Below are 57,671 nucleotides of genomic sequence, written 5' to 3'. Positions count from 1 at the left end.
CCCAAATGCTCTCAGTCGGGCCGCAACAGACCCGTCACAGTCCGCATTCTGGATTAGGTCACGGTACTCTGTCTTAATTCGCATGATTTGCGACACAAAAGGCCATGAAGGCTTGGAAGGTTAGGTTTGGCTAACCTACAGTGTCTTTCGTGTGGTCCGCTTCGAGTTCGTGACCCACCGGGACGCCCGGTCCCATCCACTCCGAACGTGTTCGCAGAAAGCAGTCCCTCATGATGATCCGCAAGAAGGCGCTGGCAGGCATCGCACTCGCTGCCTCCGCCGCCCTTGGCCTGGCAGCCTGTGGCTCCAACGCCGCGACCACCTCCCCTTCAGGCTCGGCCGCTGCTACTGACGGCATCACCGTCTACAACGCCCAGCACGAATCCCTCACCAAGGAATGGGTCGAGGAGTTCACCAAGGAGACGGGCGTCAAGGTCACGCTCCGCCAAGGTTCGGACACCGAAATGTCCAACCAGATCATCCAGGAAGGGGCTTCCTCCCCTGCTGACGTTTTCCTCACGGAGAACTCCCCTGCAATGACGCAGGTTGAGAACGCCGGCCTCTTCGCCGACGTGGACAAGGCCACGCTGGACCAGGTTCCGGCTGAGTTCCGCCCGTCCACCAACAAGTGGACCGGCATCGCCGCCCGCTCCACGCTGCTCGTGTACAACAAGTCAAAGCTCACGGAGGACAAGCTGCCGAAGTCCATGCTGGACTTGGCCAAGCCGGAGTGGAAGGGCAAGTGGGCTGCTTCCCCGACGGGCGCCGACTACCAGGCAATCGTCTCCGCACTCCTTGAGCTCAAGGGCGAGGCCGCTACCACCGAGTGGCTCAAGGGCATGAAGGAAAACTTCAAGGCTTACAAGGGCAACAGCACAGCGATGAAGGCAGTCAACGCCGGCGAAGTGGACGCTGCCCTGATCTACCACTATTACTACTACGGCGACCAGGCCAAGACGGGCGAGAACTCCAACAACGTCGCCCCGTACTACTTCAAGAACCAGGACCCGGGCGCCTTCCTCTCCATCTCCGGCGGCGGTGTCCTGAAGTCCTCCAAGAAGGCCGCTGAGGCACAGGCTTTCCTGAAGTTCATCACTGGCAAGAAGGGCCAGGAAGTCCTCAAGACCGGCACGTCCTTCGAATACGCCATTGCTTCACAGGTCGCTGCCAACGACAAGCTGGTCCCGGTCAAGGACCTGCAGGCTCCCAAGGTTGACCCGGCCAAGCTGAACTCGAAGAAGGTCATCGAACTCATGACTGCGGCAGGACTGCTGTAATACAGTGACCACCGATCTATCGGCTTCCGGCCTGGCCGGCAGCACGACGACGGCGGGCAGGGGCAAGCGCCCCCGCCCGCCTTTCGGCGTTTCTGCGATCTTTGTCATAGCCGTCCTTATTGCCCTGGTTTCACTGGTTCCCCTTGGCTACGTGGCGGTTATGACGGTCACCACCGGGTGGGACACCGCCGTTCAACTGATCTTCCGGCCCCGCGTAGGCGAACTGCTCGCCAACACCGTGTTGTTGATGTTGTTCACGGTGCCTTTGTGCCTGGTACTGGGAGTGGGCGGCGCCTGGCTGGTGGAACGGACCTCGCTCCGTGGCCGGCGCGCATGGGCGGTGGCCCTCGCAGCTCCGCTGGCAATCCCGGCTTTCGTCAACAGCTATTCCTGGGTGTCCGTGGTGCCATCCCTTGAAGGCGTGTGGTCCGGCGTCCTGATCGCCACCTTGTCTTACTACCCGCTGGTCTATATCCCCGCCGCCGCCACGCTGGGACGCTTGGACCCCGCAATCGAGCAGTCTGCGGCCTCGCTCGGCAACGGGGCATGGCGTGTCTTCTTCCGAGTGGTTCTACCCCAACTGCGCATCGCCATGACCGGTGGAGCGCTCTTGGTAGCTCTCCACTTGCTGGCCGAGTATGGCGCGTTCGCGATGATCCGCTTCGACACGTTCACCACCGCGATCATGACGCAGTACCAATCCACCTTCAATGGCACCGCCGGCAACATGCTGGCCAGCGTCTTGGTGATCTTCTGCCTGTTCCTGCTGCTGGCCGAGGTCCGCAGCCGTGGAACCGCCCGCTACGCCCGGATCGGTTCCGGCGCACAGGCCAAGGCAGTCCGACTTCCCCTCCACCACTATCAGGTGCCTTCACAGCTGGCGCTGCTTGCCGTCGTCGTACTCGCCATCGGCGTGCCGCTCTGGTCCGTTTTCCACTGGACCCTGGCTGGCGGCTCCCAGGTATGGACCGCAGACGAGTTCCTGCCCGCACTCTTGCAGACCTTGACGTACGGGCTGGCCGGCGCCTTGGTGACCACGCTAGTCGCGTTCCCTCTGGCTTATTTGGCGGTCCGCCATCCGGGCTGGTTCACCAAAACCCTGGAACTCGCCAACTACATCACCAGTTCCATGCCCGGAATTGTGCTGGGCCTGGCCTTTGTGACCGTGGCCATTCGCGCGCTCCCCGGGACCTACCAGACCCACGGCCTGCTGCTTGCAGCCTACGTCCTGCTATTCATCCCCCGCGCCCTGGTGAATCTCCGCTCCGGCCTTGCGCAAGCGCCCAAGGAGCTCGATGAGGCAGCCCAGGCTCTCGGCAGACCGCCCCTGGTGGCCTTCGCGAAGGTGACCCTGAGGCTCACCGCACCGGCCGCGGCAGGCGGGGCCGCCCTGGTGTTCCTGGCCATCGTCAACGAACTGACCGCGACACTCCTGCTCTCGCCCAATGGAACCAAAACGCTCGCCACGGAGTTTTGGTCCAAGAGCAGCGAGATCGATTACACGGGCGCGGCTCCATACGCGCTCCTGATGATCCTGCTCTCGGCTCCCATGACCTACCTGCTTTTCCAACAGTCCAAGAAAGTTGCCGGACAGTGACCGAACAAGCCCCCTCCCGCCTTCCCGAGCCACGCGTTGCCCCTTCTGTGGCACCCACCACCAACAGCCATCTGGACATTGCCGACGTCACCAAGGACTTCGGTTCCCAGCCTGTGCTGAAAGGCGTCAACCTGCACGTGGCGAAGGGCGGGACAACCGCGATTGTTGGCCCCTCTGGGTCGGGCAAGACCACGCTCCTGCGGCTCATAGCCGGATTCGAGCACCCGGGCAGCGGCACAATCATGATGAATGGCAAGCCCGTGGCCGGCGACGGCGTGTGGGTCCCCGCCCATAAACGCCACATCGGATACGTGGCCCAGGATGGCGCCCTGTTCCCGCACCTCACCGTTGGCCAGAACATCGCCTTCGGACTCGACGCCGGTGCCCTCCCCGGCGGTCGGCGCGCGGTCAAGGCCCGCATCCAGGAATTGTTGGAGATGGTGTCGCTGGATGGGTCCATGGCCACTCGCCGCCCGCACCAGCTTTCCGGTGGCCAGCAGCAGCGCGTCGCGCTGGCCCGCGCTCTCGCCCGCGAACCGCAGCTCATGCTCCTCGACGAGCCGTTCTCAGCCCTCGACGCCGGACTCCGCGTTGCGACTCGACGCGCTGTTGCGAAGGTGCTGGGTGAACATGGAGTAACCACCATCCTCGTGACGCACGACCAGGCCGAGGCTTTATCCTTTGCTGATCAGGTGGCCGTGATGCGTGGCGGGAAGCTCGCCCAAATCGGCAACCCCTTCGTCGTCTACACCCGGCCAGCGGACCGCGCCACGGCCGAATTCCTGGGTGACGCCGTGATCCTGGACGCCTGGATGGAAGGCTCCCTGGCCACGTGCTCGCTGGGTGGAATTCCCGTGCGACGTCCCCCGGCGCAAGGCAAGGTCCAGCTCATGCTGCGGCCGGAGCAGATCCGCATCGCCGAAGACGGACCGATCCGCGGCGTGGTGGTGGACACTGACTACTTTGGCCCCGAGACGACAGTGCGTATCCAGCTAGCACCCCGGTTGTCCCTCAATGGCAACGGCCACGACCACCGCTACCCTGGCGGAGGCGAAGTCATCACCATCCGGCACTGGAACGCCTCCATCACCCGGCCGGGGACGGAACTCAGCTTGCGGGTAGTCGGTGAAGGTGTGGCGTTTCCCGTGGAACCCACGGGTAACTGACCAGTTCTTCGTTTCAGCCCGCTGCCTAGTCAGTGGCGTCCTGGTCTTCCTCCGGCTCAAAGGTATTGGCGTCATCGCTGGCCCCGAGGCCAACGCCCTTGGGGTTGTCCGGAATAGTTCCTCCGGGTCCCTTGCCGTGATGATGTTCCGCGTTTTCCGTGGTGTGGGCTGCATCGTGTTCGTCCATGATGCCCTCCTGGACTGGTTTCGTGACTGCTCTTTCACCGTAGCAGTGGGGCTGGCGCACGGTAAGTATGCCCACACCCGGCTAGTGCCCCACCTCACCTCTGGCGGATGGTCGCCAGTGGGGTAATCGTTGCCGCCTTGATAGTTACAGAGTCGCGGGGTGCTTCGGCTCTGATCTGTTGTTCGCCTGCTTGGGGGAACGTCAGCGCGGTAAGGGTTTGCTTGCCGTCGTTCACGAAGACTTCCACGGAGGAACGGTCTACGTAGATCGTCAGCTTCACCTTGCCGGCATCGGCTGGGCTCTTGGCGGATCGTATCTGGCGATACGTGTCATCCACCGCGGCTTTCTTGGCACTTCCCTTGGCGCCCCCGCCCTTTGCCACGGCATCCCCATCGCGGGCTATAAACGCTTGACCGTTCTTGAAGTCGTAGCCCACGGTCGCGTATGTGTGATCACCGCTCTGCAGAAGAACACGAGCCTCGGAGCTGTTGCTCCTCGCCGCCTCAAGTTCGACGTCGAATTTGTAGGCGCCGCTGGCCGGAACCGGCCAGGGCTCGCCCGGGTCGCTCGTGAGATTGCGCGGCGCCAGTTTTTGAGGCTGTCCCTCCAAGGAGCGCAGCGCAGCGGTGGGCGTCGACGTCAAGGTGGCCCGGCCGGCGTCGGACACCAAGCGGAGGTCCCGCACCACCGAATCAGCGCCGAACCAGCCGTCGGTGGGCAGCTCGCGGGCGTAGGCCCAATTGTTCATCCAGCCGACGGCGTGCCGGGACGCCTTGCGCTGGCCATCCGTGAGGCGCGGATCGTCCCACGTGACGGTGGCATAGAAGTCGGGTCCGGCGTCAAGCCACTGGTGTTGATCGTCGGCCGGCTTGAAGCTTTTGCCGTCCCAGGATCCGGTCCAATAGGCCAAGCCTGTGGTGCGTCCTTCGGAGGCGCCGTTCGCGCTGGCAGCCAGGACCCATGTGCGTTTGGCCGGGTCGCCATCGACATCCATCTGGTAGAAATCGGGGCATTCCAAGATGCCAAGGTTGGACCGCTCAAAGCTGGACGCGTACTTCCAGTCCTTGAGGTTCGTGGAGGTGTAAAAGCCCAGCTTGTGGCCCTCCGCGAGGAGCATAACCCACTGATTGTTGGCCTCGTCCCGCACGATGCGGGGATCCCGCCAGTGCTCCTGACCGGGATTGTTCATCACGGGATTCTGCTCAAAGCTCTTGAAGCTGTACCCCTTGTCCGTCGAGTAGAACAGCGACTGGCGCTGCACGCCGTCATGCTGCTGCGTCAGGATGGCGATCACCGCCCCCTTGCCAAAGCCGGCGGTTCCCTCGGTGTCGACGACGGCTGTGCCGGTTTCTATGTCACCCAGCCCGTTCTTGTACTTCTGGATCGCGACGCCTTCATTTTTCCAGTGGACAAGGTCCGTGCTGGTGGCGTGGAACCATTCGGTGCCGTTCCCCTCGGGGTAGTCGGAGTTGTACAGGTAGTAGTAATGCCACAGCCCGTCCAGGAAAAACGGCCGTTGCGGGTCGTTCATCCATCGCTGTTCCGGAGTCAGATGGTAGGCGGGGCGGTAGGCGGGGTCCGATGTCGGGGCCCCAAAGCGTGACGCGTCCGGCACGGACCATTTCCGTTCCACGCCTAAGTCCGCCAGAAGCGCGTCCCGCGCTTCTGCGGTGATGCAGTCAGGAAGCGCTACTTTGGAACTGTCCTCTTCGGCTGCGCTGCTTTCGCTGCTGCTCCGCAGGAAAACTCGGCCCTCAACGCGCACGCCGGCCAACCATCCCGTGCCGCACTCGATGGCACGCGCGTCATCAACCGCATCCGCCGCGATGGCGTGGCCTCGGGCCTCCAGAGTGCGGTCGCTGCCGCGCAGCCACAGTGAGCCGAAACGACCGTCCTTCTCCTTGGCTTTAGCCTCAGCTGAGGCAAGATCTTCCAAGACGCTCCCAGCGACGGCAGCAGGGCCGATCCTCCCAGTGGAAGGTCCGGTAGCGACCAGGACAAGGGCCGTAACGAGCGCGAGGACCACGGCCGCGGCGATTCCCGCCACGAGCATGCGGCGGCGAAGGGCAAAAGCGAAAGAAGGAGTCATTGAGTGAGGGTGTTGGGGACAGGACAAAACAAAAGCCGACGCCGTCTCTGAAACGTCAGGACGGCGCCGGCTCGTGTTTGGACACCAAGTTTACAGGAACACCCTGAGGGTCATTCGGCAACGATATGCCCTCCTAGAGTGTCGGCGGCGACGCACGGCAGGTTCGTTCAGGGAATCAACGCGTGGAAATCGATCCCAAGAATGGCGACCACCGGCCACAAAACGATGGCCATAAGGGCTTCGACAACATTGCCCGGGATGTTCCACCCCACGAAATATCCGTGGGTGGCTGCAACCACCACACCGATAGCCAGATAAACAGCGCCGAAGATTCCCGATCGGCTGCGGACCATCCTGCGTCCGCCAAATGCACGGGCCATATCTACTGCTCCCCTTGAACGCCTTCCACGATGGAATGTGCGTTACTCCAATCATAAGCTGGCTTACTAATTGGCAGTGGATTGCATTCCGGTATCAGCCGACTGACCGTTGCGTTTGCGGAAGCTGGCCCTCATCCCGTCCACCAGCATGGCAACACCAGCGACACCGCACGCCAGGCCGATCGAGGCCAACACGTCAGTAAGCCAGTGGTATCCGAGGTAAAGGCGGCAAAATGCCACCGCCAGGATCCCGACGGCTGCAGTCGCCCACGTGGCCCAGACCACCTTGGCAGACGCAACGCTTGCCGAAAGCACGTAGGCCAGGACAAGCAGGAAGACACTGGTCCCCAGGGTGTGCCCCGATGGGAAGGAGAACGAGGCGTCAGGCCCCTGCAGGAAGTCCGCTGACGATGGGCGCGTCCTGCCGACGTCGTGCTTGACCACCTCTGACAAAACCGCAGCCAGCGCCATGGAGCCGAGCAGCAATCCCGGCCGCCAGAAGTCCCGCCGCCACACAGCCCACACAAGCGCAGTCAGCGCTGCTGTGACAGCCGTGGCGATCGGGGACGTCAGCGTGGCGAAGACCGAGAACAAAGCCGTCACCGCTCCACTTCGGAGAGCCACCACGGCATCATGGACGGGAACGTCGAGCAGGGCCAGGCCGGTTTGGGATGCCACAGCGGCGTACATGGCCCAGAACAGGACGTCACCGGCGACGAAGAGCCCTGCGGACACCACCAAGAGGCGACGGAGCGAGGCATTAGTCCGTCCGGCAAGGTCCGACCGCTCAGCGATACGGGGTATAGACGGCTCGGTGGAGACACGCTTCATCCGTCCAGTATTTCGCATGCGCCTACCCGCAGCCTCCACGGTTACTGGGAACCAGCTGGGCGCTGTTTCTGCGGATAGGGCAGCTCATGGTTGGCCAGCATATCCACGAACTGTGCGATCCTCCGTTGCCTCGTCTCAGGTTTCTTCGCGGAGTTGGTGCGGTAGATGATGGCATACCGGTTGGTGGAAGACAGCACATCGAACATCGCCTGCGCCTCGGGGACTGCGGCGATGGCGGCTTTCAAATCCTCAGGCAGATCCGAATCGGCTTGGCCTAAATAGGCCGCTTCCCAACGCCCGTCGGCCTTGGCTGCGTTTATCGCCGCCCTCCCGGCGTCGGTCATTCTTCCCTCTGCCTCCAGGCGCTCCACTATGCCGACGTTCCGCCGGGACCATGGGCTTTTGGGCCTGCGCGGCGTGGCCCGTTGGATGTAGCTCTCAGCATCGCGGGTCTTGACCTGCCCATCAATCCAACCGAAGCAGAGAGCCTCTTCAAGGAAGGCGTCGTAGTCCAGCTTCGTGACGTTTCCGCCTTTTTTGTGCAGCACCAGCCAGACTCCGGGGCTGCTGGCGTGGTTTTCTTCAAGCCAAGCTCGCCACTGGGCTGCGTCCTTTACCAAGAGTTCAGGCAGTTCGATGGCCATGGGTGCCATTCTGCTATATCCCCTCCGCCCGACGCTGCGGAGCCCGGCGAGCTACGCTGGCAGTATGTTGCGAGTCCGCCCTACCGTATTCGTGTCAGACCTCGAACCCTGGTCCGCATTCCTTGAGGGCCTGGGCATGATCCGGACGGTTGATGAGCCGGATCTTCGGGAGTTCGATGCCGGCGGCGGGCGCATTGCCCTCAGGCGCAGGCAGCTTCCCGGACAGGCTGAAGACGCGCTGAATGTGGTCTTCGGCGTCGAAGTAGGCGACCCGGCCGAGTTTGTGCGCCGCACTGTAGCGGATGGCACCAAGGCGGTAGTGGTCGACGGCGGCCGGGCGGCTGACGTGGCTGGCCGTGACGGCTTTATCTTCCGCGCGGACAAAGCCGCCCACGGCGCTGTCTGCGCCGACGCCGATCCGGACCTCACCGTCGTCGGGGTCTGGTTGACCACCGACCTTCAGCACGCAAGCCAGGACCTGAAGAACATCGGCGCCAGGCCCCATGCCGACGCAAGCGCAGGCGAAGCCGACACCGGCGCCGGCGCCGTCGAAAGCCCCATGCCGCAGGAAGCCTACTTCACCGCCAAGAACGGCGGCGTCCTGGCGGCCAGGGCAGGAACCATAAGCGGCGCTGAGGGCGAGACGGAAGCCGACGTTCCCGGCACAGGCGGACTGGAATTCGAATACCGCGGCGGCCTGGATCCCTTGCATGAGCGCCTCGCTGCCGCCGGGATCGAGGCACGCGCACTCTACGTTGGCGGTCCGGCACGCCGCCGGGCCCTGGAACTTCGCGGTCCCGGCGGGGTCAAAGTAATGGTCCGGGAGGCGTCGGGGCCTAGGCTTCCTGACGCGTGGAAGCTTCCATTTCCCCGCGACATAGTCGGCTGACCACCTCGGTAAGCATCGCCAGGCCCGTCCTTGCGCTGTAAGGGGTTGACCCTAACAGCCGGGACGCGGGTGATGCTGTAGAACTTAAGCATGAACGTGCGTACTCCTGACCCCTACTCAGGCTGGCTTTCAGAAGAAGACCTCTTCGAAGCCCGCGGCCGGCTTCCGATGGTCTACGTGGAGGCCGTCCCTGTGCGGCTTGATCCGCTGGGGTTCGTCAATGAGGTGGGAACCCTCCTGCAGGGTGAGCCTGACGGCAGCATGGTCCGTTCGTTCGTCTCCGGCCGGGTTCTGTACCGGGAGACCATCCGCGCGGCGCTGCTGCGGCACATGGAGAAGGACCTGGGCCCGCTCGCCTTCCCACAGCTACCCATCAGCCCGGTGCCGTTCACAGTGGCCGAGTACTTCCCCGCACCCTCGCAAACGGGTTTCACCGACGACCGCCAGCACGCCGTATCCCTGGTGTACGTGGTCCCTGTCACCGGTGAGTGCGACCCGCGACAGGATGCCTTGGAGCTTACGTGGATGACTCCGCAGGAGATTCTTAGCGATGACGTCCAGCGGGAATTCACAGGCGGCCGCGGCACGCTGGCACGCCAGGCCCTGGCCTTTGCAGGCGTGGGCTTCTAAGCCTCGGTTCGCAGCGCGCGCGGCCGGCATCCCCGATGTGGCCGGGTCCCCTTTATAGACTGTTGGGCGGACAGCACGTGAACCAAAGGACTCCGATGACCCACAGCCCAGCCGCCCAGGAATTTGTAGAAAAAGAGGCTGGAGCCTTGCGTGTCGGGGACCAAATCCTCCTTCCAGGAGGGAGCACGGCCCAGATCGGCAGCATTGACCTCGAGTCGGACGACTACGGCGCCCCCGCTCTGTTGGTGGTTTCAACGGACGACGGCGGACGCGTGAGTGTGGCTGTTGGGTCCCGTGTTAGTGTGGTGGACGTGCCGGCCTACTCCGCCTGGGACGACGCCAGTGTTACCGGCATCGATCCAGGTATCGCGGACTCCGCCAGCCCAGAGGTGACCACCGCGGAAGTCTCCGGACACGCAGGCCAGGCTTCCGCCGTCGTACCTCCCCTCCCGCCACTGCCTCCAGTACCGTCGGGGCCCTCGGAGGATGACTTTGCCCTAATCCCCGAGCCGTCCGGTACTCCCGAATCCGTCGTAGAGCAGGCTGCGGCGGCCCACCCCGGCAGGAACGGAGTCGGGCTCCTGAGCGAACGGCTCACCAAAGGCATCAACACAAAATCGGGAAGCTGCCTGCGGGACCTGAGCGACCTGGCCTATGAGCTGTATGTGGTGCTCAAGGATCCAAGCAACGCCATTTCCGTGGCGAATCTGCTCAATGTTCTGCCGTTCGATGGCAATCCGGGGCGCTGGACATCCATCGAGAGGTCCCTGTCCCTGTCCGCCTATATCGCACGCGAAGAAGGCCGCTCGGAACTGGCCGAACTGTACGAAAAGCTCCTCCGGGCCCCCGAAGCGGAAGAGACAGACCCATTCAAGGCGCGAATGAACGCCAAAGTACGTCAGCGTGCCCTCAACGAACCCAATCTGTACGACAAGGAAATCTTCCGGGCCATGGACAACTCCAACCACGAGGCCGAGCGGGAGTGGCGCATGCTGCGGCTGGAAGCCCTGCTCTTCCTTCGTGCCCACGGAGGTTCGGAGACCATTGCCGAGCCGGAACTCGTCCGCCGCATTGGCAACGAACTTGAAGCCGTGCGGGGCTAGCGCAACAAATTTCAAGCCTGTTCCGTTCGCTGCTTGGCGAGTAGATTCGGGGGCATGACGAACAATCTGAGCGTTGTGATCAATGCCGACGCGCAGCAAGTTTGGACCATGCTGCGTGAACCGTCGCTGGTGGCCGAGTGGCACGGGTGGGAAGCCGAGGACCTCCGCGACGAGATCAACGAGATCTACTTCAAAGGCACCGTAGTCGAGGACCCAAACCACACCAGCCTGACCGTAGACGGTGGTGATTCGTTCGAGCTTAAGACAGTGCCCACCGGAACCGAAGTATCCGTGACCAGGGCCGCCATGGACCACAACTCCGAGTGGGCCATGTGGGACGAGGACATCACCCAAGGTTGGCTGACTTTCCTTCACCAAATGCGGTTCGCCCTGGAACACCACCCGCACGGACATCGCCGCACGCTCTTTTTCCAGGCCACCGGGGGCGAAGGCTCCATCATCGACAAACTCGGTCTCAAGGAGCTGCCTAAGCCGGGCGAAGCCTACTCCGCTACCCTGGCAACGGGCGAGGAGATCTCCGGGAAGGTCTGGTATAAAACCAACCATCAGGTGGGCCTGACCGTAAAGTCTTATGCGGACCACAACGACGGCCTGCTAATCGTGGCCGACCAGCCGAAAATCGACGACGTCAGGCCCGACGGCGGCGCCATGGTCATCGCGTCCACATACGGCCTGGGCGCCCACGACTTCGACGCCATCCGCGAGCGCTGGGACGACTGGCGCGTGGCGAACTACCCCGAAGCCGCACCCGTGACCTGAGGCTGGTCGCGGCTGACATAGCTGGCACACTGGAAGCGTGCCAGCCGATTCGCTACGTCCCGATGCCTCTTCGCCCCGCGCTGCTAAGCTCCGCGCCTCTTCGCGCCGCACTCCTTCGCACCGCGCCAGCGGGGGTTTCAGGTTCGACGTCGGGACGCGCCTGAGCGAGTCCGTTCCGGCGTCGGCGTTCCCGGCTGGCGACGGGGAATTCCTCGGCCGGACCGGAACCATTTCCACGCCGCACGGCCAGATCCAGACGCCGGCGTTTATCGCCGTCGGGACCAAAGCCACAGTCAAGGCGGTCCTGCCGGAGGCGATGAAAGACCTCGGGGCGCAGGCACTGCTGGCGAACGCCTACCACCTGTACCTGCAGCCCGGCCCAGACATCCTGGACGAGGCCGGCGGCCTGGGCGCATTCATGAACTGGGGCGGGCCTACTTTCACCGATTCCGGCGGCTTCCAGGTGATGAGCCTCGGCTCGGGCTTCAAGAAGGTCATCGACATGAAGTCGGTGGATACTTCGGGGCCTGACGATGCCGTAGCCGCGGGTAAGGAGCGCCTGGCGCACGTGGACGAGGACGGGGTCTGGTTCACCTCGCACATCACGGGTGACCGGCACCGCTTCTCGCCCGAAATCTCCATGCAGGTGCAGCACAAAATCGGCGCTGACATCATGTTCGCCTTCGACGAGCTCACCACTCTGCACAATTCCAGGGCTTACCAAATCGAGGCCTTGGAACGGACGCGGAGATGGGCGGAGCGCTGCGTCGTTGAGCATCGGCGCCTCACCCTTGAACGCCCCGGGAAGCCGTATCAAGCATTGTTCGGTGTAATTCAGGGTGCTCAGTACGAGGACCTGCGGCGAAAGGCCTGCCGCGACCTGGGCGCCATGGAATTCGACGGCTTTGGGATCGGCGGTGCCCTGGAGAAGGAAAACCTCGGCACAATCGTTCGGTGGTGCAATGAGGAACTTCCCGAGGATAAGCCGAAGCACCTGCTGGGAATCTCCGAACCGGACGACATTTTCACGGCCATCGAGAACGGTGCAGACACGTTCGACTGCGTTTCCCCCACGCGCGTGGCCCGGAACTCGGCTTTCTACACACCCACCGGGCGGTACAACCTGGCGGGCGCCAAGTACAAGCGCGACTTCGGACCCCTGATGGAGGGCTGCGACTGCTACACGTGCGCCAACTATTCCCGGGCGTACATCCGGCACCTGTACAAGGCGCACGAAATCGTCTCGGCGACGCTGATTTCCATCCACAACGAGCGCTTCGTGGTGAAGATGGTGGACGACGCCCGGCTGGCAATCGAATCCGGGGAATTCTTCGAGTTCAAAGCGGACACCCTGGGGCGGTACTACGGCTGAGCTGGGGGCTACACCCGTGAAAGGTCCTCCTTGTCGTCGTCGCTGGAGGACGCCCGGGCCGCCGAAGCGGAGCCGAAGGCGCTGCCCTGCTCGTCGTCCAGGTGTGTTGCCTTCTTGTTTCTCAGGGCGAAGATGTAGACCAGCAAGGACAGCCCGATCGCGATAGTGACGTAGGTGAAGAACAGGTCCTCACGACCAGCTTTCTGGAACGCCGCGCCCACCAACGGAGTGGTGCCGCCGAACAGGGAGTTGGCGATCGCGTAGCCCAGGCCAACGCCAAGGGCGCGAATGGAGGCGGGGAAGAGCTCAGCCTTCACCAAGGCGTTGATGGAGGTGTAGCCACCGACAATGAGCAGCCCGCCCATCATGAGCAGGAACGCCATCACTGGATCCTTCGTGCCCGCCAGGACGGACAGCAACGGCCAAGTAAACAGGATGCCGAGGACACCGAACCACAGCAGCAGGGGCTTGCGGCCCACCTTGTCGGAGATCATGCCATAGACAGGCTGCAGCACCATAAAGATGAGCAGCGCCCAGAAGTTGATCTGGCTGGTGGTCTCCTTGGGGATACCGCTGGTGTTCTGCATAAAGGACAGGATGAAGTTGGTGTACGTGTAGAAAGCCATGGTGCCGCCCAGGGTCACACCGATGCACACCAACAGTGGCTTCCAGTACTTGGTGAAGAGGAGCTTGAGGCTGCCAGGTTGCGCTTCGCCGGCAGCAGGGGCCTTCGCGGCAGCCACCTGCTCCTGGGAGACGGTCTCTTCCATGGAGCGCCGCAGCCAAAGAACCACCAATGCCGCCACACCGCCGACGGCAAACGGTATGCGCCAGCCCCACTCGGTGAGGGCGTTCTTATCCAACAACTGCTGCAGGACCACAAGGACCAGCAGAGCGAGCATCTGTCCGCCAATCAGCGTGACGTACTGGAAGCTGGAGAAGAAGCCGCGTCGCTTGGCCGTGGCTGCCTCCGACATGTAGGTGGCACTGGTGCCGTATTCGCCACCGACGGAGAAACCTTGAAGAAGGCGAAGCAGGATCAGGATCACGAGCGCCCAGACACCAATCACGTCCTTGGTGGGCAGGATGGCAATAGCGAACGATCCCGCGGACATCATGGTCACGCTCAGGGTCAGCGCCGCCCTGCGGCCTTTTCGGTCTGCGAATCGGCCGAAGAACCAGCTGCCGATGGGGCGCATCAGGAAAGTCACCGCGAAAACGGCCATGGCTTCCAAGTTGCTCTGCAGCGGGTCCTTTGAGCTGAAGAAGTGGGACGCGAAGTACGCGGAAAATGCGGTGTAGATGTAGACGTCAAACCACTCCACGAGGTTGCCTGCGGAGCCTTTGAGGATGTTGCCCACGGCTTTGCGGGTTTGCGCCGCCTCGCTCACGGGCACGGTTTGTTGGGTGCTCATCGGTGAACCTTCCTGGTCGGCGCCGCCGTCGGCAGCCGGTCTTGCACTGGATTGCGAATTGTCCCCGGGCGGCTTATCGAGGCATCGTTGCTCACGCCTGCCTGAACTTCGGCAGGAACCCTGAAAGGGGGACACGAGCCAACTTATGCGTGATCCGGGGCACATCCAACGCCGTGGGGCATTTCCTAACACTTCCTTAGGAATTCGCTCGCCTTCCCCACGGAGGCAGAAACGGCTAGGAAGCGATAGTCTCCAAGGGGCTCCGCACCATCACGAGCGGTCAATAAGGCAGAGGATCCACGCAAATGCAAGTGCTAATCGTCGAAGACGACGATGCCATGGCATCGGCACTTGAAGCAGCCGTAGTCTCCGCCGGCCACAAGCCCCATAGGGTGGCCCGCGCAGCGGACGCCCTCCTGGTCCACAGGAATTACGAGGTCATCCTGCTGGATCTGGGACTTCCGGACATGGACGGACTCGAGCTGCTGAGGAAGCTTCGGCAGGTGACAGACTCCCCCATCCTCATCCTCACTGCCCGCGACGATGAGCGCAGTGTTGTCCTCGGACTGCGATCCGGAGCCGACGACTATCTGGTCAAGCCGGTCAAGCTCGTGGAACTCCTCGCACGGATCGAAGCGGTTACAAGAAGAATGGCCCGGGGTAGCACGCCAAGCCAGCCCCACAACATCCTGCTGGGCGAACTCGACGTCGACCTGGACCGCCGCGTCGCCGCCGTCGGTTCACGCGTGGTGCCTTTGACGGCGACCGAGTTCGACCTCCTGGCGCTCCTGGCCAAGAACGCCGGTTCGGTGGTGACGCGCGAACAGATCCTCGACGCACTTTGGGGCGATGCCTTTCTCGCCTCGTCACGCTCCCTGGACGTCCACCTAACGGGCCTTCGGTCCAAGCTCCAACTGCCCGGTTTCATTATCAACGTCCGCGGCGTTGGATACCGGATCGAAGCGGAACCGGCATGAGGACACAGTGAGGCTCCGCGTCCTGGGCATCCTAAGCCTGCTATCCGTCCTCATGGTGATCGCCGTCTCCAGCGCCATCCTGACCTCGGCCAGCCGCGAGCTCACCCAGGAGGTCCAGATCAACCGGGTTTCGGCGCTGAACAGGTTCGCCCAAGTGGCCTACGACTCTGCCCTCAGCGGCGACACCCAACAACTGCAAAGGGAAATGGACCGCTACTCCGCTCTATATGGCGAGGGCGTGTTGATCCGGCTCCAACAGGACACGCTCCGCTCCGGCGGACTCAGCGAGGACCAAAGCGAGGTTCGTGACGCCGTTTCGCGTGCAAGCCTCAACCTGAATGACACCACCCTCCCCGCCCTGGAACCTTTTGGCGCCGGCCCCGAGGTGCTTTCGCGTTCCTTCGGAACATCAAGCCAAGTGCTCGGCGAAGCTGTCCTGGAGGTCGATCTGGACGGGGCGCGGCAAAAACTCCGGGAGCGTTGGCTGTTTGTCGGGATCGGCGCGGTGGCCCTCTGGGCGATTCTGCTGTTTGCTGCTGCCCGCGTATCGGCATGGGTCCTGCGTCCTGTCCACCGGCTCAATTCGGCTGTGACGGAGCTTGAGGCCACAGGAAGGACGGCCCGGCTTCCAGAGGACGGTCCGCCGGAATTGCGGGAGCTCAGCCGTTCATTCACCGCCATGGCGCAGACCGTGAGTGCGAGTATCGAATCCCAGCGCCAGCTGATCGCCGACACCTCGCACGAGCTGCGCAACCCTATCGGGGCACTGAGGTTGAGGACTGACTTGCTGCAACTGGAACTCAACACCGAAAAGCAACGGACAGCGGCGGCCGGAGTCATCAAGGAACTTGAGCGTGTGGAGGACATCCTGGACGGCGTGCTTAGACTCGCCGCTGCAGAACATCGCGCGTCAGAGGGTGCCGCCCACAGCTCCATCGGAGCCGCATCCCGCCGGATTCAGGATCCAATCGACCCCTTTCCGCTGTTGCAGGAGGAAGTCGACCGGGCACGGCCAGCCGCGCAGCTTGCAGGCGTCAAATTGGAGCTGCAGGATCCGCCACAGCCGCCCATCCAGCTGCGATGCAACCCAAGCGAGTTGACGCACATGGTGGGCGAGCTGCTGGGCAACGCCATCAAGTATGCCCCCGGCGCCCATGTCAGCGTGGTGCTTCGTCGGCAGGCGGCTTCCGTCGCCGTTGAAGTGTCCGACGACGGTCCGGGCCTCCCAGCCGACGAGCGGGCCGTGGCCACCACCCGGTTTTGGCGGTCTCCCCAGCACCGGGACATTGCGGGCAACGGCTTGGGAATGACGATTGTGGATCGACTCGCAGGAGCCAACGGCGGCCGTTTGGATTTAGAGGAACGGTTGCCCCATGGGCTGACAGCCCGCCTCGAATTCCCCAGCCTGGATCCATCCAACACCGCCAAGGAAAGCGCAGATGGCTAGGCGTGACTCGATGCCGCGCGCGGTGTCCCTGCCCAAGGAGACCCACAGCTCCGCAAGCACCGCACGTAGGACCGCCCTCAAAGCAGGCCTGTCCGTTGCATTGTCAGCCAGCCTGGGTGGGTTGCTCATCTCCACGACATCAAGCTGCACCGCGGAACCCCGGCCCGGCAAAATCACGGTGGCTGGCGGCGAGACGGGTGGTTTCTACCTTGAATTTGCCACCCTGGTAGCAAAGTCGATGCAGCGCCACGGCGTCGCCGACACAGCTGAGCCGCTGGTGACTGGCGGGAGCCTGGAAAACATGGAGCGGCTTCTGGCAGGCGAGGCGACTTTCGCCGTCGCGCTCGCAGATGCAGCGGCCCAGAAGGCTGCCACCCAAACGCAGCCAGCTGGCGGCGGCGGCATTGTTGCCCTCGGCAGGGTGTACGAGAACTATGTCCATTGCGTCGTCCGGAAGGACAGCGGCATTCAGTCGTTCTCCAATCTGGCCGGAAAGACTGCGGCGATTGGCGAGGCGGGATCCGGAACGTCGCTGACAGCCCAGCGCATCGTGTCCGCTTCCGGACTCTCGGCTCCCATCGGCGAGCAGCCCATGAGGCAAGTGATCCTCGGCCTGAACCAAGGCCTCGCCGCCCTTCGCGACGGAGCCGTGGACGCCCTCTTCTGGTCCGGGGGTGTTCCCACGGCGGCGATTGCGGCGGCCAATCGGGAGCTCGGGCTGAGGTTTGTCGATCTGTCCGCCCTCATCGCAGCGACGAGGGCACGGTTCGGCGCGTACTACGACAGGGTCCTCATCCCCGAGGGCAGCTATGAGGGCTCGCCCGGAGTTTGGACGGTAGGCGTGGCGAACCTCCTCCTCTGCCGGGCTGACCTGGACGACCTCACGGTGCGGAAAACCGTGGAACTTCTGGTGAACCGGGCCGAAGAGCTCATCCCGAAATCGAGCCTGGGCGTGCAGTTCCTCAGCCCGGACACTCTCATCAACACCGCCGGCGTGCCGCTGCACCCGGCGGCAGCCGCCGCCTACCGGTCCCTGCACGGCTAAGCCGCCTGGCTGCTATAGCCACGAAGCCCGACGTCGGCACTCACAGTGAGTGCCGACGTCGGGCTTTTGCCTGCGGCCTTTAGAGGCTGAGGTTGCTTTTAGGACTCCGACTTATCCGCGGCGACGGCGTTGGTCAGGCCGATCAGGCCCTTCTCGAAATCCTTGCCCACCATCTTGTCCATGTTCATAAAGAGGGCGAAAACCCTGCCAAGGCCCTTGGTTTCCCCGGTCATGGTCCAGGTGACACGGGTACCGCCTGCTTCAGGGGTGAACGTGAAGACAGTGGGGTTGACCGCCTTCATCGGCTTGGTGAATCGAAGGTCAATGTTGATTTTGTTGGGTGACACGGCATCGTCAATGTGCATCGAGCCGGAGCCGGCCTTCTTGCCAGCCCACTCGTAGTGCGCTCCGACGCCTGAATCGTTGCCCGAGTACTTGCGCTGGAGCTTGGGGTCCACGTTCTCCCACGGTGACCAAGCGGTCCACTTGTGGAAATCGATGACCTGGCGGTACACATCCTCAGGCTTTGCCGGGATGAGGGCGTTGCGAGTTACAGAGAATGTTGACATGCCCTCAGTGTATGCACCGCACGGCATGTTTGGGAGGACTTACGAGCCGCTGTGCGCCGCCAGGAACTCGTACACTTCGGTCTCATCCACGCCCGGGAAGGCACCGGGCGGCAGGGCCGCGAGCAGGTGCGAGTTGGCGCGGGCGGACGGCCAGGCGTAGCCCGCCCACTGCGAAGCCAGGGACTCTGGAGGCCGGCGGCAGCACGACTCGTCCGGGCAGCGCGACTTGGAGCGTTCGGTGGTGTCCCGCCCTCGGAACCACTTCACGTGCTGGTACGGCACGCCGATGCTGAGTGAGTAATCCCCTGAGGAGTGCCTCTCGGTGCGCGCCGTGCACCAGTACGTTCCCACGGCTGTGTCCGTGTATTGGTTGTAGGCGCGGAACTTGTCCGGGACCTCGAACACCACGCGGGACGTCCAGTACCGGCAAACAGGCTGTCCCTCGATAGCGCCAGTGTGGTCCGCGGGGAAATTCACGCCGTCGTTTTCGTAGGCCTTGTGGATGATTCCGGACACGTGCACCTTCTGGAAGTGGCATGTGATGCCCAGATGCTCAGTGGCCAGGTTCGTGAATCGGTGCGCGGCCGTCTCGTAGGACACCGCGAAGGCATCCCGGATGTCCTCCACCGCGATTTCCTTTTCCGCCTTCGCTTCCTTCAGGTACGCCACGGTAGCGTGCTCAGGCATCAGGAGGGCCGCAGCAAAATAGTTCGTATAGACGCGCTGGCGGAGGAAGTCTGCGTAGTCCGTGGGGGTCTGGTGGCCCAAAACGTAGTGGCCTACGGCCTGAAGCAGCACGGCACGCGGGTCATGGTCTGCCCGATGTTGCTGGGTCAGGTAAATTCTGCGGTTCTTCAAGTCGGTCACGGACCGTGTGGAGTGCGGCAAATCGTTCACATGCTGCAGGCTGAACCCGAGGTGCTCGGCAATGTCGGCAGCCACGTGGTGGGATAGTGGACCGCTCGTGTGACCAACTGCTTTCAGGAGGTCCTGTGCCTGCCGCTCCAGGTCCTCGTAATAGTTGTTACGGGCACGCATCTCCGCCCGGAGTTCCGTGTTGGCGCGCCGAGCCTCCTCCGGGGTGGCGGCCTGCTGATCCAGGCGATGCTCCAGCTCCGCCTGCAGGCCCACAAGCGCCTCGAGCACATCCAGGGGAAGCCGCGAGCTGATGCGGACTTTTGGCAATCCGAGCGATTCATAGAGCGGACCCCGCTGCGCTCGTTCAAGCTCGATTTCCAGCGCCGCGCGCTTGCTGGGAGGCTCCGCCCCGAGCAGCTGATCGATGCTCACCCCGAGCGTTTTGGCCAAGCTTTGAAGCATGCCGAGCTTGGGCTCCCGCTTGCCGTTTTCGATCAAGGACAGCTGTGACGGAGCGGTCCCGACGGCGGCCCCCAGGGCGTCCAGCGTCATGCCTGACGCTTTGCGCAAGTGCCGCACACGGCGACCCAGGCTGATGACGTCCAGTTGCTCCTGTGGCTCCGGCGCAGAGGGCTTGGAGGGGCGGGTCCAGCTTGAAGGCGACATTTCTTGAGGATACGCGAAGAAATGCAAATATTTCCAGCATTTTCCCCTGTTGGAGGCCTTGCAGCCTGCTGAATAGTTGATTTCACGAAGAACGGCCTCCCGCCCAGATCAACGGTGATCCGGCGGGAGGCACACTGCACCAGCAGTAACCGAATAGGAAAAGTCGAAGGAGACCGCAATGACCGCAGCATTTGAGCCGACGCAGCCATCCGCGCAGGAAACAGCACAGGAGCAGGCCGCAGCACTGGAGCTCGAATGGGCTGCCAACCCGCGTTGGGAAGGCGTCACCCGTGATTACTCGGCCTCCGACGTCGTCCGCCTCCGCGGCCGCGTCTCCGAAGAACACACCTTGGCCCGCCGCGGCTCCGAGAAGCTCTGGAAGCAGCTGACCGAGGAGCACAAAGAAGGCAAGTACACCAACGCCCTGGGCGCCCTGACCGGCAACCAGGCGGTCCAGCAGGTCAAGGCCGGCCTCCGCGCCATCTACCTGTCCGGCTGGCAGGTGGCGGCCGATGCCAACCTTTCCGGCCACACTTACCCGGACCAGTCGCTGTACCCGGCAAACTCGGTTCCGCAGGTTGTCCGCCGCATCAACAACGCCCTGCTGCGCGCGGACCAGATCGAGTTCTCCGAGGGGATCCAGAGCGTCGAGGACTGGCTGGTCCCGATCGTCGCCGACGCCGAAGCCGGCTTCGGCGGCCCGCTCAACGCCTACGAACTCATGAAGTCCATGATCGCCGCAGGCGCCTCGGGCGTGCACTGGGAAGACCAGTTGGCCTCCGAAAAGAAGTGCGGCCACCTCGGCGGCAAAGTCCTCATCCCCACCCAGCAGCACATCCGGACGCTGAACGCGGCCCGTCTGGCTGCCGACGTCGCCGGTACTCCGTCGGTGATCATCGCCCGTACCGACGCGGAGGCAGCCACCCTCATCACGTCCGACGTCGACGAGCGCGACCGCGAGTTCATCACCGGCGAACGCACCGCCGAGGGCTTCTGCAAGGTCCGCAACGGCATCGAACCCTGCATCGCCCGCGCCAAGGCCTACGCCCCCTACTCCGACCTCATCTGGATGGAAACGGGCACCCCGGACCTCGAGCTCGCCAAGAAGTTCGCCGAGGCCGTCAAGGCAGAGTTCCCGGACCAGATGCTCTCCTACAACTGCTCGCCGTCCTTCAACTGGAAGAAGCACCTGGACGACGACACCATCGCCAAGTTCCAGCGCGAACTCGGCGCCATGGGCTTCACCTTCCAGTTCATCACCCTGGCTGGCTTCCACGCCCTGAACTACTCGATGTTCGACCTCGCCCACGGCTACGCCCGCACCGGCATGAGCGCCTACGTCGAGCTCCAGGAGAAGGAATTCGCCTCCGAGTCCCGCGGCTACACCGCAACCAAGCACCAGCGCGAAGTCGGCACCGGCTACTTCGACGACATCGCCACCGCGCTCAACCCGAACGCCAGCACCCTAGCCCTGGTGGGATCCACCGAAGAGGGCCAGTTCCACTAACCACTTCCGACGACGGCGGGCACCCACCCGCTCAACCCAACCCACGGCCGGGTCCAAAAACCCGCCATGTTGGGTCCGGCCTGCGGCCTCCACGTCCAAAGCGCAACACACGTTTTGGGTGCCGAACAAGGCAATCCTCCGTGTGCTATCCCCATCCCCGTCCTATGGCCTCGCAAAGCTCGGCCGAGGACGGGGACAGGGCCCCTTTACGCACACTTCCGGATCACCTTGTCCAGCGCACGGAGGGGCGCTTCGGATGCGGGGTCGATAGGCGCCCCACACGCAAGGCCGCAGGAGCCGGCGTCGCGGCAGCCTGCGTAAAGGGGCCCTGCGCCTACCGCCGGCCGAGCTCAGCGAGGCCCTCGCGGTGGGCGTGGGGATAGCAGGCAGAGCGGTGCCGGCCCGGAGGCCGGAGGTACGCACAACCTGGGCCACGCCGTCGTCGAACTTCCCTTCTTCTCTTTAAAGGAGAGATTTGAAATGAACAGCTTTACTGATAACTACACGATTAATGGCATCACTTTGACCGCGCAGCCTATTGCTCGGCAGGGGGAGGTTTTGACTCCGGATGCGCTGGAGTTTGTGGGTCGTCTGCACCGGGCTACTGTGGCTCGGCGGCAGGAGTTGATGGAGGCTCGGCATGCTCGCCGGGCTCGGATCAGCCAGGGTGAGGACCCGCGGTTCCTTAAGGAGACCGAGGCTATCCGCAACGATCCGTCCTGGCGTGTGGCGCCGCCTGCTCCTGGCTTGGAGGACCGGCGGGTGGAGATCACCGGGCCGGTGGACCGCAAGATGACCATCAACGCGCTGAACTCGGGCGCCAAAGTGTGGCTGGCGGACATGGAGGACTCGTCCACTCCGACGTGGCGGAATGTGGTCCAGGGGCAGCTGAACCTGACGGATGCGTTGGAGCGCCGGATCGACTTCACTACGGATGAGGGCAAGGAATATAAGCTGCGTCCTGCCGAGGAGTTGCCCACCATTGTGGTTCGTCCGCGGGGCTGGCACCTGCCGGAAAAGCACATGCTGATCGACGGGAAACCGATCGCCGGCGGCATTGTGGACTTCGGCTTGTTCTTCTTCCACAACGCCCGACGCCTGCTTGCACAGGGCAAAGGTCCGTACTTCTACCTGCCGAAGATTGAGAACCGGCTCGAGGCCCGGCTGTGGAACGACATCTTCGTCCTGGCCCAGGATCTGCTGGGCATTCCGCCGGGCACCATCCGCGCAACAGTACTGATCGAGACGATCACTGCCGCGTTCGAGATGGAGGAGATCCTCTATGAACTGCGGGACCACGCCTCCGGCCTGAACGCTGGCCGCTGGGATTACATCTTCTCCCTGATCAAGAACTTCCGCACCCGTGGCCCGCGTTTCGTCTTGCCGGACCGTGGCCAGGTGACCATGACCCAGCCGTTCATGCGTTCCTACACCGAGCAGTTGGTGCGGGCGTGCCACAAGCGCGGTGCCATGGCGATCGGCGGTATGGCAGCGGCTGTGCCAAACCGTAAGGACCCGGAAGCCAACGCCATCGCGTTCGAAAAGGTTCGCGCGGACAAGACCCGGGAGGCGAACGACGGCTTTGACGGTTCCTGGGTTGCGCACCCGGACCTGGTGCCTGTGGCTCGTGAAGTGTTCGACTCGGTGTTGGGCGACAAGCCAAACCAGCTGGACCGCACCCGTGAGGACGTGACCCCGGACGACCGCGCCCTGATCGATGTTGCCTCCACCATGGGCACCATCACCGAGGGCGGTATCCGGAACAATATCGAAGTTGGCATCCGCTACATTGAGTCCTGGCTGCGGGGCAACGGCGCGGTGGCCATCCACAACCTCATGGAAGACGCTGCCACGGCGGAAATCTCGCGGTCGCAGCTTTGGCAGTGGATCCGTGCCCACGCCATCACGGATCACGGCGAAATCATCACTCGTGAATGGGTCCAGGAAATGCTGGAGCAGGAATTCTCCCGGCTGGAACGCTTCGACGGAGACCGGTTCACCGACGCCCGGGCCATCTTCGAAGAAGTTGCCTTGGCCGAGGACTTCCCCACATTCCTGACCATTCCTGCCTACGCCCGTTTCCTCACCGAAGCCCGGGAAAAGGCAACCGCGGAAGAACTGGTCGCCGCCTAGGCATCCGCCCTTCCCGGAACCACAAACTCCGTACGCCGGACCGCCGCCACTCTTCGCAACAAGTGACCCCGAAGGCCGGGGAAGGCGGTCCGGCGTCGGCGCACCTTAATGAACACCACCGAGATGGCATTTAATTCCAATGTTTGTCGAAAACATAGGCATTAACTGCCATCTCGCGCGTTTGGTTAGGCTGCCCGGGACGCGCGGTTCACGGAAACCGTCGTGCAGAGTGCAAAGGTCAGCACCGAGCCAAGGATCACCAGCAGCGGCGCCGTCCAGCCGCCGGTCACCTCGTGGACAAATCCGACGGCGGTCGGGGCCACGGCAGCGAAGCAATACCCGAGCCCCTGGACCACGGCGGACATCCGCCCGGCCGACGCCTGGTCCCTGGCAAACTTGATGATCGCGATAAAGATGACGGTGATGCCGCCGCCCTGCGCGATGCCGCCTAACGAGGACCACAGCCACCACAGGCCGGGGACCGTGAGCAGGCCAACGGGGACCGTCAGCCACAGGGCGCTCAAGGTGACCGCCACCGTCGTCGTACTGGTGAAGCGGGCCAGCACCGGAACGCCGAGGCCGCCCAGGATCGCGAGGATCTGGAACAAGGATGACCCCGCCCCGGCAGCCGCCGCGCTCATGCCAAGCTCATCCGACAGGAAGCTCGGCAGCCACGCCGTCACGCCGTAATAGGAAATAGCCTGCCCGGCGAACCCGGCTGTGAGGCCGGCTGTGATCCAGGCACTCCGCCCCCTGCTGGCGCCAATGGTGCTTGTCGGGGCGGGATCGTCGGAACACGGGACAAACGCGCGGCGCAGCCCCATGGTCCTGACCCAGAACGCGACGGCGGCCACGGCCAGAATGCCGGCCGAGCCCAGCGCCAGCCGCCACCCAAGCCATTCGTTCAAGGGCGCGGTGGCCACGGACGTCAGGAACGAGCCGATGTTCAAGGCTGCCGTGTAGATCCCCATGGCCGTGCCCTGCCTCCGCGGCGAGAAATCGCGCCGAATGATGAGGGGAACGGCTATATTGCCCACGGTGATGGCGAGGCCGATCACCACAGTGCCGAGGAAAACTGCGGCACTGTCTCCCGCCGAGCGAACGACGACGCCGGTCAGCACCCCGAGCAGGGTCAGGCTGACGGCAACTTCCGGACCCAAGCGTCGGCTGGCGAGCGACGCCAGCGGTGATGCCAGAGAGAAGCACAGCACGGGAATGCCGGTGAGGAGTCCGAGTTCCGCGGTGGACATGCCGAGCTCCAGGTGGAGCGGCCCCACCACGGGAGCCACCGCCACGAACGGGGCACGCATGTTGAGCGCGATCAGTCCTATGCAGGCGAGGATCAGGGCGGCGGGTGGCAGTTTCGATGCGAAGCGGCCGTTCATGGACGCATACCGCTCATGGACGGGTGGGGCTAGAAAGCGATTTCATCCCTTCCATTGCTATCACGCCCCGCGGCGCTCAGCCGGTCGCCTGGAGCGTGGCTTCTATCACTGCCGGTGACAGCACGTGCTGTGTGACCATTTGGCTGGCCCCCAGAATCGCCGCCTTATTGCCCGCCAAGGACAGGCCAATGCGCAAATGCGAGGTGGCCAAGGGCAGGGAGCGCCGGTAGACCACCTCACGGATGCCGGCAACGAGGTGCTCGCCCGAATCGCCGATGCTGCCGCCGATCACAATCACAGACGGGTTCAGCAGGTTCACCACGGTGGCCAAGACGTCGCCGATGTCACGGCCCGCTTGGCGAAGTCCTTGAATGGCTTGCAGGTTTCCGGCCGAGACCAGGCGCCGCACATCTGCACCCGAGGACGCGTCCAGCCCCTGCTCACGGAGCTGTCGGGCGATGGCGGGCCCGGAGGCCATCGCCTCGAGGCAGCCGTAATTTCCACAGGTGCATAAAACGTCGTCTCCACGCGGAACTCGCACGTGGCCCAAGTCCCCGGCCGTGCCGTTCGCTCCGCGCTGCAACTCGCCGCTGCTGATGATGCCCGAGCCAATTCCCGTGGCAACTTTCACAAAAAAGAAGTTGTCATGCTCGGGCCAGTGCGCGGTCCGTTCCCCCAGAGCCATGATGTTCACGTCGTTGTCCACCAGCACAGGAACGGGCAATGACCGCTGAACATAACGGACCACATCGAAGCCGTCCCAGCCCGGCATGATCGGCGGTTTCACGGGAGTCCCTGTGTCGTGCTCCACCGGACCTGGCAATCCGATCCCGATGCCGGCCAGTTCATCCAGACTCCGGTCCGCGGCGGCCAGCAAGCGTTTGCCCTCGGCAACCAAGCGGTCCAGGACGGCCTCCGGCCCGTCGGCCACCTCCTGCTGCAGCCGGTGCTCGGCCAAAACCTTCCCGCCCAGATCGGTGACGGCCACATTCACGTGCGTCGCACCGACGTCGACGGCCAGCACCACCCGTGCGGAGGGGTTAAACGCAAAGCGCGACGGCGGCCTGCCGCCACTGGACACGGCCTCACCAGCCGGCCCCACCAGACCGGAAAGCATCAAAGCGTCAATCCGCGACGCAACGGTGGAACGAGCAAGGCCGGTGCTCAACGCCAACTCGGCACGCGTACGCGCCTTCCCGTCTCTCAGCAACTGGAAGAGGTCACCGGCGCGGGACAGGATGCCCGTGTCGGCGGCGTCTTTTCCGGGGGAGTTTCCGGTGGCTGGAGTCATGCATTAGTGATAGCACGATTGCTTATGACTGTCACGAATCGATAAGACTGCTAAGTCTTATTCAACTTTTGCTTGACGATCGACAAAAGTCCTTCTAGGTTGTTGTGAGAAGGATCACCAACCGGGAACTAGCCCCGGAACCCCACCCGGAACCCACTGGATTCCGCATACGAAGAGGTATCTGATCTTGACCAGCCAGCCACAGGCAACCCGGGCTTTCACTGACGAAAAGCTCGGCGTCGGCATTCTCGGTGCCGGACCCGTCACCCAAGCCATCCACCTCCCCTCCCTCGCCCGCCTCCGGAACATCCTGGAAGTCCGCCACATCATGGACGTCGACGCTTCCGTCGCCGAATCCGTTGCCGCGCGGGTCGGCGCCACGCACAGCACCAGCATGGAAGCACTTTTGGGCGACCCCGCAGTCGATATCGTCGCGATCTGCAGCCCCCACCAATTCCACGCCGACCAGGTGATCGCTGCCTGCAAGGCAGGCAAAAAAGCAGTCCTCTGCGAGAAGCCGTTCGCAATGAACGCCGACGAAGCTGCCCGCATTTCCGCAGTCAGCCAGGAAACCGGCGTACCGATCATCGTGGGTGCCATGCACACGTTCGATCCGGGTTGGCTGGCTGCCGAGCAGAACTGGGGCGATCTTCCTGAGAAGGCGCACACCCTCCGTTCGTCGATCGTGCTACCGCCGAATGCCCGCTTCGAAGACTTCGCCACGGAGATCATCACCCGTCCCGCGAGCGGCACACCCGACTACTCCGATGCTGAAGTAATCAAGAACATGATGCGCGGTGGCATCATGGGCCTGGCCATCCACGACCTTCCGCTGGTCCGCCGCTTCACCCCAGACTTCGAGGACATCGAAGTCCTGCAGGCCCGGCATGTCCGCCTTTTCGGCTACGTTATTTCGCTCCGCACGGGCACGCGCACAATCGAACTTCGCGCCGCCATGAATCAAACGTGGAAGCCGGAATGGACGTTCGAAGCCATCTCCGACAACGAGGCCCTGCGCATCGAGTTCACGCCTTCCTATGTCCACGCCGGTTCTGCCGTCGCCACGTTCACCCGCGGAGGCGAAACCGTCAGCTATGGCCCCTTCGACCACAACGGTTACGAAGGGGAATGGCGCGAACTGGCCGAACTGGCCCGCGGCACCAAGCAGCCACCGTCGGCGCAAACGCTGATCGACGACCTCACCTTCGCCCTCGTCATCGCCGACGCCACGGTTGACAGCGTCGCGGCAGGAGCCCACGCATGAGCCCGCAGTACACAGTCTCCGCGACGCCCGAGGCGGAAGAAGCGGGCTCGGTCGCCCTGGCCGTCGCCTCGCTGCCCGCAACATTCGGGCCTGCCGAGGCTGACTGGGCCGACGTCGTCGTCGTCGCTGGAACGCCGGGCTGGACCGCGGACGCCGCACGCACGGTAGAGTCCGGGGCCCGTGGCGTAATGGTCATCAATCCGGTCCCTGAAGACACCGCCCATTTGGCCGCCGCCGCGGAGGCCGCGCGCACTGCCGTCGTGCTTGACCTCCGCTGGGCTTCAAGTCCGGCGCTCGTTTCACGCATCGGCGAGCCAGACGCCCGCGATGCCGTCCGCAGCGGCCTCGGCACGGCGGCGATGCTGGACTCCGTGGCGACGGCGGCTCCCGGGACGGATTCGAACCGCCTCCTCGGCGAGCATCTCGCCACGCTGCTTACGGTCACCGGAATGCTCGACGGCGTGCGCGTCCTCCGGATCGACCCCACCGGATACACGGCCACCGGCCGGCTCGCCAACGGTGCCCCGTTTGCTGCACAGGGGGTGCTGACGTCAGCCCGGCCCGCCGGGGTGGACATCCAGCTGTACACGCTCGACGGCGGCGTCAACATTAGTGTTCCGGATCCCCTGGCCGCATGGCCGGCTGAGGTCCGGGTCCGTGGCAGCCACGGCGAAGTCCTGCTGCCCACCTTGTTCGAATCCGCCCACCGGGCGGCGTGGCGCCGGTTGAAAGACCACCTCGACGCCGGCACCCTCCCCGACGACCTGGCTGGCTTTGCCCGGCTGACAGACCTTTACGAAACCCTCACCTGAGCCGTACTGAACGTAACTGACGACGCACCGATACCTGACTAGCACAGCACTTCCGTTCCACTTCAGATCTCAACGATGAGCCGGACCTCCCCAACAGCGCAGGACGCGCGCGGGACGTCCCGAAAGGAAAAACCATGAATGCCCAGCCTGGACAGAGCCGTACCTTCTCCCGCCGCGGCTTCCTTGGCCTGAGCGCAGCCGCTGCTGCCGTCCCACTCCTGGCCGCGTGCGGCGGCGGTTCCGCCTCGCAGGCCGGAGGAGGTGCCGCTGGCGGCACCATCAAGTTCTGGGATATGCCGTGGGCCGCCCCGGCGTACAACGACGCGGCGAAGAAGATTGTGGAAGGCTTCTCCGGTAACAACAGCAAGGCCAGCTACCAGCTCATCCAGTGGAACAACTTCTACCAGACGTTCTCCTCCGCAATCGCGTCCAAGACCGGTCCCGCGGTATCCACCGGTGGCGGTTTCCAGGCATTCCAGTTTGAACAGCAGGGCCAGATTGCCTACGCGGACAAGGTCATTGACGCCCTCAAGAAGAATGGGCAGTTCGACGACTTCCTGCCTGGCGTCTTGGAGCCATTCAAGTCGGACAAGGGCTACATCGCCGTACCGTGGCAGCTGGACATGCGCGTCTTCTGGTACCGCAAGTCCCTCTTTGACCAGGCCGGCGTCGCAGTGCCCACCGATTGGAAGAGCATGCTGGAGGCGGGCAAGGCGCTGAAGAAGATCGGAGCTGTCGGTTTCGCCACCGGCTCCGGCGCCGGAAACTTCATTGGCAACCACGCCATGATCATGATGATGGTCAACAACGGCGGCGGCGTGTGGAACCAAGACGGCCAGATCGACGTCATGAATGACCGGAACGTGGAGGCTGTTGAATTCCTCCTGGAGCTGGTTTCCAACGGCATCATCGATCCGGCCGCAGTCAGCTACACAACGGACAACCTGAACGCACAGTGGAAGGACAAGAAGGCCGGCTTCGGCCTCAACGTCGCAGGTCTGCCAACGCGCGTGGGCGACACTTCCGGCGACCTCTACGTAGCCAGCCCTGTCGCAGGCCCGCACGGCGACAAGGCCACCATCGTGTTCCCGAACAACATCATGATGTACAAGAACACGCCATCCCAGGAGGCTTCCGAGGCGTTCCTGACCTATTACATGGGCCAGATCAAGGAACTCTGGAAGCAGAAGCTCATGGTGGCCCTGCCGGTGTTCAAGTCCATCACCGAGATGCCAGAGTTTGCTAGCGACCCGAACAACGTCAAAATCGTCAAGGAATGGCAGCCGATCGCCAAGACCTTCGCGGCCCGCGGATCCAAGCTCACCGCCAACATGGCCGTCCTGGACGGTGGCCAAGCGCTCAGCCAGTTCACGCAGACCATCCTCACGGGCAAGTCGGACGCCAAGACGGCCCTTAAGGCCTTCGAGTCCGGCCTCCAGTCCGTCGTCAAGTCCTAGCGGGAGGCCCCACATGTCCTCCACAACAGTCCAATCCGGCCTGGCCCGGGCCCGCCGCGGGGTTGCCCCCGGCGGGTCCGGGGGCCGCCCCCGCAACAACGGCCTCAATCGCAAGAGCAAGCTGTCCGCGCAGACGTCCAGGACGTACTTCTGGCTCCTGCTGACCTCCGTAATACTGCTCGTCCTCATCCACGGCTACCCGCTGGTCTACGCCGGCGTACAGGCCACGCATGATGGAAACCTGATCGAGACGGGCAACTTTGTCGGCGTTGAGAATTTCGCCAATGTCCTGGGCTCCGCGGCGTTCTGGAAGGCCACCCAGTTCACGCTGATATTCACGATTGTGGGTGTGTTCGGCTCGTGGCTGGTGGGGCTTGGCCTGGCGTTGCTTCTCCGCACAAAAATCCCCGCTGGTGGCACGTTCAAGGTCCTGCTCCTGCTGCCCTGGGTGGTCCCCATCGTTGTGTCCTCCACAGCCTGGAACTGGCTGGTTGCCACCCCAGAGAGCCCCGTCCCCTCCCTGTTCCGCGCCCTTGGCCTGGGGACTCCGCTGTTCCTCGCGGACCCCACCCTCGCCGCAGCAACTGTCATGGCCTTCAAGGTCTGGGTCAGCTTCCCCTTCATGATGATGATGACCTCCGCGGCCCTGGCGTCCGTGGACAACACGGTCTATGAAGCTGCCAGCATGGACGGCGCTTCACGGTTCCAGCAGTTCTCCCAGATCACCCTGCCGCTGATCGCCCGCTCGACCTATATTTCGTGGATCCTGATGACGATCTTCTGCGTCAACGACTTCCCCACCATCTACCTGCTCACCGGCGGCGGCCCCGTGGACGCCACCACTTCCCTGGTGGTCCTGGCCTACCGCAAGGTCTTCCAGGACTTCCAGACCGGCCCCGGCGTCGCCATCGCCTTCCTCATGACCCTCACCCTCGTCATCGTGTCGGTCATCCTGTACCGTCAGATCCGAAAGTCGAGCGTCGAATAATGAGCGCAGTACTGCACGCCCATCCCGAGTCCGGTCCCGCCCTCGGCGTCACGGAGACCGGCAAGCCCCGCCGTGTCCTCTCCGAAGCAGGCATGCGCGGCCGCTGGTGGCGCTTCACCCTGATCCTGGCCATCACCGCAATCGTCCTGGTCCCGATCATGGTCACCGTGGTCCTGGCCTTCACCCCCGGCCCCACCAGCACCGCCACCGGCTTCACCTTCGAGAACATCAGCTACGTGTTCTCCCAAACGCTGGCAGCCACCTGGCTGAAGAACAGCCTCACGGTCACCCTGGCCACCGTCGTCGTGTCCGTCGCGGTCGCGGCTCCGGCTGGGTATGTCCTCTCCCGCGGCCGGTCCAAGGCCGTCTCCGGCTACTCGCTGCTGCTGTTCGTCATGCAGTCCCTGCCCATCATCACCTCCGTGGTGCCGCTGTTCATCCTCTTCGCCGGCATGGGCCTGGTGGACAACCTCCTAGGGCTGACCATCATCTACGTCGGCTCCACGATGACCGTGGCCACCTGGATGATGGCCGCCTACTTCGACTCCATCCCGGTCAGCCTGGAGGAAGCCTCCTGGATCGATGGCTGCTCAGTCTTCGGATCCTTCACCAAAGTGGTCCTTCGCAACTCCCTGCCCGGTGTGCTGTCCACCGCGATCTTCGCCTTCCTGCTGGCCTGGAACGACTACCTCGTGGCCATCGTGTTCCTTCGCTCCAACGAGATCTTCACCCTCCCGATGGGCGTACAGTCCTTCTTCCAGCAAAACCTCACCGACTGGTCCGGAGTCATGGCCTTGGCCGTGATCATGATGCTCCCGCCAATCATCGTCTTCGCCACCCTGAACAAGTACTTCAGCGTCGGCGGCATCGGCGGATCCCTCGCCGGCCGCTGAGCCTCACCGAACCTGAAACAGACACCTCGAAAAGGAAGAAAATGTCCTACTCAGTCCAGCTGTACACCGTCCGCGACGCCGTGGAAGCAGACCTCCCAGGCGCCATCAAGCGCCTTGCCGAGATCGGCTACACCCAGGTGGAGCCGTACAACTTCGCTGCCCGCGCCGATGAGCTCGCCAAGGCCTTCGCCGACAACGGCCTCACCGCTCCCACCGGCCACGCCCCGCTGCTGAGCGCTGACCAGGACGAAATCTTCGCCGCCGCCAAGCGCCTGGGCATTCACACCGTCATCGATCCGTACATCCCCGCCGAGCACTGGCAGGATGCCGAATCCATCCAGGCAACCGCATCCAAGCTCAACGCCGCAGCCAAGAAGGGCGCCGAATACGGCATCCGCGTCGGCTACCACAACCACGCCTGGGAACTTGAGTCCACCATCGAGGGCACCACAGCGCTGGAATACTTCGAGACCCTGCTGGATCCCGAGCTCGTACTCGAAGTGGACACGTACTGGGCAGCAGTCGGCGGGCAGGACCCGGTGGCCCTGCTGGAACGCCTCGGCGACCGCGTAGTGGCTATCCACATCAAGGACGGCCCCATCGACAACGACAGAAAAGCCCAGCTTCCCGCCGGGCAGGGCAAGGTCCCGGTCCTGGACGTCATCGCCGCGGCCAAGAGCCTCGAAGTCGGAGTCGTTGAATTCGACGACTATTCCGGTGACATCTTCGATGGCGTCGCACAATCCTTGGCATTCCTGAACGCCCAGGCTTCCAACGAACAGTCCGCCGGCACCGGCGCCAACGCAGGAGCGTAATCATGAGCACCGCAACATCCACGGGATCCGGGGCGGCCCCCACAGGCAACGGAGCTGTAGGCGTGGCCGTCATCGGCGCCGGCAACATCAGCAAGCAGTACCTGGACAACCTCACGGTCTTCCCGGACGTGAAGGTCCACGTGATCGCAGACCTGTTCGAGGACGCCGCCGCAGCCCGCGCCAAGGAGTACGGCATTGCCGAGCACGGCTCGCCGGAACTGGCGCTGAACCATCCCGACGTCGAAATCATTGTTAACCTGACCATCCCGGCGGCGCACGTCGAGGTAGCAACCGCCGCGGTCAACGCCGGCAAGCATGTCTGGACGGAAAAGCCGTTCTCCCTCGATCGCGAATCCGGACTCGGGCTGCTCAAGGCGGCCGACGCTGCGGGCGTTCGGCTGGGCTGCGCCCCGGACACCGTCCTGGGAGCCGGGCTGCAGACCGCCCGGAGGATCATCGAGCGCGGTGACATCGGCATTCCACTTACAGCGCTAACCACGTTCCAAACCCCGGGCCCCGAGTCCTGGCACCCGAATCCGGCCTTCCTGTTCCAGCACGGCGCCGGACCGCTGTTCGACATGGGTCCGTACTATCTCACCGCACTGGTGCAGGCGTTCGGTTCCGTGCGGCGGGTCGCCGCCGTCGGCTCTACCTCCAAGGAAACCCGCACCATCGGTTCCGGTCCCAAGGCTGGCGAGCAGTTCCCCGTCGAGGTCCCCACCCATGTGTCCGCGATGGCCGAGTTCGAAAACGGCGCGTCCTCGCACAGCGTGTTCAGCTTCCAGTCGCCTCGCCCAAAGGTAGGCTTCGTGGAAATCACCGGCACGGAGGCCACCATCTCGATTCCGGATCCGAACTATTTCACCGGTGACATAAAGCTCTGGCACGCCGGCGACCAGGAATGGACCACCGTGGCTCCAACCGGCCCGGCGAACGGCCGCGGCATGGGTGTGTTGGACATGGCCCGCTCCCTGAGGGCGGGAACGGAACACCGTGCCACCGGCCGGTTGGGCTACCACGTCCTGGACACGATGGTCTCCCTGTCCGAGTCGATCGGATCCGGCACCTTTATCGACGTCGAGAGTTCAGTTCCTGCCTCCGCTCCGCTGCCCGAAGACTGGAACCCCACGGCAGCCACACTCTAGGAAACCCACATCATGACCACTTCCACTCCACCGTCAAATTCCCGCCTGTCCCCTGCCCCGCTGGGTGTGGCCGCCATCGGCTACGCCTTTATGGGCAAGGCCCATTCGAACGCGTGGCGGAACGTGGCCAGCTACTTCGATGTCCCGGCCTTCGAGCAGAAGGTGCTCGTCGGCCGGGACGCCGAGCAGGTGGCCCAGGCTGCAGCCAAGTATGGCTGGGCCGAGTCCGCCACCGACTGGCGTTTAGTTCTTGAACGCGACGACATCCACATCGTGGACATCTGCGCCCCGGGCTGGATGCACGCCGAAATCGCCATCGCCGCCCTCGAAGCGGGCAAGCACGTCCTGGTCGAAAAGCCGCTCGCCAACACCCTGGCCGAGGCCGAAGCCATGACGGCTGCGGCTGCCGCGGCCCGAGCCCGGGGTGTGCAGTCGATGATCGGCTTCAACTACCGCCGCGTGCCCGCCCTGGCACTGGCCCGCGAACTGATCGCCGAGGGCCGCCTGGGCACCGTGCGGCACGTGCGCGCTGCGTACCTGCAGGACTGGCTCGCCGACGCCGAGTCCCCCATGACTTGGCGGCTGCGGAAGGAAACCGCCGGTTCCGGTGCTTTGGGCGACATCGCCTCCCATGCCATCGACCAAGTCCTGTACCTGCTGGGCGGCACAGTTACCGAGGTCACCGGCCGGCTCCACACCTTCGTCAGCAGCCGCCCCGGGCCTTCCGGCCCGGAAGACGTCACGGTGGACGACGCCGCGTGGGCAACTCTAACGCTCGACGGCGGTACGCTCGCCTCCGTGGAGGTCTCCCGCATGGCCACCGGCCAGAAGAACTCCCTAAAGCTTGAGATCTACGGCGACAAAGGCTCCCTGCTTTTCGACCTCGAAGCCATCAATGAACTTGGCTTCCTGGACGCTACGCTGCCCGTGCGGGAACAGGGCTTCCGGCGCATCCTGGTCAACGAACCTGAGCACCCTTACATGGATGCCTGGTGGCCGCAGGGGCATGTCATCGGCTGGGAACACACCTTCACACACCAGATCCGCGACTTCCTCCTCGCCATCGCCGCCGGCCAGGCACCGTCGCCGTCGTTCGAGGAAGGCCTCGCCGTCCAAAAGGTCCTGGCCGCCGTCGAAGAATCTGCCAATAACAAGAGCACGCTGACCGTCGTCAACCACTAGGAGAGTTCAAATGCCTCGCCCGTACACCCTGTTCACCGGCCAGTGGGCCGACCTCCCCTTCGAGGAAGTCGCGCGTCTTGCGTCCGGCTGGGGCTACGACGGCCTCGAGATCGCCGTCTCCGGGGACCACCTGGACGCCTGGCGCTGGGACGAACCCGGCTACGTCGAGTCCAAGCTGGAGATCCTGGACAAGTACAAGCTGAAGGTCTGGGCCATCTCCAACCACCTCAAGGGCCAGGCCGTGTGCGATGACCCCATCGACTTCCGCCACCAGGCCATCGTCGGGTCCAAGGTCTGGGGCGACGGCGACCCCGAAGGCGTCCGGGCCCGCGCCGCCGAGGAAATGAAACACACCGCCCGCCTCGCCAAGGCCCTTGGCGTGGACACCGTCGTCGGGTTCACCGGCTCCTCCATCTGGCAGTACGTGGCCATGTTCCCGCCCGTCCCGGAAAAAGTCATCGACGCCGGCTACCAGGACTTCGCCGACCGCTGGAACCCCATCCTGGACGTCTTCGACGAACAAGGGGTGAAGTTCGCGCATGAAGTCCACCCCTCCGAGATCGCCTACGACTACTGGACCACCGTCCGCACGCTGGAGGCCATTGGGCACCGGGAAGCGTTCGGCCTGAACTGGGACCCCTCGCACATGATGTGGCAGGGGATCGACCCCGTCTCCTTCATCTGGGACTTCAAGGACCGGATCTACCACGTGGACTGCAAGGACACCAAGATCCGCCAGACCGGCCGCAACACCGTCCTGGGCTCCCACCTGCCCTGGGGCGACCCGCGACGCGGTTGGGACTTCGTCTCCGCCGGACGCGGCGACGTCCCCTGGGAAGCAGCCTTCCGGGCACTGTCCGCGATCGGCTACTCCGGTCCGATTTCGATCGAGTGGGAAGACGCCGGCATGGACCGCCTCCACGGCGCCCCCGAAGCCCTCGCCGCCCTCAAGAAATTCGACTTCCCCGCCTCCCAAACCAGCTTCGACGCAGCCTTCAGCACTCAGGACTAAGGATGACTGCAGCACGCTAATGCAGGGAAGGTGACACAGTGATCCGGACTCTTCGTGTGGGTCAGCGGTGTGAGATATGGATTGCGTCGATCACCGGTGAATCCGAGTTGGTCTTTTCTAGCGACGAGCTCCTGTTGGAGGCCCCGAACTGGACCCTTGATGGTGGGTCACTGATCCTTAACGGCGATGGAAAGCTCTGGCGCTTTGACTTGGCGAGCGGTTCGTTGGAGGCGGTGCCTTTGGACGGGATACCCGAGCTGAACAACGATCATGTCTTGGCACCCGATGGACATAGCATCTTTCTCTCGGCAAACGATGGCCACATCTACAGCGCCGCGCTTGCCGGAGGCCGCGCCACGCGAATCACCGACGACGACGGATTTTTCCACTTTCTCCACGGCGTCAGCCCGGACGGTCGGGAACTGGCCTACGTCGGGATCCAAGCAGGAGACTTCACACAGCCCGGCCAACTCTTAACCGTGCCAGCCACCGGGGGCGCGACTGAGGCAATGGACGTTGGCGAAGGCCATTGCGACGGCCCTGAATACTCACCCGACGGCGAATGGATCTATATCAACACGGAGTCGTTCTCAACGTTGCCGGGGCATGCCCAGCTTGCCCGCGTCCGAAGAGACGGAAGCGGATTCGAGCGGCTGGTTGAAAGCGGATCTGTCGACTGGTTCCCGCATCTTTCCCCCGATGGCCGCTGGGCCAGCTACATCCGGTTTCCCAGCGGAACAGAAGGGCATCCCGCTGATTTACCAGTCGACGTCGTGCTTGTCTCCCCCGCCGATTGGACAACGTCGATCCACACCTGGTCGCTCCTTGGGGGCCAGGGAACGCTCAATGTCAACAGTTGGTCCCCGGATGCCAGCCAGTTCGCCTACGTTGCCTATCCGATCGGGAAGTAAGCAGCGGCACCCTCTCCCGCATGTCAGAACGGGGGTGGCTGGGATCTGAGATTGTCCCCTGGCGGGCGGTTCTCTAACGGTGTGGAGGCCTGGTCTGCTTGGCCGAGGCATGCGGGTTCTGTGGTGTAGGTGCGGCCGAGGGGTGAGGTCCAGCTGAGGTGGCCGGTTGGGGAGGTGTGTCTGTAGCTCCACGCGCCGATGGATTTGAGCGCGTGGTGCTTTTTGCAGAGCAGGGCAAGATTGCCGGGGTCTGTTGTCCCGCCGTCCTGCCATTCGATGGTGTGGTCTGGTTCGCACGTGCTGGCGCGGCGGGTGCAGCCGGGGAAGCGGCAGGTTTTATCGCGGTGGTTGAGGTATCTGCGGAGTGCTTGTGGTGGCCGGTAGGCCGTGCGGCCGACGCCGAGGGCTTCCCCTGTGGCGTGGTCGGTGAAGAGCCGGTGCCAGCTGGGCGCGAGAGCGGCCAGTCGGCGGGCAGTGGTGGGGTCGATGGGGCCGTAGCCCTCCAGCTCGGCCACGGCAGCGCTTTCCATTGCGGTGCCTTCCGCTGTGGTGCCTCCGGCCGCGGTGGTGGTGTCCACAGCGTTGCTTTCCGTTGCAGTGCCTCCGACTGCAGTCGTGCTTTCCGCGGCTGAGCTTCCGTCTCCGGCCGCGGTGCCTGCCGCTGCGGTGCCACCGGCCGCGGCTGAGCTTTCCGCTACGGTTCCTTCCGCTGCGGTGGTTCCGGCTGCGGATGCGGCGCCTAGGGCGAGTCCGATGGGGATGGTGAGCACGACAGTGGGCTGGAACGGCGCGGTGCCGGGCTCGCCGGGATTACCCAATCCTGGGATCCCAAGCAGGCGCTGAACGAGGGCGTCGGCGCGGAGCTCGGCGAGGGTGCGGTGTTCTGCCAGCGTGCGCGGCTCGGCGAGCGTGCCGGAGGGTTGGGGGAAAGTGCGCTGATCGGCGCCCGTGGCTCCTTGGTGAAGGATCCCGGTTCTGCCCGCCTGCGCCGCGGTGTTTGCTGGATTCGGGTGTGCTGCGCCCGGGGTGGCGGCGGTGGTTTCCGCGATAGATCCCTCCGCAACAGATCTCTCTGCTACGAATCCTTCTGCGGTGCTGGCCTGGGTTTCTACTGCCTGGGCTTTGGCGGTGCGGGCGTCGTGGTCCAGGCCGTTGTAGATGGCCAGGCCGGCTTCGGCGGGCAGGTAGGCGCCCAGGGTGCACATGCCGTCCGGTTCAGGGGTGAACCAGACGCTGCGGTCCCGCCGGGCGGCGGTGGTGCGGGCCTGGATGGTGTCGGGGTGGAGGCGTTCCCGCATCCGGCGCAGCACGGTGCGCAGTTCCGCGGGGGTGCGCATCCGGCCGTGCCTTGTGCGGGTGGCGTGCAGGGCCCTGCGGGTGAAGATGTCGGCGTGGTCGTCCGGGACGGTGCGGGCCTGGTCCAGGATCACCCGGGCATGCTCGGGGGAGATTTCACCGTCTTCGAGGGCTTCGAGGACTTCCCACCGGGGACCGTCCAGGTCCGCTGCGTCGTGCAGGGCCCGCGCGGCGGCGTGTTCGGACACGGCGCAGGCGGTGGCGACCTCCGACACGGCCAGGGCGTGGGCCTCGTTCCCGCCGAACCGTACCGGCTGGGACCCGCGCCGCCGGGATAATTCCTCGGTGTTCAGTTCCTCGGTGATGGCTTCCTCCGCGCGGGCCAGGGCGCGCAGTTTCATCGCGGTGGCCCAGGCGATCAGCCGGTCCGCGGCCACGGCCACGTGCAGGGCGCCGTCCGCGGTGAGGCAGGACGCCAAAGGCAGCCGGACGGTGCCGGAGAGCAGGGAGTCCTCCTGGCCGGTGAACAACTCCACCGGCCACGCATCATCACCGTCAACGAACGCCCCAACAACCATCCAAACCACCCCCCTTCCCGAAGTACCTTCACCCTACGAGGAGGCACTGACATTTTTAGCCCGCCACCGGAGGCGCCCCCGCGCGGTAGCCTCCCGGGTGCGTCGATTGGGGGAAGCCGGCCGTATAAACGCGTGAGCGCTCCACGCGCGGTAGCCTCCCGCGTGCGTCGTATGGGGGAACCCGGAAACGCCCGCGTCCGGCTACCCGGCAACGCCGGCGTCCGCAACCGGGCAACGCCTGCGTCCCGCAACCCGGCAACCCGGGCAACCCGGGCAACCCGGGCAACGAGTATTGTCGGAGCGTGTCCTCCAAGCAAATTTCTGATTAGGGTTCTGTTGAAGCATGAGGAGAGACAAATGATTTCTATGGTCCGCACCGCAACGGCAGAGGACGCAAGGCGGCTTGCTGAGTTGGCCGCCGTCACCTTTCCCTTGGCGTGCCCGCCTGGCTCTTCGCCGGAGGACATCCGGATCCATCTCGAGCGGACTTTGAGTGAGGCAAACTTTGTGGAGTATCTCGCTGACGCGCAGATCACTATTTTGGTGCTCGACGACGGCGGGCGGCTCGACGGGTACACAATGCTGATTGCCAAACCGGCAAGCGATCCCGACGTTGCAGCCGCGCTTACCGCCCTGCCGTCCACGGAGCTCAGCAAGTGCTATGTGCATCCCGAACACCACGGCCGCGGGTCAGCCACCCAGCTGATGAAGGCTTCCCTGGAGCACGCGGCGGATCAGGGAGCGGCAGGAGTGTGGCTGGGTGTCAACAGCGAAAACGCTAAGGCCATCCGTTTCTACGAAAAGAGTGGCTTCACCAGGGTTGGAACCAAGTCGTTCACTCTCGGCAGCACAGTGGAACACGACCTGGTCATGGAGCACGTCCTTTAATCCTTCCCGGAGGATCCCAGCAGGTCGAACAAGCCGTGGTCCAGAGGCGGCCGTGGGCTCCTCTTCAATTCCAGTTCCGGCGGCAAGCCAACGATGCTGCCATGATCGCCCTCGGCCCGGATTGTGATCCGCGAACGCCCTAATTTGACGTTGTCGGCCCGGAACCCGCCAAACTTCTCGGGCAGGATCGGCGCCAGGTGGACCACGTTGCGGGTGAAGTCGGGATCGAACCTGAGCAGCGCGCGGGCCAACTGCACCGGAGCGGCCGCAGCCCAAGCCTGCGGTGAGCAAGCGGTGGGGTACGGTACGGGCTGGGCAAAGTCCGTACGGTCGAAGCCACAGAAAAGCTCGGGCAGGCGGTCGCCGAAGTACTCGGCAGCGTCGAACAAGCCCTGTGCAACGCGGCTCGCCTCTTTTACGAAGCCGTAGCGCATCAGGCCGGTTGCAACGAGTGCAGTATCGTGTGGCCAGACGGAACCGTTGTGGTAGCTGACCGGATTGTAGGCGCCCATGTCCGAACCCAGGGTCCGGATTCCCCAACCCGTGAACATCTCCGGGGACATAAGCCGCTCCGCCACCAGGGGAGCCTTGTCTTCATCCACGATGCCTACCCAGAGGCAATGCCCCATGTTCGAGGCGCAGGCATCCACCGGGCGCTTGTCTTTGTCCAGCGCCACCGCAAAATAGCCCTTGTCCGGAAGCCAGAACGCCTCGTTGAAAGCGGTCTTAAGCTTCGCCGCTTCACTGGCCCAATGACGTTCGGATACGGGATCACCGGCCCAACGCGCCAGCAGGGACCTGCCAACATAGGCCGAATACACGTACCCCTGCACTTCACAAAGTGCAATGGGCGGCTCGGCCATGCGGCCATCGGCGAAATTGATCCCGTCCCAGGAATCCTTCCAACCCTGGTTCACGAGTCCATGCGCATTGGGCCGCAGGTACTCCACAAAGCCGTCCCCGTCCCGGTCTCCATACTTTTGGATCCATTCCAGCGCCCGATCCGCGTGGGGAACCAGGGATTCGATGATGTCGCCGCCGAGCCCCCACCTGCTGAGCTCACCGAGCACCGCCACGAAGAGCGGCGTAGCATCGGCAGTGCCGTAGTACGCGGTGCCGCCCAGTGACAACCCGGCGGTGACTCCCAACCTCACCTCGTGGGGAATGCGGCCAGGCTCCTCCTCAGAATCGTTGTCCACCACATTGCCTTGGATCGCGGCCAGGGTCTGCAGGGTTCCGGCAGCGAGGTTGGGGTCAACCATAAGGGCCATGTAGGACGACAGGAGCGAGTCGCGTCCAAACAGTGCCATGAACCAGGGAGCTCCGGCCGCCACGGCAGCCCGGCCGGGGTGCTCCGGGTCGAAGATCCGCAGTGAGCCGAGGTCCTTCTGGCTGCGGCTCAGGACCCCTTCCACTGTCTTGTCCGCGACGCTCACCCGTGGGACGTGCTCTTCCCATTCAATGTGGCGCTTGACCCCCTCCCAATGGTGCGGCTCGGCACTCTCCGTAAACGCGTCGTCGGGCCTTTCTCCGTTAGTCAGGGGAACAGCGATGACGCTGGTGGACCATTCCCCACGTGGCGGAACCGTAACGCTGAACCTCAGCCCGTCGTCGTCGACTTCGGCGCCAGCGGCCCGGAAGGCCACGCCGCGGCTCTGGCCCGCACGGACGGACTCGATGACCAGTTCGCCGTTGTGCACCCTGGCGCGTTCGACGCCGGCAATGCCCTCCCTGCCGCCCTTGACGTCAAAGAGGTCGGCGAGGTCGGCGTCGAGGACCAATTGGATGTCGCAGGCGGCCGGTTCGCCGGAGTAATTCCTGATCGTGAGGTCATCGCGGAGGCCAGGACCCACGTGACGCTGATGTTCCACCACCAGCGGGCTGTCGAATCGACCGTCCGCAGCCCGTGCCCTACCCACAAACTCGGCACGGAAAGCAGTGGGAGTGCGCGCGGCCAGCGGCTCGCGCGGAGCTCCATTGACGGTGAGGATCCAGCGGGACACTATGCGGGTGTCCTGGTAGAACGTTCCCTGCGCTCCCCCGCGATGGATGTCGCCGCTGTGTGAAGAAATGCAGAAGGACGATCCCTCCACTACGGTGACCGAGCCGACGTCGGTGGCGCCGGCTTCAGTGTCGGCGTTCCAGGCTGTCATGCCTCCGATTCTTGTCCAATCCCGGCGCGGCGGGAACCCCCTACCGACGCGCGCTAACCGGCTTTTGCTATCAGCGATTCGTAGAGCCGGAGGTGGTCGGCAACCATGCGCGCGGCGCTGAAGCGGCGTTCGACGGCGGCACGGCACTCCGTCCGGTCTAGTTCAGAAACGCGGGACAACAGTTGGGGAAGTTCGTCAATGTCGCCCAGGAACCCCGTTACTCCGTGATCAATGATCTCCGGTGCCGCTCCCATCGGCGTACCAACCACGGGGGTCCCCGTCGCAAGCGCCTCGATCATCACCAGGCCGAATGGCTCAGGCCATTGGATGGGGTTGAGGAAGGCCATGGCTTCGCCCATCCACCGGTACTTTTCGGCTTCAGTCAGTTCCCCGTGAAACTCCTCGTTCGGCCCCAACTCAGGTTCGACCACTTCCTTAAAGAACTCGTGCTCCTCCGGCTCGCGGATCTTGGCAGAAATGCGCAGGGGGATGCCGGCCTTCCGGGCTATGCCGATCGCTTCCATGAGCCCCTTGTCCGCGGACATCCGCCCAACAAACGCCGCGTAGCCGCCTTGCCCAGAGCCCACTGGAACGGATGAAACGTCCATTCCGTGATGGATGACAGCAGTCACCGGGATGTTGGGGGCATGCGTGGTCTGGTCGTGGGAAATCGCAATGATGCTGGTGTTGCGGCCGATGGCCCTGTACAGCTCGGCAACCGGGACAAGGAGCCTGCCGTGGATGGTGGTCACCACAGGAATCCCCGGTGGTCGGTGTGCATACAAGGGACCTGCCAGCGTGTGGTCGTGAATGATGTCCATACCCCGCATGGCCTCGTAGGACCGCACAACATGGCTCAACTCAGACAGGGAAAAACCGAGCTCGCTGGGTTCTGAAGACCGCATTCCGGGGGCTAAGGGCACCGGGCATTTACTGTCCGAGGGGGCCGCCAAAAGGACCTCGTGACCCGCTGCCGCAAAGCCGCGGGCCAGGCTGTCTACAACCCGTTCCGTGCCGCCGTACTTGTCCGGAGGAACCGTAATCCAAGGTCCCGAGATGAGTCCAATACGCACTGTGTGGCCTCCCACGGCGATATTGGCGTTCCGTGGCCCAGTTCTCACGACCCACCGCGAATGGTGTCCATCCGCAGGCTGGCTGCCTAGGCCACAGAATAGGACCGCACCGTGATCAAGGCAACAGGGCAGGCGGGAATGCCCTAGCCGCCGGAGGGGTTGAACCTCATCGTGAAGATTGAGATTTGGTCCGACGTCGCGTGCCCGTGGTGCTACATCGGTAAGCGTCGCTTCGAGAATGCCCTTGCCGAGTTCCCGCACCGCGACGCTGTCGACATCCAGTGGCGCAGCTACCAACTGGATCCCACCATTCCCGAGCACTACGACGGGGCCGAACTGGACTACCTGAGCAAGCGCAAGGGCCTGGCTCCGGAGCAGGTCAAGCAGATGTTCGCGCACGTCAGCGAACAGGCCAAGGGCGAAGGACTGAACTACAAGTTCGACGACGTTGTGGTCGCCAACAGCTTCACGGCCCACCGCCTGATCCACCTCGCCGCTGCGCACGGGAAGCAGGATGCCGCGAAGGAACGCCTGCTCAGCGACCACTTTGAGCACGGCGAGGACATCGGCAGCCAGGAATACCTGACGCGCCTCGGCGTTGACCTTGGACTTGACGCAGCCGACGTCGCTGAACTGTTCTCCAGCGACAAATACGCCGACGACGTTCGCCACGACATTGCAGAGGCCCGCGCGTTGGGAGTCAGCGGCGTCCCGTTCTTCGTTATCGACCGCAAGTACGGCATCTCCGGTGCCCAGCCCACGGCGCTCTTCAGCCAGGCCCTCAGCCAGGCGTGGTCCGAATCCCAGCCGCTGATCGCCGTCGGAAGTACCGCCGCCAGCCAGGACGCTTGTGGCCCCGACGGCTGCGCGGTTTAGCCTCCGCGAGGTCTAGCCGCACCCGGTTTCCGGGGTCCGCCCTGCCAGGTTTACTGACAGATTCACTGTAAAGTGTCGGTATGCCGAAGATCTCAGCCGCCAGCAACGCGGCGCAACGCGCAGAGACGCAGCGCCGCATCCTCAAAGCCTTTGGTGAGCTGCTCTTCACCCATGGTCTACCAGGCCTGACCATGACCGACGTCGCACGTCATGGGGGCGTGGGCCGCACCGCTGTGTACAACTACTACGCGGACATGGAGCAATTGCTCATCGCCTATGCCCTTGATGAAACGGAACGCTTCATCGGCGACCTGCGTGACTCCTTGGCTGCCCTCGACAACCCGGTGGACCGCCTCGCCTTGTATGTGCGTGCACAGGTGGAGGACCTCAGTCGCCGCCACCTCCCACCGGGCCCTGCCATGGCGGCCGTGCTGTCGCCGTCGTCGTTCGCCAAACTGGCCAGGCACGTGGGCGAGCTGAACATTCTGCTGCAGGACATCCTTCGCGACGGCATTGCCGACGGCTATCTCCCGAACACCGACGTTGCCCAACTCGCCGAGCTGATCCACGGGACACTGTCATCCAGCGCCGCCCGGGGCAACGCCTCTTCGGAGGGCGATTCGTCCGAGGCTGCAGCTCCGGACCTGGAGGAACGGGTTTCCCGGACGGTCCGCTTCATCCAGCTGGGTGCCGGAGCAAGGTTCGACGGCGGCGGCCGCCCGGTCAGGCTCCAAGCTCACCCGGGCGGGTGACCCGTAGAACCCCGAACCACCAACTGCGTGGCAACGGAATGCACGCGCCGAGGCCGGCTTCGCTGTGACTGCTGCCGCGCCCTAATCCGTTCCAGGATCAGCTTGCCTGCCTCCACGCCAACGGCCATGTTGCCGTTGTCCACAGAGGTGAGGGACAGGTGCCGGATGCGTGCCAGATAGGTGTTGTCGTAGCCCACAAGCGAGAGGTCTGCCGGCACATCGAGCCCAAGATCGTCAGCGGCCGACAAAGCGCCAATGCAGGCAATGTCGTTGAAGGCGAGGATGGCAGTGGGCCGGTCAGCAGCGGAGAGTATGCGCCGAGCCGCCGCGTAGCCACTTTCCTCGCTCATCCCGCCCGAGACCACTCGCGGCTCCAGTCCTGCCGCCGCCATGGCACGCTCATACCCGGTGCGCCGAAGCTCGCCGATCTTGCCCGGCCCCTGCAGGTGGGCGATCCGCCGGTGTCCCAATGCCAGAAGGTGCTCGGTGGCTTGTACTGCTCCTGATTCGTCGTCATTGACAACAACGTCGACGCCGGGCAGGTCAGGGTCCAGCGTTCCTGCGAGGACTACCGGGACGGCGGAGGCCGCGGCTTCAATGGCTACCGACTCCGTCGTCGTGCCCACCACCACCAGGCCATCGATCCGTTGCTCCAACAGCGTCTCAACGGAGCGCCGCCCAACGCGGTGGTCGGTGTAGGAATCCGCCAACATCGGTGAGAATCCGGCGGCATGGAGGGTAGCGGTGAGCCCCTCGAGGAGCTCCACATACCAGGGATTACGCAGATCATTAAGGAGCACCCCGATGGTTCCGGTCCTGGGGCTTGAAAGGCTCTGGGCCAAGCGGTTGGGGCGGTAACCCAACTCAGCCATGGCGTCCATCACGGCCTGGCGGCGACTCTCGCTGACGTTGGGCGAACCCTGCAGCACCAGCGAAACCAAGGACTTGGAAACCCCCGCCCGGCTAGCGACGTCGCGAATGGTTGGCCGGGCGTTGGGCAGGTTCGCAGGCCCGGCAGCGGGCGCGCCCGGAACTGGTGTCTCTGTCATGTAGCCCTCCCTCCCGATGCCCAAGCCTAAAGGGTTGACGGATGATTACCCCAAACCCCATTATGGACCGGTCCAAGAAAATTCCAAATGACCCAATGGAGGGTACTTATGACTGCACCGCATGCTCGACGGCTCGTGGCCGGAATGGTTGGAGGTGGCTTGGGCGCGGACATCGGCAGGACGCATCGCCATGCCATGCAGCTGGACGATCTCTTCGAACTGCAGGCCGGTGTGTTCGGCCGAAATCCGCAGGCATCCGCGGAGTTCGCAGCCAAACTGGGCGTGCCTGAAGACCGCGTGTACTCCGACTTCCGGGAAATGGCCGAACGGGAGGCAGCGCGACCGGACGCTGTGGATGTGGTGGTGGTTGCAACGCCCAACGACAGCCACTTCGAGATCGCCCGCGCCTTCCTTGAGGCCGGCATCTCGGTTGTCTGTGAGAAGCCACTCACTCAGGACTCAGAAACAGCGGCTGAACTGGTGCGGATTGCCGGTGAACGCAACGCCGTCCTGGCCGTTCCCCACTGCTACTCCGCCTACGCCATGGTTCGCCACGCTGCGCGCATGGCGCGCGACGGCAAGCTGGGAACCATCCTCTTCGTGGACGTGGAACACGCTTCGGGCTGGGCGGCCACGCCGCTTGAACTCTCAGGCCACAAGCAGGCCAAATGGCGCACGAACCCGGATATTGCGGGCTTCCCCAGCGTTGTCGGTGACCTCGGAACGCACGCCTATCACCTCCTCCGCTACATCACGGGCCTTGAAGCCGTGCGGCTCAGCGGCCGCCTCCAGACGCTGGTCCCTGGGCGTCGCGTCTTCGACCACTCAACCGTGGAGCTGGAGCTCACCGGCAATGTGCCGGCCCGGCTGTGGGCCGGCATGGCCGCTACCGGACACAACCACGGCCTGCGCATTCGGGTGTACGGCAGCGAAGGAAGCTTCGAGTGGCAGCACGAGGACCCCCACCACCTCAAAGTCCAGGACCTGGCGGGCGCCACCACTGTGCTCACTCACGGCCTGAGCACTCTGTCCGACGACGCCACTCGCCTCACTCGCGTCGGCTTGGGACATCCGGAAGGTTTCCTTGAGGCCTTCGCCAACTTCTACCGCGACCTCGCCGAGGTTCTGCGGGCACGCCGCGACGGCACACCGGTTCCGGAACGCGATCTCAGCTTCCCCACCGGCGTGGACGGACTAATCGGCGTCCAGTTCGTGGAGGCCGTCGCGGCTTCCCATGACAACGACTCTGCATGGACGGTCCCAGGCAGCGCCACGGCGCTCACCCAGTCCGCATCGCTCTCGCAGTAGATTCGACAGAAAGCAGTCCCTAACCATGCCACGCTTTGCCCTCATCGGCGCCGGGTTCATCGGCTCCGTCCACGCCGCCAACCTTGCGGCGCATCCCGGCATTGACTTCCAGCTTGTCTACGACGTCGACCACAGCCGCGCACAGGTGCTGGCAGCCGGCCACGGTGCCCGGCCGACGTCGAACCTTGAGGAGGTCTTCGACGGCACCTCCGTCGACGCCGTCTTCATAGCCTCCTCTACTGACACTCACGCCGAGCATCTTCGCCGCGCAGCTGGGGCCGGCATGGCCGTTCTCTGCGAGAAACCGATCGACCTGGACCTCCGCCAGGCCCGGGACGTCGCAGCGGTGGCGGCACAGCACGGAAATCCTGTGATGATGGACTTCAACCGCCGTTTCGACCGCGATTATGCCGAGCTGAAGCGCATCGTGGACGCGGGTGGGGTGGGCCAGATTGAACTCGTCCAAATGTCCACGCGCGGTCCGTCCATGCCGCCGCTGTCCTACATCGCCAGCTCCGGCGGCCAGATGCGTGACCAAACTGTGCACTTTTTCGACCTCGCCCGTTGGCTGAGCGACCTGGACCCCGTGGAAGTTTTCGCCATCGGTTCCGCTTTGGCGGAACCCAAATTGGCAGACTACGACGACGTCGACACCTCTGTAGTCACGCTGCTGCTCCCCGGTGGCGGGCTGGTGCAGATCGACAGCACCCGCCGCACGGGGTACGGATACGACGAACGGATCGAGGTCTTTGGCTCCGAGGGCATGGCGGAGGCCCGCAGGCAGCGTAGCGGTTCGGTGTCCCGCTACCGGCACGGCCAAGTCATCGACGACGGCCTCCACTCCGGTTGGTTCGAACGAGTTCAGCCCACCTATGCAGCGGCCCTCGCCCACTTCGTTTCAGCGCTGGAGAACGGAGCGCCGCTCACGCCGTCTCTCGAGGACGGCCTGAAGGCGCAGGCCATCGCCGAGGCCGCGGCGCTCTCCCTTCACAGCGGAAAGTCGGAGACGATCCACTACTGACCGGCACTTCGTCACTCATTTGACGCCTCGCCGTGGCGATCTCTGCGGCGGGCGCACAGTTTGGTGCGCTCCGCCCTGGCCGCAGGGATCGCCAGGATTTTCATTGATTCCGCCTCTGCCCAGTAGTAATCTACTCCCAGTAAAGGGTTGTCAATTTGATCGACGGTTTTTGTTATTAACGTTGACCAAAAATGCGGCATCACGTGTTTCGTGTTCTTCCGTGACATCTTGGGGGGCTCTTTATGCAGGTTTACGCTTGCGCATACGAGTCGGGCGGCAATTTCTGACTAGCGTGGAAAGTCGAACGCGATGCTACCCGCTGCAGCCTATGCCGCTGCTGCGGGCATCGCGGCAAATACCATCCGTGACTACGCCCAATCCAGACATCGGCAAGCCCTGGCCGCAAGGTCTCTTGTCAGCGGTCCAGGCCCTGGGCATTTTGCGCTAGGGCCTGGACACGCTGGACATTAGGAGCGGACTGCGGGAAGGGCGACCCGGACCGGAGCGCCTGCTTCAAGCGACTCCTGGGCGGCATCGGCGACCCGTGATGCCGCCACCGCATCCTCTGGCGTGCAAGGGTTCTTGCGGTTGCCGAGCACTACTTCCACGAAGGCTGCCATTTCCGATCGGTAAGCCTGGTCAAAGCGCTCCGCGAACGTCTTGTGCGGATCTCCGGAGGGGAATTCCACTAACTGTTCCGCGGAAGACATGGCCATTTGCTCGTCCATGCCCACCATGACGGAACCCGCCGAGCCCTGCAGCTCCAACCGGACATCATGCCCGGCCCCGTTGTAGCGGCTGGCCGACACAGTGCCTACTGTGCCGTCGTCGAACGTCACCACCGCAAGCGCCGTGTCGACGTCGCCCACGGCGCCTATGGCGGGGTCACCGTTGTTGGAGCCCTTGGCGTAGACCTCCACGATCTCGCGGCCGGTGAGCCAGCGCAGGATGTCGAAGTCGTGCACCGAGCAGTCGCGGAAGAGGCCGCCCGACGTTGCGAGGAACTCCACTGGCGGCGGGGTCATGTCGCAGGTAACCGCCCTCAATGAGTGGATCCAGCCGAGTTCTCCGGCGTCGTAGGCGCGCTTGGCTTCCAGGTATCCGGCGTCGAATCGCCTCTGGTGCCCGATCTGCACCGTGCCGCCCTTCTCGTTGATGTAGTCGAGGACCGGCAGGGACTCCTGCACATTAACTGCAACAGGCTTCTCGCAGAAGACCGGCAGTCCGGCGTCGACTCCCTTCGTGATGAGTTCCGGGTGGGTGGCCGTGCCGGTGGCAATCACCAGCCCGTCGATTCCCGAGGCCAGCAGCCCGTCCACCGTGGGCACAAACTCGGCGCCCAGGTCTGTGGCCAAAGCCGCAGCGTGCTGCGCGGCGACGTCCGTCAGTTTGAGTCGAACGTGGATGCCGTCCCGTCCCAGCGAATCGTTGAGCGCCACGATGTTCCGGGCGTGCATCACGCCGATGCGCCCAACACCAACCAGGCCGAGAACTGTTTCCTTCATGCGGTACCTCTTTCCTGCCAACTCGCGAATCCTCTGACAAAGATGGTCAGCGCGTTCTAGTCGCGGACCACCGTGGTGTCCTCCGGAGCGACTTCAGCCACGGCCGCGGCCTCGGTTTTGACTTCATTGAGGGCTTCCGCGTGACCGCCGAGTTGTTCGAGTTCGTGGGCAAGTTCGGCCAGTTCGGCGCCGCCGGCCATCTGCGCGGTGAGTTCCTCGAGCGTGATGTCCTTCTTCTCGTAGTAGCCGATCGAGCGGCCGCGTTTGAGCAGCAGGAACCTGTCCCCCACTGGGAAGGCGTGGTGCGGGTTGTGCGTGATGAAGATGACCCCCAAGCCGCGGTCGCGGGCCTGCAGGATGTACCGCAGCACCACCCCGGACTGCTTCACGCCCAGCGCAGCCGTGGGCTCGTCCAGGATCAGCACCTTCGCGCCGAAGTACACCGCACGGGCGATCGCCACGCACTGGCGCTCACCGCCGGAAAGCTGCCCGATGGGCTGCTCTACGTCGCGCAGGTCGATACCCATGTCCGCCAGTTCCTTCTTGGTGATCTCCTTCATCCGGGCCACGTCCATGCGCTTGAACGGGCCGGCCCCGGTGGTCAGTTCCGAACCGAGGAAGAAGTTCCGCCAGATTGGCATCAAGGACACCACCGCCAGGTCCTGGTACACCGCCGCGATCCCCGAGTCCAGGGCCTCGCGCGGGCTGGAGAGCTTACGCTCCTCGCCCATGATCCTGAACGTGCCCTCGTCATGCTGGTGCAGGCCCGCGATGATTTTGATAAGCGTGGACTTGCCCGCGCCATTGTCCCCCAGCACGCAGGTCACCCGGCCGTTATCCACCGCCATGGTTACATCCCGCAACGCGATGATGTTCCCGTAATGCTTCCCCACGTTCTCCAGCGACAGCAGGTGCACCGGGGTGTGAGTCAGCGGATCCTTCTCATCCTTCAGCAAGGTCTGCTGGTCTATTTGTTGAGCATTCATGATCATCAGTCCCCTATTTCAGTTCCGCGCGCCGCTTGACGATCAGATTCACGATGGTGGCCAGCAGCAGCATCAGGCCCAGGAAGAACTTGAACCAGTCCGGATTCCACTGCGCATACACGATGCCCTTGTTCGCCATCCCAAAGATGAACGCACCAATCGCGCCACCCACGGCCGAACCGTAACCACCCGTCAGCAGGCAGCCGCCGATCACCGCCGCGATGATGTACAGGAACTCATTGCCCACACCTTCACCGGACTGCACGGCGTCGAAGGCGAATAGGTTGTGCATGCCCAAGATCCAGCCACAGAAGCCCACAGCCATAAACAAACCGATCTTGGTCTTTGTCACCGGAACACCCACCGCACGCGCAGCATTGGCGTCACCGCCCACAGCGAAAATCCAGTTACCCACCCGTGTCCGCAACAAAATCCAGGAGGCTATGGCAACGAGCAGAACCCAGAAGAACACGGTGATCTTGACCTCGACGCCGCCGATGCTCACCGAGGAGGCGAACACCGCACGGGCTGAATCGAAACCGTCAAGCCTGGCGATGGATGGCGACGAAACGCTTCCGCCAATGAGGCGGGTCAGTGCCAGGTTGAGGCCGGTCAGCATTAGGAAGGTTGCCAGGGTCACGATGAAGCTCGGGAGCTTGGTCTTGACCAGGATCCAACCGTTGATGAAGCCAATGCCCAGTGAAACCACCAGGGCCAGCGCGACGCCGACCCAGGCGTTCAGCGAGAAATACCATGCCGTCAGCGATGCCGTCAGGGCCGAGGAGATCACGGCAACACCGGTGGAGAGGTCGAACTCGCCGCCAATCATCAATAGCGACACTCCCACAGCCATGATGCCGATCGTGGAGGATCCGTACAGGACGGTCGCGAAGGCGTTGGGCTGGAGGAAAGTGGCGGAAACAAGGGAAAAGAATAGAAAGAGGACCACCGCTCCAACGAGCGCGCCCACTTCGGGGCGGCCCAGGAGCTTCTGGAACGGGCTACGCCGTCCGATCCGTTCATCCAACGCCGTTGAGGCGGGTGCAGTTGCTGTATGCGTCATGGAAAACTCCAACCTGGATGGCCTGCGTCCTAGCGGACGCCCTGCTGGGCGAACTTGAGGACGTCGTTGGCGTTGTTCTTGTCGACAATTGTCGGACCGGTCAGGACAGGCTGGCCGCCGCCAAGCTTGAAGCCTCCGCGCTTGCTCTGCCAGAGCGCGTCCACGGACATATAGCCCTGGAGCCAAGGCTGCTGGTCGACGGTAAAGATGACGGAACCGTCAACAATCTTCTGGGCCAACTCTGCGTTCAAGTCGAAGCTGGCCACCTTGGACGAACTCCCTGCGTCCTTGACGGACTTCAGCAGGGTGAGGGTGATCGGGGCACCCAGGCCGATGATGACATCGGCGTCCTTGGAGGCCTGGAGCTTCGCCGTTGCGGTGGACTGCACCGAGGTCATGTCCTTGCCGTCAACGTAAAGGGTCTCCGAGCCGGGCACTTTGGCCTTGACGCCGCCACAGCGGTTTTCAAGTCCCACGTGTCCCTGCTGCTGGATCACGCAGATCGGGTGCTTGAAGCCCTGCTCAGCCAGTTTGGCACCCACGGCCTCACCCGCGAGCTTTTCGTTCGAGCCGAAGTGGGTGAAAGCTCCAAGCTTGGCCGAGACATCCTCCCCGGCATTGAGGCTCACTACGGGGATCCCAGCGTCGGATGCCTTCTTCAGGACGTCTTTGAGGGCGTCCGGCGTGGCCAGGGTTACCGCGATGCCATCGACTTTCTGGTCAATAGCCTGCTGGACGAGCTGTGCCTGGCGGCCGGCCTCGGGGTCATTCGTGTAAAGCAGTTCGACGTTGTCTTTGGCCGCAGCTTCCTCGGCTCCCTTCCGGACGATATCCCAGAACGTGTCACCTGCAGCAGCGTGGGTGATGAGGGCAACCTTGATGCGCTGGGTGTTGGCCACCTGGCCGCCGCCTGCCGCGTTGCCCGAGTCAGTGGGCCTTCCTCCCTGCGCCGAACACGCGCTCAGGGCCACCATCGGAACAACAGCTGCCACCAAGGCCGCTTTACGCCAGGAAAACTTCTTCACCATCAATCTCCTTTGATTTAGGCTTCCGGCCCGCTTCTCCGGGGCACCGGAATTTCCCAATACTCAGATCATCGTGACTTAAATCACGCATGTCAATACTTTGTCCTGACATTAGTATGTAATGACGAAATGGCCGAATTCGGACCGCTGATTTCAGTCCGCGAAGGCCGCCCTGAAGGCACTCAGGGCACGATCGCCGGCCTGAACGCCAGCTCCTCCAGATGCCTCGGCCTCCATCCCGATAACACCGGAATATCCAGCACTTTCCAACGCTGCTGCAACGGCCGAATAGTTGATCTCCCCAGTGCCGGGTTCGAAGCGTCCGGGCACGTCAGCCACCTGGATTTCACCAATCCACGGCATCGCAGCCCGGCAGAGCTCGATGAGGTTCCCCTCCCCCAGCTGCGCGTGATAGAGATCCAGCATCATCCTCACATTCGGATGATCAACGGCGGACACCAGGGCCAGGGTGTCCTTGGCCCTCGCCAACGGAATGCCCGGGTGATCCAGGACCGTGTTCAAGTTCTCCAGCGCAAAGGTCACTCCATGCCTCTCCCCCAACGCCCCGAGCTGCTCCAGGGTGCGCAGTCCCGTGAGCCACATGGTCCCCGTTGACCGGCGCCGGGGCGTGACAGCCCTGCCCCCCTCGCCCAACTCCGCCGGGTGAACCACCATCCGCTCCACGCCCAGCTCGAGCGCCGTCGGGATGAGCTTCTCAGCGGAGGCCACAACTTCGTGCGCATTGTCGGGATCGATGAGGCTGCCGCCGAAGTACCCACTCATGGAGGAAAAACGGGCCCCCGAGGCAGCAAGGGAGGCTATGTCGCGCCCCCGCGTACCCCAAAGCTCCACCTCGAAACCCTGTTCGTGAATTCGGCGCACCCGCTCAACAAGAGGCAATTCTCCGTAGACCATCTCCGCACAGACGGCCAGGCGGAAGCTCATGCTCCCGCACCGGCAACATTGAGCGCGCGAAGCCCCTGAATACCCGCTTCCGCCGGCCGCAGCTCAGCAATCGAATCAACGTCAACGGGTAGCCCGGTATCCGCGGAAAGCCACGCAGCCAAGGCCACGGCGAGGGCGTTCCGTGCATCTGCGCCGCCGGGAGCTGCTGGGCCGGAAACAGGTAGCCCATCACGCCGGGCCTTCACTGCTTCCACGAATCGTTCCAGTTCCAACGTGTATGCATCGTGGAACAAATCCACATTGAGACGGACCGTTTCCGACCCGATCCCGGCGGCGGTATAACTCGTGGCGCTTGAAGCCTGCGGGCCGCCCGCGGTGACCATCCCGGCCGAGCCGAAGACTTCCCCGCGAACGTCGTAACCATAGAGTGCATTGAAGTTCGCTTCGGCCACGGCGACAGCCCCATTGTTGTAGGTCACTGTCACCACGGCAGTGTCCAAGAGCCCGCCAGCCTTGGCTTGCGGCGCCACGAGCGCGTCGGCCACCGCGTGGACCTTGACCGGAACCGCTCCTGGATTCAGCCAGTTGAGGGTGTCGAAGTCATGGATCAGCGTCTCCAGGAAAATTGTCCCCGGTGCGATCCGCTCCGGATGAGCCAGGCCCGCCGCGGTTCCCGGGTCCCGCGTCAGGGAGCGCAGGAGCTGCGGAACTCCCACGGCACCGTCGTCGATCAACTGCCGCGCGGCGGCAAAGTCTGCTGCGTAACGGCGGTTGAACCCAAATTGAAGAACGACGCCGGCAGCCTCCGCGGCCTGAATGGCGCCATCGATTTCCTCGATAGTGCGAGCACCCGGCTTTTCGCAAAAGACATCCTTGCCGGCCCGGGCCGCGGCTTCGGTGAGCTGCGAATGGAACCGGACGGGGGTCGAGATCAGGACGGCATCAACGTCGGGGTCATCCAGCACATCCTGCGGATCCGCGGTGATTTTTGTGACCCCCAGGTGGCCAGCAAGGGCCTCAACGGCGGGAATCGCCGGATCGGCAATGGCTTCCAGGCGGGCTCCGGGGATGCGGCGGGAAATGGACTCGGCGTGGAAATTGCCGATCCAGCCCGCACCGATCGCGGCGACCCGAACCGGCCGGTTCTCTGCGACCGGATGCTGTCGATAAGTCATAGTTGCTCCTTGGGCAGTGGATTGGGGAATCTAGATCGTTCTAGTCACCCCAATATTGGCATGCCTAAGGCTCGTAGTCTAGATCGTTCTATACACTGATTTCTTGGAGCTACTTGAGGGAGGACCATGGCCGAACAGCATCGCCGCCCCACCCTGATGGACGTGGCAGCGGCAGCCGGAGTGTCCCGTGCACTGGTGTCCATCGTGATGCGCGGCGCACCGGGGGCCTCGGAATCCACGCGACAGAAAGTCCTGGAGGCCGCGGAGCAGCTCGGCTACCGGCCGGACAGCAGGGCGCGGTTGCTCCGAAGCTCGCGCACCAAGCTCCTGGGGGTCAGCTTCTCCATCTCACACCCCTTCCATGCGGAACTGGTGGATGCCGCCTACGGAGGGGCTGAAAGTCGGGGCTATGACATCGCCCTCAGCGCCGTAACCAGTGGAAGGTCAGAGGCCAGCGGTGTGCAATCGCTCCTGGATCTCGGCTGCGAGGCGCTCATCCTGATTTCGCCCACCCTGAAGGAAGACGAACTGACCGGTTACGCTAGGCGTGTCCCGGTGGTGAGCCTGCTGCGCGACGACGTCGGCCAAGCTGTGGACTCGGTCAGCAGCGACGACCACGCAGGCATAAGGCTCGCCGTCGAGCACCTCGCCGCTTTGGGGCACCAAAAGATCGTGCATGTCGACGGCGGCACCGCCGTTTCTGCCGCTCCCCGCCGCGCGGAATTCAACAGGGAGATGGAACGCAGGGGCCTTGAGCCGCGGGTCATCCCAGGCGGACCTTATGAAGAGGACGGCCTGCGCGCCTGTGAACTATTGAGGGCGGAATGCCCGACGGCGGTGGTCGCCTTTAATGACCGGACCGCCTTGGGCGTTATGGAAGGCCTGCGGGCAGCGGGACTGCGCGTACCAGCAGACGTATCCGTAGTCGGCTACGACGACAGCCAATTCGCCAGGCTGAGTTACGTTCAACTCACGTCGGTAAGCCAGGACGCGCCGCTACTGGCGGAGGCCGCCGTCGACGTCGCCGTTGGACGGCTGGAAGGCGAGCAGCCGCCGTCGCACGTTATCCGGACGCCGCACTTGGTTGTCCGCACAACGACGGCGCCGGCGGCCACGAATCCGTGAACCGCCGGCGCCGCAATGAATTAAGCCGCAAGGAATTTAGTCGCGAGGAATTCAGTTGCCTCGGGGCCTGGACCGCTACACATTGACAGATTCGGGCGCACCCAACGCCAAGCGCGCGAATTCCCGGTCGTGTCGGTCCGCGGGCGGTATGAATTGGCCCTTGCTCAACACCGTAATTCCGGAGTCCGTGACAGCGAAGCCGCGCCGCCGATCATGGTCCGGGTCAAGGCCAATAGTGGCCCCGGGTGGAACGGAGACATTCTTGTCCAGGATTGCGCGCCTCACGATGGCGCCCTCCCCCACCCTGACGTTGTCCAGCAGAACCGAATCGGTGACCCGGGCGCCGCTTGCGATGAAGACGTCGTGGGACAAAACGGAGTTCTCCACGAACCCGCCGGAGACAATGACACCGCTGGACACTACCGAATCCACTGCCGTGCCCACAGCCCCGTTCACGCCGCGGACCATCTTGGCTGGCGGGGACGCACTCTGCCGGGTGTAGATGGGCCACTCGGAGTTGTAGAGGTTGAAGATCGGCGTTGGCGAGATCAGGTCCATATGCGCTTCGAAGTACGATTCGATGGTGCCTACGTCACGCCAGTAGTTGCGGTCCCGTTCAGTGCCACCCGGGACGTCGTTACTGGTGAAGTCGTAGACAAAGGCCTCGCCACGGTCCACGAAGTAGGGAATGATGTCGCCGCCCATGTCATGCTTGGTGTCCCCGCGCAGGGCGTCGCGCTCCAGGGCTGCTTCCAGCGCGTCGGCGTCGAAGACGTAGTTCCCCATGGACGCCAGGAATTGCTGGGGATCGTCGGCCAGGCCCCGGGTTGTGGGCGGTTTCTCCACAAAGGCGGCGATCCTGCTTGTGCCGTTCCCTGAGGCGCTTCCCGCGGGGTCTGCTTGCTCAACTTCGATGACGCCAAACTGGTGGGCCATTGATAGCGGTTGCCGGACTCCGGCCACCGTCGCCTTGGCGCCGGACGCAACGTGGCTGGCCACCATTTGCTCGAAGTCCATGCGGTAAACGTGGTCGGCCCCAACAACGACGACGATATCGGGTTGGGCGTCATGGATCAGGTTGAGCGACTGGTAAATCGCGTTAGCGCTGCCCAGGAACCAGCTCTTGCTGACCCTTTGCTGGGCAGGCACCGACGCGACGTAGTTGCCCAACTGGGCAGACATCCGCCAGGTTTCCGAGATGTGGCGGTCCAGGCTGTGTGATTTGTATTGCGTGAGGACGACGATCTGCCAGAAGCCGGAATTGGTCAGGTTGGACAAGGCGAAATCAATGAGCCGGTAGCCTCCCGCGAACGGTACCGCGGGTTTTGCGCGGTCTCCGGTGAGCGGCATCAGCCGCTTCCCTTCTCCGCCGGCCAGGACTATCGCCAAAACCTTCTTCTTCTTCTTCACGGCCATCCTCACTTCCTCGTGTTGGCGTTGCTAGACAGTATGCACGGATTGGAAGCCGCCCCCGCCAGAGGGGCCCAACGGGGGCGGCTGGCTTTTAGGCGTTGACGATGAGGCCTAGTTCGGCTTTGGTCGCCAGCGCGGGATGCTTCGGGAACACCCGGACGGTGTAGCCGAAGGAGCCCGGGCGGTCGATCACGATCGATCCGGTAAACAGGAAGCGCCCGTTATCCAAGTCTTCTGTTTCCGAGAGCTCCACCAGCTCAACGTTCTCGAGCTCGTCACCGTCCTGGGCCTTGCCGTAGGCAACTTCCACCGTGACGTCCTCCGGGGTGAGGGTGTGCAGGGCGACGTAGGCGTTGACCTGCAGGGAGTCGCCCACCTGGGGTTCCTCGGAGACACCCACGGAGTCCACGTGCTCCACCAGCAGCTCGGGCCAGGCCTCGCGGACCTTGGAAGCCCATGCCGCCAGCTCCTTGGCCACCTTGAACGATTCCTCGCTCGCCTGCCGTCCGGACACTGCCGCGGGGCTGTACAAGATACCCACGTAGTCCTTCAGCATGCGTTCGGCAGAGACTGCCGGGCCGAGGTGGGAAAGGGTGTGCTTGATCATGGACACCCAGTGGGTAGGCACGGATTCCTGGACGGACTGTGACGGCCCCGCAGCACCCGCGCTCTGCGAAACAGTGCTGCCGTAGAACCGGGGGGCTACCTGGGTTTCGAGCAGTTCGTACAGGGCGGCGGCTTCGATGTCGTCGCGTTCGGCCG

At 63.8% G+C, this 57,671-nt stretch carries 50 protein-coding genes and 1 pseudogene; 29 read left to right on the top strand and 22 right to left on the bottom strand.

Annotation, left to right across the window (positions count from 1 at the left end; genetic code table 11):
* Positions 1-230 precede the first annotated feature (230 nt).
* Genes LD110_RS16410 through LD110_RS16400 form a run of 3 tightly spaced genes read left to right on the top strand, consistent with a single transcriptional unit; the run spans position 231 to position 4,040 of the window.
* Positions 231-1,277 (top strand): iron ABC transporter substrate-binding protein, encoded by a 1,047-nt coding sequence (locus LD110_RS16410; protein WP_225500026.1) that lies wholly within the window; start codon positions 231-233, stop codon positions 1,275-1,277.
* A 4-nt stretch (positions 1,278-1,281) separates the two neighbouring features.
* The gene (locus LD110_RS16405; protein ID WP_225500024.1) at positions 1,282-2,874 is read left to right on the top strand and encodes an iron ABC transporter permease; all 1,593 of its coding nucleotides are present in this window, start codon (positions 1,282-1,284) and stop codon (positions 2,872-2,874) included.
* The gene (locus LD110_RS16400) at positions 2,871-4,040 is read left to right on the top strand and encodes an ABC transporter ATP-binding protein (protein ID WP_225500022.1); all 1,170 of its coding nucleotides are present in this window, start codon (positions 2,871-2,873) and stop codon (positions 4,038-4,040) included. Before LD110_RS16405 ends, LD110_RS16400 begins: the two co-directional genes overlap by 4 nt.
* A gap of 25 nt (positions 4,041-4,065) precedes the next feature.
* On the opposite strand, the gene LD110_RS16395 is transcribed toward LD110_RS16400, so the two are convergent.
* The 5 genes from LD110_RS16395 to LD110_RS16375 form a co-directional block, all read right to left on the bottom strand.
* Positions 4,066-4,227, bottom strand: a complete 162-nt coding sequence (locus tag LD110_RS16395) for a hypothetical protein (RefSeq protein ID WP_225500020.1) — start codon at positions 4,225-4,227, stop codon at positions 4,066-4,068.
* A 94-nt stretch (positions 4,228-4,321) separates the two neighbouring features.
* Positions 4,322-6,316, bottom strand: a complete 1,995-nt coding sequence (locus LD110_RS16390) for a glycoside hydrolase family 32 protein (protein ID WP_225500017.1) — start codon at positions 6,314-6,316, stop codon at positions 4,322-4,324.
* Between the two features lie 167 nt (positions 6,317-6,483).
* Positions 6,484-6,696, bottom strand: coding sequence for a hypothetical protein (locus tag LD110_RS16385; protein ID WP_225500009.1), 213 nt, complete (start codon positions 6,694-6,696; stop codon positions 6,484-6,486).
* A 66-nt stretch (positions 6,697-6,762) separates the two neighbouring features.
* Positions 6,763-7,527 (bottom strand): phosphatase PAP2 family protein, encoded by a 765-nt coding sequence (locus LD110_RS16380; RefSeq protein ID WP_225500007.1) that lies wholly within the window; start codon positions 7,525-7,527, stop codon positions 6,763-6,765.
* A gap of 41 nt (positions 7,528-7,568) precedes the next feature.
* Entirely contained in the window at positions 7,569-8,171 is a 603-nt protein-coding gene (locus LD110_RS16375) for a YdeI family protein (RefSeq protein WP_225500005.1), read from the bottom strand.
* Between the two features lie 64 nt (positions 8,172-8,235).
* On the opposite strand from LD110_RS16375, the gene LD110_RS16370 reads away from it, so the two are divergent.
* The 5 genes from LD110_RS16370 to tgt all read left to right on the top strand — a co-directional run bounded on the left by LD110_RS16370 (position 8,236) and on the right by tgt (position 12,945).
* Positions 8,236-9,060 carry a VOC family protein gene (locus tag LD110_RS16370; protein ID WP_225500004.1) on the top strand — a complete coding sequence of 275 codons (825 nt, stop codon included), beginning with the start codon at positions 8,236-8,238 and terminating at the stop codon, positions 9,058-9,060.
* Positions 9,061-9,150: 90 nt separating this feature from the next.
* The gene (locus LD110_RS16365; RefSeq protein ID WP_225500003.1) at positions 9,151-9,690 is read left to right on the top strand and encodes an NUDIX hydrolase family protein; all 540 of its coding nucleotides are present in this window, start codon (positions 9,151-9,153) and stop codon (positions 9,688-9,690) included.
* 95 nt (positions 9,691-9,785) lie between these two features.
* Complete coding sequence (locus tag LD110_RS16360) at positions 9,786-10,793, top strand: DUF6707 family protein (protein WP_225500002.1); 1,008 nt, start codon at positions 9,786-9,788, stop codon at positions 10,791-10,793.
* A 54-nt stretch (positions 10,794-10,847) separates the two neighbouring features.
* The gene (locus LD110_RS16355) at positions 10,848-11,573 is read left to right on the top strand and encodes an SRPBCC domain-containing protein (RefSeq protein WP_225500001.1); all 726 of its coding nucleotides are present in this window, start codon (positions 10,848-10,850) and stop codon (positions 11,571-11,573) included.
* A 160-nt stretch (positions 11,574-11,733) separates the two neighbouring features.
* Positions 11,734-12,945 (top strand): tRNA guanosine(34) transglycosylase Tgt, encoded by a 1,212-nt coding sequence (gene tgt, locus LD110_RS16350; RefSeq protein WP_225500293.1) that lies wholly within the window; start codon positions 11,734-11,736, stop codon positions 12,943-12,945.
* 8 nt (positions 12,946-12,953) lie between these two features.
* On the opposite strand, the gene LD110_RS16345 is transcribed toward tgt, so the two are convergent.
* Positions 12,954-14,360, bottom strand: coding sequence for an MFS transporter (locus tag LD110_RS16345; RefSeq protein WP_225500000.1), 1,407 nt, complete (start codon positions 14,358-14,360; stop codon positions 12,954-12,956).
* A 305-nt stretch (positions 14,361-14,665) separates the two neighbouring features.
* Here LD110_RS16345 and LD110_RS16340 point away from each other — a divergent pair, with 305 nt between their 5' ends.
* Genes LD110_RS16340 through LD110_RS16330 form a run of 3 tightly spaced genes read left to right on the top strand, consistent with a single transcriptional unit; the run spans position 14,666 to position 17,829 of the window.
* Positions 14,666-15,337 (top strand): response regulator transcription factor, encoded by a 672-nt coding sequence (locus LD110_RS16340; RefSeq protein ID WP_225499999.1) that lies wholly within the window; start codon positions 14,666-14,668, stop codon positions 15,335-15,337.
* Positions 15,338-15,344: 7 nt separating this feature from the next.
* On the top strand, positions 15,345-16,784 hold the full coding sequence (locus tag LD110_RS16335) for a HAMP domain-containing sensor histidine kinase (protein ID WP_225499997.1): 1,440 nt from the start codon (positions 15,345-15,347) through the stop codon (positions 16,782-16,784).
* The gene (locus LD110_RS16330) at positions 16,777-17,829 is read left to right on the top strand and encodes a TAXI family TRAP transporter solute-binding subunit (protein WP_225499995.1); all 1,053 of its coding nucleotides are present in this window, start codon (positions 16,777-16,779) and stop codon (positions 17,827-17,829) included. Before LD110_RS16335 ends, LD110_RS16330 begins: the two co-directional genes overlap by 8 nt.
* A gap of 98 nt (positions 17,830-17,927) precedes the next feature.
* On the opposite strand, the gene LD110_RS16325 is transcribed toward LD110_RS16330, so the two are convergent.
* On the bottom strand, positions 17,928-18,398 hold the full coding sequence (locus LD110_RS16325; protein ID WP_225499992.1) for an SRPBCC family protein: 471 nt from the start codon (positions 18,396-18,398) through the stop codon (positions 17,928-17,930).
* Positions 18,399-18,437: 39 nt separating this feature from the next.
* Positions 18,438-19,949 (bottom strand): helix-turn-helix domain-containing protein, encoded by a 1,512-nt coding sequence (locus LD110_RS16320; protein WP_225499990.1) that lies wholly within the window; start codon positions 19,947-19,949, stop codon positions 18,438-18,440.
* Between the two features lie 151 nt (positions 19,950-20,100).
* Here LD110_RS16320 and aceA point away from each other — a divergent pair, with 151 nt between their 5' ends.
* Positions 20,101-21,429, top strand: a complete 1,329-nt coding sequence (aceA, locus tag LD110_RS16315; RefSeq protein WP_225499988.1) for an isocitrate lyase — start codon at positions 20,101-20,103, stop codon at positions 21,427-21,429.
* Between the two features lie 480 nt (positions 21,430-21,909).
* Entirely contained in the window at positions 21,910-23,562 is a 1,653-nt protein-coding gene (gene aceB / locus LD110_RS16310) for a malate synthase A (protein WP_225499985.1), read from the top strand.
* A gap of 185 nt (positions 23,563-23,747) precedes the next feature.
* Here aceB and LD110_RS16305 read toward each other — a convergent pair whose 3' ends face one another.
* Positions 23,748-24,947 (bottom strand): CynX/NimT family MFS transporter, encoded by a 1,200-nt coding sequence (locus LD110_RS16305; RefSeq protein ID WP_225499983.1) that lies wholly within the window; start codon positions 24,945-24,947, stop codon positions 23,748-23,750.
* Positions 24,948-25,023: 76 nt separating this feature from the next.
* Positions 25,024-26,238 carry an ROK family transcriptional regulator gene (locus LD110_RS16300; RefSeq protein WP_225499976.1) on the bottom strand — a complete coding sequence of 405 codons (1,215 nt, stop codon included), beginning with the start codon at positions 26,236-26,238 and terminating at the stop codon, positions 25,024-25,026.
* Positions 26,239-26,425: 187 nt separating this feature from the next.
* Here LD110_RS16300 and LD110_RS16295 point away from each other — a divergent pair, with 187 nt between their 5' ends.
* The 10 genes from LD110_RS16295 (at position 26,426) to LD110_RS16250 (ending at position 36,717) form a co-directional block, all read left to right on the top strand.
* Entirely contained in the window at positions 26,426-27,502 is a 1,077-nt protein-coding gene (locus LD110_RS16295) for a Gfo/Idh/MocA family protein (RefSeq protein ID WP_225499973.1), read from the top strand.
* On the top strand, positions 27,499-28,314 hold the full coding sequence (locus tag LD110_RS16290) for a hypothetical protein (RefSeq protein ID WP_225499970.1): 816 nt from the start codon (positions 27,499-27,501) through the stop codon (positions 28,312-28,314). The genes LD110_RS16295 and LD110_RS16290 overlap by 4 nt, the downstream gene beginning before the upstream one ends.
* Before the next feature lie 134 nt (positions 28,315-28,448).
* Positions 28,449-29,771, top strand: coding sequence for an ABC transporter substrate-binding protein (locus tag LD110_RS16285; protein WP_225499968.1), 1,323 nt, complete (start codon positions 28,449-28,451; stop codon positions 29,769-29,771).
* A gap of 13 nt (positions 29,772-29,784) precedes the next feature.
* Entirely contained in the window at positions 29,785-30,759 is a 975-nt protein-coding gene (locus LD110_RS16280) for a carbohydrate ABC transporter permease (protein ID WP_225499964.1), read from the top strand.
* Positions 30,759-31,652, top strand: coding sequence for a carbohydrate ABC transporter permease (locus tag LD110_RS16275; protein ID WP_225499957.1), 894 nt, complete (start codon positions 30,759-30,761; stop codon positions 31,650-31,652). The genes LD110_RS16280 and LD110_RS16275 overlap by 1 nt, the downstream gene beginning before the upstream one ends.
* 41 nt (positions 31,653-31,693) lie before the next feature.
* Positions 31,694-32,467 carry a sugar phosphate isomerase/epimerase gene (locus LD110_RS16270; RefSeq protein WP_225499956.1) on the top strand — a complete coding sequence of 258 codons (774 nt, stop codon included), beginning with the start codon at positions 31,694-31,696 and terminating at the stop codon, positions 32,465-32,467.
* 2 nt (positions 32,468-32,469) lie between these two features.
* A complete protein-coding gene (locus tag LD110_RS16265) occupies positions 32,470-33,612 on the top strand; it encodes a Gfo/Idh/MocA family protein (protein WP_225499947.1) in 1,143 nt (380 codons plus the stop codon).
* 12 nt (positions 33,613-33,624) lie between these two features.
* The gene (locus LD110_RS16260) at positions 33,625-34,794 is read left to right on the top strand and encodes a Gfo/Idh/MocA family protein (protein ID WP_225499944.1); all 1,170 of its coding nucleotides are present in this window, start codon (positions 33,625-33,627) and stop codon (positions 34,792-34,794) included.
* 10 nt (positions 34,795-34,804) lie between these two features.
* Positions 34,805-35,806 (top strand): sugar phosphate isomerase/epimerase, encoded by a 1,002-nt coding sequence (locus LD110_RS16255; protein ID WP_225499942.1) that lies wholly within the window; start codon positions 34,805-34,807, stop codon positions 35,804-35,806.
* Between the two features lie 38 nt (positions 35,807-35,844).
* Positions 35,845-36,717, top strand: coding sequence for a biopolymer transporter Tol (locus tag LD110_RS16250; protein ID WP_225499940.1), 873 nt, complete (start codon positions 35,845-35,847; stop codon positions 36,715-36,717).
* Between the two features lie 23 nt (positions 36,718-36,740).
* Here the strand turns inward: LD110_RS16250 and LD110_RS16245 are convergent, their stop codons facing one another.
* Complete coding sequence (locus LD110_RS16245) at positions 36,741-38,591, bottom strand: HNH endonuclease signature motif containing protein (protein WP_225499938.1); 1,851 nt, start codon at positions 38,589-38,591, stop codon at positions 36,741-36,743.
* A gap of 357 nt (positions 38,592-38,948) precedes the next feature.
* Between LD110_RS16245 and LD110_RS16240 the strand changes: the two genes are divergently transcribed.
* The gene (locus LD110_RS16240) at positions 38,949-39,479 is read left to right on the top strand and encodes a GNAT family N-acetyltransferase (RefSeq protein WP_225499931.1); all 531 of its coding nucleotides are present in this window, start codon (positions 38,949-38,951) and stop codon (positions 39,477-39,479) included.
* Here LD110_RS16240 and LD110_RS16235 read toward each other — a convergent pair.
* Positions 39,476-41,632, bottom strand: a complete 2,157-nt coding sequence (locus LD110_RS16235) for a glycogen debranching N-terminal domain-containing protein (RefSeq protein WP_225499928.1) — start codon at positions 41,630-41,632, stop codon at positions 39,476-39,478. The genes LD110_RS16240 and LD110_RS16235 overlap by 4 nt on opposite strands.
* A 53-nt stretch (positions 41,633-41,685) precedes the next feature.
* Complete coding sequence (locus tag LD110_RS16230; protein WP_225499923.1) at positions 41,686-42,705, bottom strand: glycosyltransferase family 4 protein; 1,020 nt, start codon at positions 42,703-42,705, stop codon at positions 41,686-41,688.
* Positions 42,706-42,876: 171 nt separating this feature from the next.
* Here LD110_RS16230 and LD110_RS16225 point away from each other — a divergent pair, with 171 nt between their 5' ends.
* Together LD110_RS16225 and LD110_RS16220 are read left to right on the top strand one after the other, a co-directional pair.
* Entirely contained in the window at positions 42,877-43,581 is a 705-nt protein-coding gene (locus LD110_RS16225; protein ID WP_225499921.1) for a DsbA family oxidoreductase, read from the top strand.
* A gap of 80 nt (positions 43,582-43,661) precedes the next feature.
* Positions 43,662-44,333: a TetR/AcrR family transcriptional regulator gene (locus LD110_RS16220; protein WP_225499919.1), complete on the top strand. Its 672-nt coding sequence runs from the start codon at positions 43,662-43,664 to the stop codon at positions 44,331-44,333.
* Here LD110_RS16220 and LD110_RS16215 read toward each other — a convergent pair.
* The gene (locus LD110_RS16215) at positions 44,318-45,382 is read right to left on the bottom strand and encodes a LacI family DNA-binding transcriptional regulator (RefSeq protein ID WP_225499915.1); all 1,065 of its coding nucleotides are present in this window, start codon (positions 45,380-45,382) and stop codon (positions 44,318-44,320) included. The genes LD110_RS16220 and LD110_RS16215 overlap by 16 nt on opposite strands.
* A 108-nt stretch (positions 45,383-45,490) precedes the next feature.
* Here LD110_RS16215 and LD110_RS16210 point away from each other — a divergent pair, with 108 nt between their 5' ends.
* Together LD110_RS16210 and LD110_RS16205 are read left to right on the top strand one after the other, a co-directional pair.
* Positions 45,491-46,690 (top strand): Gfo/Idh/MocA family protein, encoded by a 1,200-nt coding sequence (locus LD110_RS16210; RefSeq protein ID WP_225499911.1) that lies wholly within the window; start codon positions 45,491-45,493, stop codon positions 46,688-46,690.
* 25 nt (positions 46,691-46,715) lie between these two features.
* Complete coding sequence (locus LD110_RS16205) at positions 46,716-47,711, top strand: Gfo/Idh/MocA family oxidoreductase (protein WP_225499909.1); 996 nt, start codon at positions 46,716-46,718, stop codon at positions 47,709-47,711.
* Positions 47,712-48,178: 467 nt separating this feature from the next.
* On the opposite strand, the gene LD110_RS16200 is transcribed toward LD110_RS16205, so the two are convergent.
* The 6 genes from LD110_RS16200 to LD110_RS16175 form a co-directional block, all read right to left on the bottom strand.
* A complete protein-coding gene (locus LD110_RS16200; protein WP_225499907.1) occupies positions 48,179-49,216 on the bottom strand; it encodes a Gfo/Idh/MocA family oxidoreductase in 1,038 nt (345 codons plus the stop codon).
* A gap of 56 nt (positions 49,217-49,272) precedes the next feature.
* Positions 49,273-50,202: an ATP-binding cassette domain-containing protein gene (locus LD110_RS16195; RefSeq protein WP_225499904.1), complete on the bottom strand. Its 930-nt coding sequence runs from the start codon at positions 50,200-50,202 to the stop codon at positions 49,273-49,275.
* A 13-nt stretch (positions 50,203-50,215) separates the two neighbouring features.
* Positions 50,216-51,265, bottom strand: coding sequence for an ABC transporter permease (locus LD110_RS16190; RefSeq protein WP_225499882.1), 1,050 nt, complete (start codon positions 51,263-51,265; stop codon positions 50,216-50,218).
* Positions 51,266-51,294: 29 nt separating this feature from the next.
* Positions 51,295-52,290, bottom strand: coding sequence for a substrate-binding domain-containing protein (locus tag LD110_RS16185; RefSeq protein ID WP_225500287.1), 996 nt, complete (start codon positions 52,288-52,290; stop codon positions 51,295-51,297).
* 153 nt (positions 52,291-52,443) lie between these two features.
* Positions 52,444-53,235, bottom strand: a complete 792-nt coding sequence (locus LD110_RS16180; protein WP_225499880.1) for a TIM barrel protein — start codon at positions 53,233-53,235, stop codon at positions 52,444-52,446.
* Complete coding sequence (locus LD110_RS16175) at positions 53,232-54,371, bottom strand: Gfo/Idh/MocA family oxidoreductase (protein WP_225499878.1); 1,140 nt, start codon at positions 54,369-54,371, stop codon at positions 53,232-53,234. The genes LD110_RS16180 and LD110_RS16175 overlap by 4 nt, the downstream gene beginning before the upstream one ends.
* Positions 54,372-54,497: 126 nt before the next feature.
* On the opposite strand from LD110_RS16175, the gene LD110_RS16170 reads away from it, so the two are divergent.
* On the top strand, positions 54,498-55,496 hold the full coding sequence (locus tag LD110_RS16170; protein WP_225499875.1) for a LacI family DNA-binding transcriptional regulator: 999 nt from the start codon (positions 54,498-54,500) through the stop codon (positions 55,494-55,496).
* Between the two features lie 75 nt (positions 55,497-55,571).
* On the opposite strand, the gene glgC is transcribed toward LD110_RS16170, so the two are convergent.
* Together glgC and LD110_RS16160 are read right to left on the bottom strand one after the other, a co-directional pair.
* Positions 55,572-56,918 (bottom strand): glucose-1-phosphate adenylyltransferase, encoded by a 1,347-nt coding sequence (glgC, locus tag LD110_RS16165; protein WP_308012452.1) that lies wholly within the window; start codon positions 56,916-56,918, stop codon positions 55,572-55,574.
* Positions 56,919-57,000: 82 nt separating this feature from the next.
* Positions 57,001-57,671, bottom strand: a pseudogene (locus LD110_RS16160) (DUF3417 domain-containing protein); the annotation flags it as partial.

It is taken from the genome of Arthrobacter sp. M4, from assembly GCF_020251205.1.
GTDB lineage: Bacteria > Actinomycetota > Actinomycetes > Actinomycetales > Micrococcaceae > Arthrobacter.
The sequence above is the reverse complement of the archived record's forward strand: the minus strand, read 5'-3'. Positions and strand labels throughout refer to the sequence as shown.

Coding starts and splice junctions, on each gene's coding strand:
- LD110_RS16410 (WP_225500026.1), top strand. CDS start 231: ATGATGATCCGCAAGAAGGCGCTGGCAGGCATCGCACTCGCTGCCTCC.
- LD110_RS16395 (WP_225500020.1), bottom strand. CDS start 4,227: ATGGACGAACACGATGCAGCCCACACCACGGAAAACGCGGAACATCAT.
- LD110_RS16390 (WP_225500017.1), bottom strand. CDS start 6,316: ATGACTCCTTCTTTCGCTTTTGCCCTTCGCCGCCGCATGCTCGTGGCG.
- LD110_RS16385 (WP_225500009.1), bottom strand. CDS start 6,696: ATGGCCCGTGCATTTGGCGGACGCAGGATGGTCCGCAGCCGATCGGGA.
- LD110_RS16380 (WP_225500007.1), bottom strand. CDS start 7,527: ATGAAGCGTGTCTCCACCGAGCCGTCTATACCCCGTATCGCTGAGCGG.
- LD110_RS16375 (WP_225500005.1), bottom strand. CDS start 8,171: ATGGCCATCGAACTGCCTGAACTCTTGGTAAAGGACGCAGCCCAGTGG.
- LD110_RS16370 (WP_225500004.1), top strand. CDS start 8,236: ATGTTGCGAGTCCGCCCTACCGTATTCGTGTCAGACCTCGAACCCTGG.
- LD110_RS16365 (WP_225500003.1), top strand. CDS start 9,151: ATGAACGTGCGTACTCCTGACCCCTACTCAGGCTGGCTTTCAGAAGAA.
- LD110_RS16360 (WP_225500002.1), top strand. CDS start 9,786: ATGACCCACAGCCCAGCCGCCCAGGAATTTGTAGAAAAAGAGGCTGGA.
- LD110_RS16355 (WP_225500001.1), top strand. CDS start 10,848: ATGACGAACAATCTGAGCGTTGTGATCAATGCCGACGCGCAGCAAGTT.
- LD110_RS16345 (WP_225500000.1), bottom strand. CDS start 14,360: ATGAGCACCCAACAAACCGTGCCCGTGAGCGAGGCGGCGCAAACCCGC.
- LD110_RS16340 (WP_225499999.1), top strand. CDS start 14,666: ATGCAAGTGCTAATCGTCGAAGACGACGATGCCATGGCATCGGCACTT.
- LD110_RS16330 (WP_225499995.1), top strand. CDS start 16,777: ATGGCTAGGCGTGACTCGATGCCGCGCGCGGTGTCCCTGCCCAAGGAG.
- LD110_RS16325 (WP_225499992.1), bottom strand. CDS start 18,398: ATGTCAACATTCTCTGTAACTCGCAACGCCCTCATCCCGGCAAAGCCT.
- aceA (WP_225499988.1), top strand. CDS start 20,101: ATGACCGCAGCATTTGAGCCGACGCAGCCATCCGCGCAGGAAACAGCA.
- aceB (WP_225499985.1), top strand. CDS start 21,910: ATGAACAGCTTTACTGATAACTACACGATTAATGGCATCACTTTGACC.
- LD110_RS16305 (WP_225499983.1), bottom strand. CDS start 24,947: ATGAACGGCCGCTTCGCATCGAAACTGCCACCCGCCGCCCTGATCCTC.
- LD110_RS16300 (WP_225499976.1), bottom strand. CDS start 26,238: ATGACTCCAGCCACCGGAAACTCCCCCGGAAAAGACGCCGCCGACACG.
- LD110_RS16290 (WP_225499970.1), top strand. CDS start 27,499: ATGAGCCCGCAGTACACAGTCTCCGCGACGCCCGAGGCGGAAGAAGCG.
- LD110_RS16285 (WP_225499968.1), top strand. CDS start 28,449: ATGAATGCCCAGCCTGGACAGAGCCGTACCTTCTCCCGCCGCGGCTTC.
- LD110_RS16280 (WP_225499964.1), top strand. CDS start 29,785: ATGTCCTCCACAACAGTCCAATCCGGCCTGGCCCGGGCCCGCCGCGGG.
- LD110_RS16275 (WP_225499957.1), top strand. CDS start 30,759: ATGAGCGCAGTACTGCACGCCCATCCCGAGTCCGGTCCCGCCCTCGGC.
- LD110_RS16270 (WP_225499956.1), top strand. CDS start 31,694: ATGTCCTACTCAGTCCAGCTGTACACCGTCCGCGACGCCGTGGAAGCA.
- LD110_RS16265 (WP_225499947.1), top strand. CDS start 32,470: ATGAGCACCGCAACATCCACGGGATCCGGGGCGGCCCCCACAGGCAAC.
- LD110_RS16260 (WP_225499944.1), top strand. CDS start 33,625: ATGACCACTTCCACTCCACCGTCAAATTCCCGCCTGTCCCCTGCCCCG.
- LD110_RS16255 (WP_225499942.1), top strand. CDS start 34,805: ATGCCTCGCCCGTACACCCTGTTCACCGGCCAGTGGGCCGACCTCCCC.
- LD110_RS16245 (WP_225499938.1), bottom strand. CDS start 38,591: ATGGTTGTTGGGGCGTTCGTTGACGGTGATGATGCGTGGCCGGTGGAG.
- LD110_RS16240 (WP_225499931.1), top strand. CDS start 38,949: ATGATTTCTATGGTCCGCACCGCAACGGCAGAGGACGCAAGGCGGCTT.
- LD110_RS16235 (WP_225499928.1), bottom strand. CDS start 41,632: ATGACAGCCTGGAACGCCGACACTGAAGCCGGCGCCACCGACGTCGGC.
- LD110_RS16220 (WP_225499919.1), top strand. CDS start 43,662: ATGCCGAAGATCTCAGCCGCCAGCAACGCGGCGCAACGCGCAGAGACG.
- LD110_RS16215 (WP_225499915.1), bottom strand. CDS start 45,382: ATGACAGAGACACCAGTTCCGGGCGCGCCCGCTGCCGGGCCTGCGAAC.
- LD110_RS16210 (WP_225499911.1), top strand. CDS start 45,491: ATGACTGCACCGCATGCTCGACGGCTCGTGGCCGGAATGGTTGGAGGT.
- LD110_RS16205 (WP_225499909.1), top strand. CDS start 46,716: ATGCCACGCTTTGCCCTCATCGGCGCCGGGTTCATCGGCTCCGTCCAC.
- LD110_RS16200 (WP_225499907.1), bottom strand. CDS start 49,216: ATGAAGGAAACAGTTCTCGGCCTGGTTGGTGTTGGGCGCATCGGCGTG.
- LD110_RS16195 (WP_225499904.1), bottom strand. CDS start 50,202: ATGAATGCTCAACAAATAGACCAGCAGACCTTGCTGAAGGATGAGAAG.
- LD110_RS16190 (WP_225499882.1), bottom strand. CDS start 51,265: ATGACGCATACAGCAACTGCACCCGCCTCAACGGCGTTGGATGAACGG.
- LD110_RS16180 (WP_225499880.1), bottom strand. CDS start 53,235: ATGAGCTTCCGCCTGGCCGTCTGTGCGGAGATGGTCTACGGAGAATTG.
- LD110_RS16175 (WP_225499878.1), bottom strand. CDS start 54,371: ATGACTTATCGACAGCATCCGGTCGCAGAGAACCGGCCGGTTCGGGTC.
- LD110_RS16170 (WP_225499875.1), top strand. CDS start 54,498: ATGGCCGAACAGCATCGCCGCCCCACCCTGATGGACGTGGCAGCGGCA.